Source organism: Methylobacterium tarhaniae (assembly GCF_001043955.1).
Classification (GTDB): domain Bacteria; phylum Pseudomonadota; class Alphaproteobacteria; order Rhizobiales; family Beijerinckiaceae; genus Methylobacterium; species Methylobacterium tarhaniae.
Map to the genome: position 1 here is coordinate 1 of NZ_LABZ01000069.1, position 55,794 is coordinate 55,794.

General features: G+C 71.6%; 52 protein-coding genes. 23 read left to right on the forward strand and 29 right to left on the reverse strand.

What is annotated here, in order from left to right; translation table 11 throughout:
• Positions 1–88: 88 nt before the first annotated feature.
• The 6 genes from VQ03_RS10765 to VQ03_RS10790 form a co-directional block, all read right to left on the reverse strand.
• Positions 89–1,021 carry a glutathione S-transferase family protein gene (locus VQ03_RS10765; RefSeq protein WP_048450875.1) on the reverse strand — a complete coding sequence of 311 codons (933 nt, stop codon included), beginning with the start codon at positions 1,019–1,021 and terminating at the stop codon, positions 89–91.
• 34 nt (positions 1,022–1,055) lie between these two features.
• Positions 1,056–1,472, reverse strand: a complete 417-nt coding sequence (locus VQ03_RS10770) for an ester cyclase (RefSeq protein ID WP_048450876.1) — start codon at positions 1,470–1,472, stop codon at positions 1,056–1,058.
• Positions 1,473–1,989: 517 nt separating this feature from the next.
• Entirely contained in the window at positions 1,990–2,772 is a 783-nt protein-coding gene (locus tag VQ03_RS10775; RefSeq protein ID WP_048450877.1) for an alpha/beta fold hydrolase, read from the reverse strand.
• Between the two features lie 76 nt (positions 2,773–2,848).
• The gene (locus VQ03_RS10780; RefSeq protein ID WP_048450878.1) at positions 2,849–3,874 is read right to left on the reverse strand and encodes a UDP-glucuronic acid decarboxylase family protein; all 1,026 of its coding nucleotides are present in this window, start codon (positions 3,872–3,874) and stop codon (positions 2,849–2,851) included.
• A 145-nt stretch (positions 3,875–4,019) separates the two neighbouring features.
• Entirely contained in the window at positions 4,020–5,147 is a 1,128-nt protein-coding gene (locus tag VQ03_RS10785) for a CgeB family protein (protein ID WP_048450879.1), read from the reverse strand.
• Positions 5,144–6,238, reverse strand: a complete 1,095-nt coding sequence (locus tag VQ03_RS10790; protein WP_048450880.1) for a CgeB family protein — start codon at positions 6,236–6,238, stop codon at positions 5,144–5,146. The genes VQ03_RS10785 and VQ03_RS10790 overlap by 4 nt, the downstream gene beginning before the upstream one ends.
• A 168-nt stretch (positions 6,239–6,406) precedes the next feature.
• On the opposite strand from VQ03_RS10790, the gene VQ03_RS10795 reads away from it, so the two are divergent.
• A complete protein-coding gene (locus VQ03_RS10795) occupies positions 6,407–8,344 on the forward strand; it encodes an SDR family NAD(P)-dependent oxidoreductase (RefSeq protein WP_048450881.1) in 1,938 nt (645 codons plus the stop codon).
• Between the two features lie 183 nt (positions 8,345–8,527).
• On the opposite strand, the gene VQ03_RS30960 is transcribed toward VQ03_RS10795, so the two are convergent.
• The 5 genes from VQ03_RS30960 to VQ03_RS10820 form a co-directional block, all read right to left on the reverse strand.
• Positions 8,528–9,403: an ATP-grasp domain-containing protein gene (locus VQ03_RS30960; protein ID WP_053078498.1), complete on the reverse strand. Its 876-nt coding sequence runs from the start codon at positions 9,401–9,403 to the stop codon at positions 8,528–8,530.
• 25 nt (positions 9,404–9,428) lie between these two features.
• On the reverse strand, positions 9,429–9,680 hold the full coding sequence (locus VQ03_RS10805) for a hypothetical protein (RefSeq protein ID WP_048450882.1): 252 nt from the start codon (positions 9,678–9,680) through the stop codon (positions 9,429–9,431).
• Between the two features lie 509 nt (positions 9,681–10,189).
• Positions 10,190–11,083, reverse strand: a complete 894-nt coding sequence (locus tag VQ03_RS10810; RefSeq protein ID WP_053078499.1) for a glycosyltransferase family 2 protein — start codon at positions 11,081–11,083, stop codon at positions 10,190–10,192.
• A gap of 15 nt (positions 11,084–11,098) precedes the next feature.
• A complete protein-coding gene (locus VQ03_RS10815) occupies positions 11,099–12,883 on the reverse strand; it encodes an alpha/beta fold hydrolase (protein ID WP_083467921.1) in 1,785 nt (594 codons plus the stop codon).
• Between the two features lie 174 nt (positions 12,884–13,057).
• Entirely contained in the window at positions 13,058–13,867 is an 810-nt protein-coding gene (locus tag VQ03_RS10820) for a WecB/TagA/CpsF family glycosyltransferase (RefSeq protein ID WP_048450883.1), read from the reverse strand.
• 352 nt (positions 13,868–14,219) lie between these two features.
• Here VQ03_RS10820 and VQ03_RS10825 point away from each other — a divergent pair, with 352 nt between their 5' ends.
• The 6 genes from VQ03_RS10825 (at position 14,220) to VQ03_RS10845 (ending at position 21,060) form a co-directional block, all read left to right on the forward strand.
• The gene (locus VQ03_RS10825; RefSeq protein ID WP_048450884.1) at positions 14,220–15,581 is read left to right on the forward strand and encodes a lipopolysaccharide biosynthesis protein; all 1,362 of its coding nucleotides are present in this window, start codon (positions 14,220–14,222) and stop codon (positions 15,579–15,581) included.
• Between the two features lies 1 nt (position 15,582).
• Entirely contained in the window at positions 15,583–16,599 is a 1,017-nt protein-coding gene (locus VQ03_RS10830; RefSeq protein ID WP_048450885.1) for a glycoside hydrolase family 5 protein, read from the forward strand.
• 5 nt (positions 16,600–16,604) lie between these two features.
• Positions 16,605–17,756: a glycosyltransferase family 4 protein gene (locus tag VQ03_RS10835; protein WP_048450886.1), complete on the forward strand. Its 1,152-nt coding sequence runs from the start codon at positions 16,605–16,607 to the stop codon at positions 17,754–17,756.
• Positions 17,757–17,981: 225 nt separating this feature from the next.
• Complete coding sequence (locus tag VQ03_RS33715) at positions 17,982–18,173, forward strand: hypothetical protein (protein ID WP_083467923.1); 192 nt, start codon at positions 17,982–17,984, stop codon at positions 18,171–18,173.
• Positions 18,174–18,178: 5 nt separating this feature from the next.
• On the forward strand, positions 18,179–18,646 hold the full coding sequence (locus tag VQ03_RS10840) for a YaiI/YqxD family protein (protein WP_083467924.1): 468 nt from the start codon (positions 18,179–18,181) through the stop codon (positions 18,644–18,646).
• A gap of 80 nt (positions 18,647–18,726) precedes the next feature.
• Entirely contained in the window at positions 18,727–21,060 is a 2,334-nt protein-coding gene (locus VQ03_RS10845) for an FdhF/YdeP family oxidoreductase (protein WP_048450887.1), read from the forward strand.
• 437 nt (positions 21,061–21,497) lie between these two features.
• On the opposite strand, the gene VQ03_RS10850 is transcribed toward VQ03_RS10845, so the two are convergent.
• The 5 genes from VQ03_RS10850 to repA form a co-directional block, all read right to left on the reverse strand.
• The gene (locus tag VQ03_RS10850; RefSeq protein WP_048450888.1) at positions 21,498–21,971 is read right to left on the reverse strand and encodes an MgtC/SapB family protein; all 474 of its coding nucleotides are present in this window, start codon (positions 21,969–21,971) and stop codon (positions 21,498–21,500) included.
• A gap of 7 nt (positions 21,972–21,978) precedes the next feature.
• Complete coding sequence (locus VQ03_RS10855; RefSeq protein WP_048450889.1) at positions 21,979–22,203, reverse strand: hypothetical protein; 225 nt, start codon at positions 22,201–22,203, stop codon at positions 21,979–21,981.
• A 62-nt stretch (positions 22,204–22,265) separates the two neighbouring features.
• Positions 22,266–22,469 (reverse strand): hypothetical protein, encoded by a 204-nt coding sequence (locus VQ03_RS10860; RefSeq protein ID WP_048450890.1) that lies wholly within the window; start codon positions 22,467–22,469, stop codon positions 22,266–22,268.
• An 87-nt stretch (positions 22,470–22,556) separates the two neighbouring features.
• Positions 22,557–23,615: a plasmid partitioning protein RepB gene (gene repB, locus VQ03_RS10865; protein WP_048450891.1), complete on the reverse strand. Its 1,059-nt coding sequence runs from the start codon at positions 23,613–23,615 to the stop codon at positions 22,557–22,559.
• Entirely contained in the window at positions 23,612–24,820 is a 1,209-nt protein-coding gene (repA, locus tag VQ03_RS10870) for a plasmid partitioning protein RepA (RefSeq protein WP_048450892.1), read from the reverse strand. Before repA ends, repB begins: the two co-directional genes overlap by 4 nt.
• A 636-nt stretch (positions 24,821–25,456) precedes the next feature.
• Between repA and VQ03_RS10875 the strand changes: the two genes are divergently transcribed.
• From VQ03_RS10875 to VQ03_RS10895, 5 genes are all read left to right on the forward strand, one after another.
• Positions 25,457–25,711, forward strand: a complete 255-nt coding sequence (locus VQ03_RS10875) for an acyl carrier protein (RefSeq protein ID WP_048450893.1) — start codon at positions 25,457–25,459, stop codon at positions 25,709–25,711.
• A gap of 44 nt (positions 25,712–25,755) precedes the next feature.
• The gene (locus VQ03_RS10880; RefSeq protein ID WP_048450929.1) at positions 25,756–26,943 is read left to right on the forward strand and encodes an acyl-CoA dehydrogenase family protein; all 1,188 of its coding nucleotides are present in this window, start codon (positions 25,756–25,758) and stop codon (positions 26,941–26,943) included.
• The gene (locus VQ03_RS10885; protein ID WP_083467925.1) at positions 26,943–27,908 is read left to right on the forward strand and encodes an amino acid--[acyl-carrier-protein] ligase; all 966 of its coding nucleotides are present in this window, start codon (positions 26,943–26,945) and stop codon (positions 27,906–27,908) included. Before VQ03_RS10880 ends, VQ03_RS10885 begins: the two co-directional genes overlap by 1 nt.
• A 7-nt stretch (positions 27,909–27,915) precedes the next feature.
• Positions 27,916–28,926 carry a DUF1839 family protein gene (locus tag VQ03_RS10890; protein WP_048450894.1) on the forward strand — a complete coding sequence of 337 codons (1,011 nt, stop codon included), beginning with the start codon at positions 27,916–27,918 and terminating at the stop codon, positions 28,924–28,926.
• A 224-nt stretch (positions 28,927–29,150) separates the two neighbouring features.
• A complete protein-coding gene (locus VQ03_RS10895; RefSeq protein WP_048450895.1) occupies positions 29,151–31,580 on the forward strand; it encodes a glycosyl hydrolase 2 galactose-binding domain-containing protein in 2,430 nt (809 codons plus the stop codon).
• A 146-nt stretch (positions 31,581–31,726) separates the two neighbouring features.
• Here the strand turns inward: VQ03_RS10895 and VQ03_RS10900 are convergent, their stop codons facing one another.
• The 5 genes from VQ03_RS10900 to hisC form a co-directional block, all read right to left on the reverse strand.
• A complete protein-coding gene (locus VQ03_RS10900; protein WP_048450896.1) occupies positions 31,727–32,131 on the reverse strand; it encodes a DUF1236 domain-containing protein in 405 nt (134 codons plus the stop codon).
• Between the two features lie 354 nt (positions 32,132–32,485).
• A complete protein-coding gene (locus VQ03_RS10905) occupies positions 32,486–33,214 on the reverse strand; it encodes an SDR family oxidoreductase (RefSeq protein ID WP_048450897.1) in 729 nt (242 codons plus the stop codon).
• Positions 33,215–33,236: 22 nt separating this feature from the next.
• Positions 33,237–34,433 (reverse strand): patatin-like phospholipase family protein, encoded by a 1,197-nt coding sequence (locus VQ03_RS10910; protein ID WP_208605497.1) that lies wholly within the window; start codon positions 34,431–34,433, stop codon positions 33,237–33,239.
• Between the two features lie 122 nt (positions 34,434–34,555).
• On the reverse strand, positions 34,556–35,488 hold the full coding sequence (locus VQ03_RS10915) for a prephenate/arogenate dehydrogenase family protein (protein WP_048450898.1): 933 nt from the start codon (positions 35,486–35,488) through the stop codon (positions 34,556–34,558).
• A complete protein-coding gene (gene hisC, locus VQ03_RS10920; protein WP_048450899.1) occupies positions 35,481–36,596 on the reverse strand; it encodes a histidinol-phosphate transaminase in 1,116 nt (371 codons plus the stop codon). Before hisC ends, VQ03_RS10915 begins: the two co-directional genes overlap by 8 nt.
• 253 nt (positions 36,597–36,849) lie before the next feature.
• On the opposite strand from hisC, the gene VQ03_RS10925 reads away from it, so the two are divergent.
• Positions 36,850–37,629: a DUF1499 domain-containing protein gene (locus tag VQ03_RS10925; RefSeq protein ID WP_048450900.1), complete on the forward strand. Its 780-nt coding sequence runs from the start codon at positions 36,850–36,852 to the stop codon at positions 37,627–37,629.
• 269 nt (positions 37,630–37,898) lie between these two features.
• Here VQ03_RS10925 and VQ03_RS10930 read toward each other — a convergent pair whose 3' ends face one another.
• On the reverse strand, positions 37,899–38,825 hold the full coding sequence (locus VQ03_RS10930; protein ID WP_048450901.1) for an MBL fold metallo-hydrolase: 927 nt from the start codon (positions 38,823–38,825) through the stop codon (positions 37,899–37,901).
• A 370-nt stretch (positions 38,826–39,195) separates the two neighbouring features.
• Positions 39,196–40,194, reverse strand: a complete 999-nt coding sequence (locus VQ03_RS10935) for a DUF2865 domain-containing protein (protein ID WP_245292035.1) — start codon at positions 40,192–40,194, stop codon at positions 39,196–39,198.
• A 233-nt stretch (positions 40,195–40,427) separates the two neighbouring features.
• Between VQ03_RS10935 and VQ03_RS10940 the strand changes: the two genes are divergently transcribed.
• The gene (locus tag VQ03_RS10940; RefSeq protein WP_048450903.1) at positions 40,428–40,781 is read left to right on the forward strand and encodes a CsbD family protein; all 354 of its coding nucleotides are present in this window, start codon (positions 40,428–40,430) and stop codon (positions 40,779–40,781) included.
• A 113-nt stretch (positions 40,782–40,894) separates the two neighbouring features.
• Here VQ03_RS10940 and VQ03_RS10945 read toward each other — a convergent pair whose 3' ends face one another.
• Positions 40,895–41,617, reverse strand: a complete 723-nt coding sequence (locus VQ03_RS10945; RefSeq protein ID WP_048450904.1) for a sigma-70 family RNA polymerase sigma factor — start codon at positions 41,615–41,617, stop codon at positions 40,895–40,897.
• A gap of 367 nt (positions 41,618–41,984) precedes the next feature.
• Entirely contained in the window at positions 41,985–42,248 is a 264-nt protein-coding gene (locus VQ03_RS10950; protein ID WP_342586456.1) for a hypothetical protein, read from the reverse strand.
• Positions 42,249–42,600: 352 nt separating this feature from the next.
• Here VQ03_RS10950 and pstS point away from each other — a divergent pair, with 352 nt between their 5' ends.
• From pstS to phoB, 6 genes are all read left to right on the forward strand, one after another.
• Positions 42,601–43,638 (forward strand): phosphate ABC transporter substrate-binding protein PstS, encoded by a 1,038-nt coding sequence (gene pstS, locus VQ03_RS10955; RefSeq protein ID WP_048450905.1) that lies wholly within the window; start codon positions 42,601–42,603, stop codon positions 43,636–43,638.
• A gap of 185 nt (positions 43,639–43,823) precedes the next feature.
• The gene (pstC, locus tag VQ03_RS10960) at positions 43,824–44,798 is read left to right on the forward strand and encodes a phosphate ABC transporter permease subunit PstC (protein WP_048450906.1); all 975 of its coding nucleotides are present in this window, start codon (positions 43,824–43,826) and stop codon (positions 44,796–44,798) included.
• Between the two features lie 26 nt (positions 44,799–44,824).
• Positions 44,825–45,736 carry a phosphate ABC transporter permease PstA gene (gene pstA, locus VQ03_RS10965; protein WP_083467926.1) on the forward strand — a complete coding sequence of 304 codons (912 nt, stop codon included), beginning with the start codon at positions 44,825–44,827 and terminating at the stop codon, positions 45,734–45,736.
• Between the two features lie 25 nt (positions 45,737–45,761).
• Positions 45,762–46,574, forward strand: coding sequence for a phosphate ABC transporter ATP-binding protein PstB (pstB, locus tag VQ03_RS10970; protein ID WP_048450907.1), 813 nt, complete (start codon positions 45,762–45,764; stop codon positions 46,572–46,574).
• 85 nt (positions 46,575–46,659) lie between these two features.
• Entirely contained in the window at positions 46,660–47,379 is a 720-nt protein-coding gene (gene phoU / locus VQ03_RS10975) for a phosphate signaling complex protein PhoU (protein ID WP_048450908.1), read from the forward strand.
• 82 nt (positions 47,380–47,461) lie between these two features.
• A complete protein-coding gene (phoB, locus tag VQ03_RS10980; protein ID WP_048450909.1) occupies positions 47,462–48,163 on the forward strand; it encodes a phosphate regulon transcriptional regulator PhoB in 702 nt (233 codons plus the stop codon).
• A 356-nt stretch (positions 48,164–48,519) separates the two neighbouring features.
• Here phoB and VQ03_RS10985 read toward each other — a convergent pair whose 3' ends face one another.
• Positions 48,520–49,041 carry a GcrA family cell cycle regulator gene (locus tag VQ03_RS10985; RefSeq protein WP_048450934.1) on the reverse strand — a complete coding sequence of 174 codons (522 nt, stop codon included), beginning with the start codon at positions 49,039–49,041 and terminating at the stop codon, positions 48,520–48,522.
• A 543-nt stretch (positions 49,042–49,584) separates the two neighbouring features.
• Here VQ03_RS10985 and VQ03_RS10990 point away from each other — a divergent pair.
• Positions 49,585–50,451 carry a cell envelope integrity EipB family protein gene (locus VQ03_RS10990; RefSeq protein WP_048450910.1) on the forward strand — a complete coding sequence of 289 codons (867 nt, stop codon included), beginning with the start codon at positions 49,585–49,587 and terminating at the stop codon, positions 50,449–50,451.
• Between the two features lie 25 nt (positions 50,452–50,476).
• On the opposite strand, the gene VQ03_RS10995 is transcribed toward VQ03_RS10990, so the two are convergent.
• Together VQ03_RS10995 and VQ03_RS31805 are read right to left on the reverse strand one after the other, a co-directional pair.
• Entirely contained in the window at positions 50,477–51,817 is a 1,341-nt protein-coding gene (locus VQ03_RS10995; RefSeq protein ID WP_048450911.1) for a DNA polymerase IV, read from the reverse strand.
• A complete protein-coding gene (locus tag VQ03_RS31805; RefSeq protein WP_048450912.1) occupies positions 51,814–52,110 on the reverse strand; it encodes a DUF3572 family protein in 297 nt (98 codons plus the stop codon). The genes VQ03_RS10995 and VQ03_RS31805 overlap by 4 nt, the downstream gene beginning before the upstream one ends.
• 135 nt (positions 52,111–52,245) lie before the next feature.
• Between VQ03_RS31805 and VQ03_RS11005 the strand changes: the two genes are divergently transcribed.
• Positions 52,246–52,626, forward strand: a complete 381-nt coding sequence (locus VQ03_RS11005; RefSeq protein ID WP_048450913.1) for a response regulator — start codon at positions 52,246–52,248, stop codon at positions 52,624–52,626.
• Between the two features lie 30 nt (positions 52,627–52,656).
• On the forward strand, positions 52,657–54,021 hold the full coding sequence (locus VQ03_RS11010; protein WP_048450914.1) for a PleD family two-component system response regulator: 1,365 nt from the start codon (positions 52,657–52,659) through the stop codon (positions 54,019–54,021).
• An 86-nt stretch (positions 54,022–54,107) separates the two neighbouring features.
• On the opposite strand, the gene VQ03_RS11015 is transcribed toward VQ03_RS11010, so the two are convergent.
• Positions 54,108–55,610: a bifunctional ADP-dependent NAD(P)H-hydrate dehydratase/NAD(P)H-hydrate epimerase gene (locus VQ03_RS11015; RefSeq protein ID WP_048450915.1), complete on the reverse strand. Its 1,503-nt coding sequence runs from the start codon at positions 55,608–55,610 to the stop codon at positions 54,108–54,110.
• Between the last annotated feature and the right edge of the window lie 184 nt (positions 55,611–55,794).

Sequence of the window (55,794 nt, forward strand, 5' to 3'; positions counted from 1 at the left end):
TCCACCCCAACATCCCGGGTTCCGCTTTCGCGGCCCCGGGATGACCAGGAGGGTGTCGGCTCGAACGGTGAGGAGCGAGAAATGATCTTCAGCCTCTCGCCACCGTGAAGCCGGCCCGCGGGAAGTGCAGGTGCAGCGTCCCGACCTGCGGATCGTCGCGGCGGATGACGATACGGCCCTCATCCACGGCCACGAGCCGGCCCTCGACCGGCACGCGGGCGAAGTCGTCCGGTGTCACCGTCACGGCGTCTCCCGGGGCGGCCGCGATCAGGTCTGGCACCGCGTTCACGGCCTCGATCGGCGCCGGCTCGGCGGTCCTTGCGATGTCGAGAGCGGCTTCGGCGCCCATCTCCCGCGGCCGGCCGTGGCCGAGCGCGGCGACCCGCTCGATCCAGCCGAGGATCGGCCCGAGCCCGAGCAGCTGGTCGATCGCTCCGGCCCGCCCGCCGCCGCGCATCAGCCAGAGCAGGTGGTAATGCGCCAGGTCCGCCACCCCGGGCCGGTCGCCGCCGAGGAATGGGCGGCTCTCGGACAAGGCTGCCGCGAGCCAGCAGGTCCAGGCCGCGACCCGCTGGGCGTTGCGGGCGAAATCCGGTTCCATGGCGGCATGGCTGATGTCGACGTAGAGGTAGTCGTCCTTGCGGTCGCGCAGGAAGGCCTCGGGCAGGTCGCCGGCGAAATGCACCGTGATGCCGATGACGGCGAGCCAGAGGTCGCGCTCGAGGCCGTAGGTCAGGCCCTCGGCGAGGGCAGGGATGAAGCCCGGATACAGGCTGGGCTCCGGGTGGAGGCGCTCCAGGGCCGGCAGGATCGCGTGGGTGTCGCAGTAGATGTCGGCGCCGACCTGCAGCACCGGGATGCGCCGGTAGCCGCCGGCGAGCGGAGCGAGGAGCGGGCGCGGCGGCATCATCGCGACGTCGACCGAGCCCCAGTCGAGACCCTTGATCCCGAGGGCGAGGCGGATCTTCTCGGCGTAGGGCGAGAAGGCGTAGTGGTGCAGGACGATCTGCGGCGCGGACATGAAGACTCTCCCGGTGGATGGATGCGTGGGGAGGTCAGGCCGGGAGGGCGCCGACCTGCTTCAGGAGGCCGAGATTGTCGAGGAGCGCCCAATGCTCCACCAGGCGCCCGTCGACGATGCGGAACAGGTCCATCACCGCGATGTCGATGCTGCGGCCGCTGGCGGGGAGCCCCATCAGGTCGCCGGTGTGCCGCCCCCGGAATCGCAGGCGCACCAGCACCCGGTCGCCCTCGGCGATCACCTCGTCGATCGGCAGCTTCATCTCGCTCACGCCGCCATGCAGCACCTCGCCGAGCCGGCGCACCCCCTCCGGGCCGCGCACCTCGAAGTTCAGGCCGGGGTCGTGGCGCACGAAATCCGGTGCGATGGTCCGCTGCCACCACGCCTCGTCCCGTTCGAGGAAGGCGGCGAAGTAGGCGCGGGCGAGAACCTTGTTGGCGTCGATCGACATGGCGTCCTCCCTGGATGCGCGAACGCCGCCGGGGCGGCCAGGCATCCGTAATTTATTTGTGCGCAACCGATCTGGTCGAGGTCCGTTCCCGCCGGACGGCCTCATCCTCGCACAAGGTGCAGCGAAGCGGAAAGCCCCTCGATGCGGGGAGCGGACGGAGGATGGTTCGCGCCAGTCCCGGAGGCGTCCTGCTCCCCCTTCGACCTCATCCTGACAATGTGCGAAGCAGCCTCGAAGGAGGCCTCCGGAAGTCGCCGAGATGTCTGGAGCGCTCCTTCAAGGCCCACGATGCGGGCATCTCAGGATGGGGTCGAGGGTGGGCGAGCCGATCGCTGCGGGCTCGATGCGCCTGTCGTGGAGTGGGGTTTCGGCTGATCGGCCGGCCCGGCCCCGTCTCAGCCTGCCGCGGATCTGCCGTCATCATTCCCTCCCCGGCACGGGAGCCGGGCGTCGTCGCGCCCGCTGTCCCATGCCCGAATGGCAGTATGTCCCGCCGACGTGGCCCGGTCGACGCCTCTCAGGGCCGCGCGTCCAGGAACTCCAGCACGCCGGCCTTGTGCACCTTGTCGCCGACCGCGAGGTTGTGGTCGCGGTTGGGGATCTCGAGGGCCTTAGCCTCCGGGATCAGGGCGGCGAGCGCGGGGCCGGAGCCCGCCACCGTGTCGGTGGTGCCGACCGCGACGAGCACCGGCACCTCGATCTGCGCCACCTCGGCCCGCGACAGGGTCTGGCGCGAGCCGCGCATGCAGGCGGCCAGCGCCCGCAGGTCGCTGCCGGTCTGCTCGGCGAAGACCCGGAACATCCGCGCCGTCGGGTCGGCGATCGCGTCGCGGGAGGGGGCCTCCATCGCCTCCGAGATGCCGGCCGGCAATCCCCGCCCCTCGACGAGGTGGATGCCCAACCCCCCGAGCAGGGCCGAGCGGACGCGATCCGGATGGGCGAGCGCCAGGAAGGCGGTGATCCGGGCCCCCATCGAGTAGCCCATCACGTCGGCGCGGGGGATGTCGAGGTGGTCGAGGAGTCGGCGGGCATCCTCGGCCATCAGGTCGGAGCCGTAGGCCTCCGGCTCGTAGAGCTTGCCGCTGCGGCCGTGGCCGCGATTGTCGAGGGCGACCACCCGCCGCCCGGCGCCGGTCAGGGTCCGCACCCAGGAGGTGTTGACCCAGTTGACGGCATGGTTCGACGCGAAGCCGTGAATCAGCAGGATCGGCTCGGCCCCGCCTTCCTTGGAGGCGACGTCGATCTTGGGGGCGACGTCGATATAGGCGATCGGCACGCCGTCCGAGTCGAAGGTCTGCATGGCAAGGGGGCTCCCGCGCGAGGTCGCGCCCGGCTTAGCTCAGGGCCGGGCGGCCCTGCAACGCGAGGGCGGCGCGTCAGGCCACCGCCGCCGGCGCGTCGAGCCCTGTCCGCGAGGCGGCCCGCGGGCCGTCCTCCGCCTCGTCGGCGAACCACATGACGGTGGCGCGCAGGCCCTGCTCCAGCGGCACGCGCGGGGCCCAGCCCAGGATCTCGCCCGCGCGGGTGATGTCGGGCCGGCGCCGGCGCGGATCGTCGACGGGCAGCGGGTGGTTGACGACCGCGGACGATGAGCCCGTCATCGCCAGCACCCGGCGCACCAGGTCGGACACCGTCAGCTCGACCGGGTTGCCGAGATTGACCGCGCCGATGTCGCGCGCCTGCGCCTCGTGCTCCATCAGGCGGTAGAGGCCGTCGATCAGGTCGTCGACGTAGCAGAACGAGCGGGTCTGGCTGCCGTCGCCGTAGACCGTGATGTCGTCTCCCGCGAGCGCCTGGCAGACGACGTTCGAGACCACCCGCCCGTCATCGGCGCGCATCCGCGGCCCGTAGGTGTTGAAGATGCGGGCCACCCGCACGGCGGTTCGGCCGGCCCGGGCGTAATCGGCGCAGAGCGTCTCGGCCGCCCGCTTGCCCTCGTCGTAGCAGGCGCGCGGCCCGGTCGGGTTCACGTGGCCCCAATAGCCCTCCGCCTGCGGGTGCATCTCCGGGTCGCCGTAGATCTCCGAGGTCGAGGCCTGGAGGAGGCGCGCCCCGGATTCCTCGGCGGCCAGCAGCAGGTGGCGGGTGCCGAGCACGCTGGTGAGCAGGGTGTGCTCCGGGTCGGCCTGGTAATGCGGCGGCGAGGCCGGGCAGGCGAGATTGTAGATCCGGGCGAAGCGCTGGCGCCGCAGCCGGGCCGGCAGGGGCTGGACCACGTCGTGGGTGACGAGATCGAAGCGCGGCTCGCGCTCGAGATGGCGCAGGTTGCGGCGCCGGCCGGTGCCGAGATGGTCGAGGCAGACGACCTCGTGCCCCTCGGCGAGCAACCGATCGCACAAGTGAGACCCCAGGAACCCCGCCCCGCCGGCGACCAGGACGAGCGTGCTCTCGCGGTGTCTCATGCGGTCGATCCTCTTCGGCCTGGCTGGGCGGAACCGCCCGGGGCGCCCCGACGGCGCCTCACGAATCCGGGATCTTTGTTCCTGGACCCGCACCCGCACCCAACGCGTCGCTCACGCCCTCGTTGCGATACAGGGTGTAAGTATTTTAGGGTGCGGCACGGATGCCGCCAGCCCCCGCATCGTGCAAGGCGGCGTGGTGCAAGGCGGCGTGCAGGGCGGCTTCGAGTTCGGCCGCCCGGCAGGCGGCGGTGTGGCGGGTGAGGACCCGGGCCCGCGCGGCCTCCGCCAGCGCCGTCCGGGCGGCCTCGTCCCGGCCGTCCAGGATCGCCAGCACCGCCTCCGGCCCCTCCGCCACCAGGATCTCGCGGCCCGGCGCGAGCACGGTGTCGAGCCCGTCCCAGGAATCGGAGATCAGCGGCGTGCCGCAGGCGGCAGCCTCGAACAGGCGCACGCTCGGGCTGTAGCCGGCGGCGATCATGTCGGCGCGGGTGACGTTCAGGGTGTAGCGGCTGGCGGCGTAGAAGGCCGGGTGGTCGGCCGGGCCGACATGGTCGAGGCGCACGACGTTCTCCGGCCAGTCGATCGTGTCCGGGTATTGCGGCCCGGCGACGGCGAAGGTCAGGTGCGGCGCCCGGCGCGCGGGCTCGATCAGGAGCCGCTCCAGGGTCGGCTGGCGGTCGGGACTGTAGGTGCCGAGATAGCTCAGGTCGTAGCGGAGCGGGCTCGCCCGCGGCGCGTAATGCTCCGGATCGACCGAGCAGTAGAGCGCCCGGGCCATCGGCGCGCCGTGCTCCCGCTCCAGCCGCGCGAGCGTCGGGCCGCCGGTGAAGGACAGGTAGAGGTCGTAGGCGCGGATCAGCTCCGGCGTCAGGTATTCGTGGTCGCCGCGGGCGAGCTTGGCCAGCGTCACCGGCGTGTCGATGTCGTAGAAGGACGCGACGGCGCCGGCCCGGTGGGCGGCCCGAATCGCCATCTGCCCGACCGCGACGCCGTCCGGCACGTAGGAACCGACCATCACGGCATCCGCGGCTTCGAGCCGCGGCGTCAGCGCGGTGAGTTCGGCGAGGTCGCGGTAGAGCACGAGGTTGCAATAGCCGGGCTCGGCGAGGTCGCGATGGGCGGCGTACCAGGGCACGTCGCGCTCCAGGAACGTGACCCGGTGGCCCCGCTCCGCGAAGGCCCGGAGCAGCGCCCGGTAGGTGGTGGCGTGGCCGTTGCCCCAGGACGAGGACAGGCTCAGGCCCAAAACGACGAGGTCGAGGGGCCGGCTCACGCTGCCGTCCCCCGGCGTGCGGCGAGCGCCCGGCGCAACAGCCGGTCGACCTCGGCCCCGCGCCGCGCATAGGTATGCTGGCCGAGGATGCGCCGGCGCGCCGCCTCCCCGATCCGCCGGGCCCGCTCCTCGGTCAGCGCCTCGACATGGGCGGCGACGTCGCGCCCGTCGCGGGCGACCAGCACCTCCTCGCCCTCGGTCAGGAACATCTCCAGGCCGGTCCAGGCGTCGGTGATCAGGCAGGCGCCGGCCCCGGCGGCCTCGAACACCCGGGTCGCCGGCGACCATCCGGTCGCCGCCATCGAATCGCGGGCGATGTTGAGCACGGCGCGGGGCGAGGTGTTGAAGGCGTTGTGGTCCGCCGTCGGCACGTGGCCGATGCGGCGCACGTTCTCGGGCAGGTCCCGCCACTCCCAGCCGTTGCCGCCGATGAGGAAGCGCCGCTCCGGCAGGCGTGCGGCGGGGGTCAGGAAGAACTCCTCCACCCGCGCCTCGCGGTCGGGCAGCCGGTTGCCCAGGAAGGCGAGGTCGGCATCGAACCGGGCCTGCGCCGGCACCGGGTGGTGGGTGTCGGGATCGAGCGCGTTGTAGATCGGCACGCAGTCCCGCGCCCCGAAGCCCCGATACGCCTCCACCACCGGCGGCCCGCCGCCATAGGTGAGAACGAGGTCGAGATCCGGCAGGATCCGCCGCATCGGGTGGTCGGGGGCGGCGCCGATCTCGGCCAGCGTCGCCGGCGCGTCGACGTCCCAGAACAGCCGCACCGCCTCCGGCCGGGCGGTCCGGGCCAGCTCCTCGAGCAGGAGGTCGTCGAAGACGCCGACGCCGGAGGCCTTCACCACCACGTCGGCCTTCGCCGCCTCGGCGATCACGCCCCGCGCCGCCGCCTCGGTGGCCGGGTAGACGACCACCGTCGCCCAGTCCGGCGGGTCGATGTCCCGGTGCTGCTGGCGCTCGAAGGCGTCGGGCTCGTAGAAGGTGGTGCGCCAGCCCCGGCCGGCGAGGTCGCGGATCAGGCCGCGGTAATAGGTGGCGGCACCGTTCCAGTAGGCGGAGAGCAGGCTGGAGCCGTAGAAGGCGAGGCTGGGCATGCGGCGCGGGGATCTCCCTCTTACGCACCGCGCACCCGCGATGCTCCCTGACTGTATCCCCAGATGGCGGAGCGGCGGCGTTTGGCAAATCCCCGCGGGCGAGAAGTCGGCGCAACGGCCCCGCGTTGACACCGCGGAAGCCGCAGCCGATACCGCGCCCGGCTCCCGATGCGCAGACAGATCCTCAAGACCGCGACGATCATCGTCCACGACCTCGTGGCGACGGCCCTCGCCGTGCTCCTCACCTTCGTGATCCGGTTCGACGGCCCGCTCCTCACGGAGCGGCTCGCGCACCTGCCGGTGCTGCTGCCGCCCTTCGTGGCCTGCGCCGGCCTGGTCTACCGCGCCTTCGGGCTCTACCGGACCAAGTGGCGCTTCGCCTCGCTGCCGGACCTCGCCAACATCGTCCGGGCGGTGGCGGTCCTCACGCTGCTGCTCCTGGTGCTCGACTACGTGCTGGTCTCGCCGGCTCTGTTCGGAATCTACTTCTTCGGCAAGATCGCCATCGGGCTCTACTTCGTCCTGCAGATCTTCCTGCTCGGCGGGCCGCGGCTGGCCTTCCGGTACCTGAAGTACAGCCGGTCACGCCAGAGCGCGGCGCGGGCCGCCAGCACCCCGACCCTGCTGGTCGGGCGCGGCCACGACATCGAGGTGGTGCTCCGCGCCATCGAATCGGGCGCCGTGCGCAAGCTCGACCCGAAGGGCATCCTCTCGCCCCGGGCCGAGGAGCAGGGCCAGACCATGCGCGGCGTGCCGGTGCTCGGCGCCGTCTCGGATCTGGAGGAGGTGGTGGCGGGGCTCATCCAGCGCGGCGTGCCGATCCGCCGCCTCGTCGCGACCCCGAGTGCGCTCGCCCCCGAGGCCGAGCCCGAGGCGCTGATCGCGCGGGCGCGCCGCCTCGGCCTGCCGCTCGCCCGGGTGACGAGCCTCGGCCATGCGGGCCGTGGGGCGGAGCTGGCCCCGATCGAGATCGAGGACCTGCTCCTGCGCCCGACCGTCGCCATCGACCGGCCGCGGCTGGAGCACTTCCTGACCGGGCAGCGGGTCGTCGTCACGGGCGGCGGCGGCTCCATCGGCTCTGAGATCTGCGCCCGGGCCGTCGCCTTCGGGGCGAGCGCCGTCCTGGTGCTGGAGAGTTCCGAGCCCGCCCTGCACGGGGTCCTGAGCCGCCCGGCGCTGACCGGCACCGAGGCGGAGGTCAGCGGGGTCATCGCCGACATCCGCGACCGCGACCGCCTGTTCCGGGTGCTGAAGGACTTCCGGCCCGACTACGTCTTCCACGCCGCCGCGTTGAAGCAGGTGCCCTACCTGGAGCGGGACTGGAGCGAGGGGATCAAGACCAACGTCTTCGGCTCGGTCAACGTCGCGGATGCGACGCTCGCCGCCGGCGCCAAGGCCCTGGTGATGATCTCGACCGACAAGGCGATCGAGCCGGTGTCGCAGCTCGGCGTCACCAAGCGCTTCGCCGAGATGTACGCCCAGGCCCTCGATGCCGGCCGTGCGCCCGACGAGACCCGCCTGGTGGCGGTGCGCTTCGGCAACGTGCTGGGCTCTGTCGGCTCGGTGGTGCCGGTGTTCAAGGCGCAGATCGCCCGCGGCGGACCGGTGACCCTCACCCACCCCGACATGGTGCGCTACTTCATGACGGTGCGCGAGGCGGCCGACCTCGTGCTCACCGCCGCCTCCCACGCCGACCGCGAGGCCCGCGACCCGGGGGCCGGCGACCAGCGCGCCGCCGTCTACGTGCTCAAGATGGGCCAGCCGGTGCGCATCCGCGACCTCGCCGAGCGGATGATCCGGCTCGCCGGCTTCGAGCCCGGCGAGGATATCGACGTGGTCGTCACCGGCGCCCGCCCGGGCGAGCGCCTGAACGAGATCCTGTTCGCCCGCGACGAGCCGATGGTGAACCTCGCCGGCATCGACGGCGTGATGGCGGCCAAGCCGGTCTTCGCCGACCGCGCCCAGTTGCAGGCCTGGCTCGACCGGCTGGCCGCTTCCGTGGCGGCGGACGACCGGGCGGCGGCGGACCGGGTGTTCGGGGAGGCGATCCCGGACTTCCTGCAGCGGGCGGGGGTCGAGGCGCCGGCTTTGTCCGGCGCGGGCTAAGCAGATTTCGCAGAAGCGGTCGCCGGGTTTGCGACAAAAATCTGCGTCCAAGCAAGAGCTTGAGCGGACGAAGCGCTGGCTTGCCAACGCATGCCTGCTCAGGACGGCGCCGGGCCGGCCTCGCCTCGCGGATGAACCTGCCCGCGCGATCCGGCCACGCCCGCCGTGCCGGGCGGCGCGTCGCTATCGGGTCATGAGTTCGCGCCATCGGGCGCAGTGCAGGTCGAGATGGTCGGGGGGCGCCAGCCCGTTATTGGCCAGCGCGAACCCGTCGTTCATCTCGATCAGCGCCATGTCGCCCCGGTCGGTGAGCCCGACATCGAGGGCGTATCCGGCCACCGACTGCCCGGCCGCGTCGAGCCGCGCGATCATCTCGCCGAGGAGGGCGTCCGTCGGCCTGAGGCCGGGCAGCAGGTCTTCGACCTGGCGGCAATCGACGCGCGACACGCCAGCCCCGAGAATGCGATAGGGGTGGATGCCGAGAAGGCGCGAGTGCAGGACGTAGCACCGGTATTCGGAGTACCACCCGACCGGCTCGCTGCAGAAGAACCATTCGGTGTCGAGGACCGGCGGCAGCGGTCCCAGGGAGCGCAGGCTCGGGACCACGCGCCCGCGAAGCCGCTTCGCCCCGACGATGCGCGGTCGGCACGGCTTGACGAAGACCGGCCCGTCGGCCGTCGGCGAGGCCAGGGCTTCCCCCTTCGCCAGCCACCAGCGGCGATGCAGGTAGGGTTCGAGGCTGGCCGGATAGGAGCCGACGATCCGGCCGGTGCGGCCGAGCGCGTCGAGCAGCCGCCAGCAGACCCCCAGGTCGGCCGAGACGAACACCTCGTCGGACGGCAGCCGCCCCTCGAGGTCGCGCAGGTCCGACGGATGGAGCGGGACGACCGGCACGCCGCGCTGCGCGAGCACCGCGTGGTGCTCGCGCAGATCGCGCAGGATCGACCCGTCGCCGGGCGCGGTCTCGGGCGCCGCCGCCCACCGCACGAGGTCGTCCTCGTTCGGCGTCTGCACGTAGGCGGTGCGCAGGCCGCGGCATTCCCCGGCGATGGTTGTCACGGCGGACCGGCCCGGCGACGCGGCGTCAGGAATTCGCCCAGTTGATCGTGTCGCCGCCCAGAACGTCCTTGATCAGCGGCTGCATCGCCTTGGCCCAGACGATCTTGGAGCCCTGGGCCGAGAACGAGCTGGCCAGCTGCGTCCCATTGACCAAGAGCGTCGCGTTGCCATGGCCGAGTTCCTTAATTTCGACCGTGATCGTGTTATCGTCCGTGATGTTCCGCAGGTCGCTCTGGATATCTTTCGCCGAATAGGCCTTTGTAGCCTGTAAACCCATTTTATTCTCCTGTATTTTTTGCTATGAGCGGGCAATTCGCGCAAATTGATTGTATTTTGTGGTGCTCGATGTGCGTTCGATTGTGTCGCGTAGCGCTGATTTGTTTATGATATGGACCCTTGTGAGGCAACATCGTTCTGGATTGATTGCTGGAAATCAATTTCCTATGTGCAAAAATATAGGATCAAATGATGCGACAGTAATACTTGTCGCGATGTTCCGCTAAGCAAACATGTGCCATCTCGTCAAGTTGTTTTGGCTCGAAGACTTGCTGATGGCCGGAGGAGTGCGCCGTCCCGACCGTCGGGCCGACATCCCCGGGCCGCTTTTCCCGTCTCGCCTCGAGGTCTGTGGAGCGGCGGGACGAGGATCTGCCGCGTGCCCTGGCGTGATGCGACGCCCTCCGGCTCGCGGGCCTTGCGCGCCCGGCCCGGAATTTTCCGAAGACCCCGCCGGAGGCGGCTTCAAGGCGGACACGCCCCGCGACCGGCCGGCCCGGAACCGCCGGCCTATTCTCCCGCCGGCGCGCCGTCCGTCCGTCCGGCGCAGTACCCCGCCACAGTCCCGATCGCCCACAACGCCTTGTCGAGAGCGGTCCCCGTGTCCCGCCGCAGGAGCGCGCGGCCGCCGCTCGCGGTGAAGCGGGCGAGGCGGAAGCCGAGATAGGCGAGGCCGTAGCGGTGGAGCCGCAGCACCCGGCCGAAGCCGCGGGCATAGTCGGCGGCGCGCCTGTGGCGGCCGGTCGCGGCGACCTGGTCGTGATGGACGACGAGGCCGTGGCGGAACACCACCCCCCTCCCCTGCCCGAGGAGACGCAACAGGAAATCGGTCTCCTCGCCGGAGCGGAACGGGGTGGACGCCCCGACGCCCAGGCTCTCGTCGAAGCCGCCCACGGCGCGGGCGGCGGCGGCGCGCACGAACAGGCCGTTCGAATTGCCGGCGAACCACACGTTGCGCCGGTCGACCGCCTGGTCGGCGGCCAGGAACGCGCCGAGGGATTCGCGGCCCGTCGCGTCGAGGGTGCGCCCGGTCACGGCGTCGGCCTCCGGGTGCTCGGCGAAGAGCCGCACCACCTCGGCGACGAGGCCGTCCGGGTACCAGCAATCGTCGTCCGGGAAGGCGACCAGGCCGGCGCGGCAGCGGGCGAGCCCGACATTGCGGGCCCGCGAGAGGCCCGGGGCCGAGCGGATATGGTCGATCGCGAGCCGGTCGCGGTAGCGCGCCATGATCGGCTCCAGGAGGCCGGGCTCGTTCTGGTCGACCAGCACCACCTCGAAGGTCCGGCAGGTCTGGACCAGCAGGGAGTCGAACAGCCGTTCGAGCTGCGCCGAGCGGCCCTTGGTGCAGACGAGCAGGGAGACGAGCGGCGGGGGGGCGGAGGGCATGGTGGGCTCGAGGCTCATCGTCGGGTCGGGTCGTCAGCCGCTGCGGGACAGTCGCAGGGACAGGTCGCCCGGGGCCTGAGCCGGACGCGCCGTCGCCGGCTCGGCGGCGTCCGGCCGTGTCTCGCGCACGACCTGCTTGAGGATCGTGAAGACGCGGTCCTGGTCGATCGCGCGGCTCAGGTTGTGGTCGGTGCCGTCGAGGATCTGGACCGGGTAGCCGAGGCGGCGCGCGATCCGCGCGTCCGCGCTGCCGAAATGCGCCCGCACCGCCGCGATCCCGAGGTCGTCGGCGCTGTAGACCATGCAGATCCGGGCGCCGCGGCGGCGCAGCCGCGCCACCCGCCCGGCGACGCTGGTGCCGCGCCAAGTGCGCCACGGCATCCGGGCGGTCCAGCGATCGAGGCGCGCCGCGCCGTCGCGCAGGAGCGCGCGGGCGATCTTCGCCAGGCCGAGATCGCCGGTCACGATCCGGCGCCAGAACCGGCCCTGCCGCGCCCGCTCCATGTAGCTCTGGCTATGGCGAAACGTGTCCCGCACCATGGTCTCGACGTCGGTGCCGGGCTTCAGGTCGAAGCAGTACAGGTTCACCAGCAGAGCGGCGCGCAGCCGGGGATCGCGGCTGAGGGCCTGGAACGCCTGGTAGGCGCCGCTGCAATTGCCCATGACCACGCCGGGCGCGTAGCCGGAGGCCACCAGGTGGTCGACGGCCGCCGTGACGTCGGCGACCGAGTCGGCCGCGTAGAGCGGCAGCGAGCCGTCGGGCCGGTCGAGGCTGTCGCCGATGCCGCGCAGGTCGAAGCGGAACGAGGCGATCCCGGCCTCGGCCAGCCGCCGGGATAACCGCGTCGTCTGCCGCCCGTGCCCGGCCCGCGGGTTGCGCCCGGAATTGACCACCAGAACGGTGTCGCCGCCCCAGGCTCCCGCCGGCCGGCACAGGATGCCGACGAGGCCCGGGCCGAAGCGCGACACCTCCTCGCGCCAAGCCGCGTCCTCGAGCCGGCAGGGCGGCAAGGACAAAGTTGGCAGGGACGCGGCGGGCGCGGGCGCCCCGGCGACGACGAAGCCGCGCACCACCTCGAAGGTCTGGTCGGGGGTTCGGGAGAAGAGCGGGTCGGAGACGAGCTGCGTCAGGTCCGGGAACGGCCCGGTCTCGACTTGGCTCCCGAGGGACCGGTAGCGCTCGGCCAGTGCCTCGACCTTCGGCCCCAGCATCAGGATCCGCGGCGCCGGGGCGCGCTCCGCCGCCGACAGGTCGATCCGCGCGAGGTCGGCGAGGGTCTGAGGGCCGAGAAGGAAGCTGCCGACCATCAGCGAGTCGGGCTCCTGCGGCATCGGCGTCCGGTCGGGCAGCACGTCGATGAGCCGCGACTGCATCGCCATCTCGCGGCGATAGGCCTTGCCGGTCACGAAGGGCGCGAGCATCACCAGCCGGTCGATCCCCTCGCCCGCGAGCGCCGCCAGGGTGGCGCCCAGCCGCAGGCCCACCACGACGACCTCGTCCACCCCCGCCCGCTCGCGCAGGAACGCGATGCCGGCCCGGATCGCGTCGCGCGCCGCCGGGATCTCGGGCCCCGCCGGGTCGCGCGAATCGCCCTGGCCCGGATAGTCGAAGCGCAGGGTCGGGCAGCCGCTCCGGGCGGTCATGCCGGCGAGCTCGCGCCACGAGCGGTAGGCGCACCATTGCTCGCTCCCGAAGGTGCCGCAGAGCAGCACGCCGCGCCGGTGCGATCCCGGGCTGTACCAGCCGAACGCATCGCCGAGCGCGACCGGAACCGGCTCCCCCATGGCGGGCGCAACGCCCACGCCGTCGGTCAGCATCCGCGCAGTTCCTTCTCTCTCGCCCGGAGCAGCGCCCGATCGCGTTGCCATCGTGAACTGTCCTGGGTCTTCAGCTTTGCTATCGTATCGACGGCCCGACAGTTTCCAAGTTGCCGGATTGCAAGTTTCTGGATTGTAAGCCGTCGGATCGCCTGGGGTCGAGCGGGCCCGGCGTCACGAGCGGGCGACACGGACCGGGCGGTTTCGTGCCAGGCTCGCGAGCCGCAGGCGGAGGATCATGGCCACGAAGACCACGATGTCGACGGTGTAGCGCCGCCCGAGGCGGCGCGGCTCGCGCAGGAGGCGGAACAGCCATTCGAGCCGCGCGAGACGAAACGCCGCAGGGGCGCGGGTCGACGCTCCGGCGGTGTAGTCGAGCAGGGCGCCGACTCCCATCAGCACGCGCGCGTCGATCCGGTGCGCGTGCTCGGCGATGAACATCTCCTGGGCCGGATTCCCGAGGGCGACGAGCAGGATGTCCGGCGCTGCGGCATTGATCTCGGCGAGCACGGCGCCCGTCTCCTCGGGCGCGAAGTAGCCGTGCCGCACGCCGACGATCCGGTGCTGCGGATGGAGGAGCGCCCAGTTGCGCGCCGCCGCCTCGGCGATGCCGGGCTTGGCGCCGAGCAGGAACAGCGAGCGCGGTGCGGTCTCGGCGGCCAGGAAGGCCGGGATCAGGTCGGTGCCGTTGAGGTTCTCGCGGAAGAGACGGCCGCGGAACAGTCCCGAGCACAGGTCGATGCCCAGGCCGTCGCTGACGAGCAGGAGGCTGCGCAGGGACGCGGCATAGGCCGGCAGGCACAACGCCTTCAGCAGCATGTTGGCGTTGCAGAAGCCGAGGCAGAGTTGCCCGCGCCGGTCGAGGGCGTCGCGCAGGCGCCCGAACAGCTCGTCGCGGGTGAGGTCGCTGACGGTGACGCCTTCGATGTCGAGCCGGTCGATGCTCGCAGCTCGGGGCGCCGGGTCGAGGGCGCGGTCAGGCATGGCACGCTTCCGAGGTGGGGTGGATGATCCGTGTCGAGGCAAGACCATCGTGGCGATCGATGAAGAAGTCCCGACCGGTCCCGCCCCGAGCAAAATGAATGCATTCTCCCCCGCCCGAGATGCAGCCTTAATTCAACGCAGGGTTAACGAGGGGTTTGACTCATTCCGAAAAGCTCATGTCGGGATCGTGTTGAATGGCTAAGCTTGTCGTCTTGAGCGTGACTCCGCACTGTTTCGCGGTGATCGCCGCAAGGCGCGGGGCCGCGTTAAAGTCCCGATAGGGGATGGCTGCTACCCCGGAGGCCGGAGCGGCGGGCGCGGAACCCCGCGCTCATCCAGAGGCGCGGACCTGATGCTGACCCTCGTCGCGCGGCTTCGCCGATCGGCCCGCTCGCAGCAATTCGCCTCGGCTTTCGTGGCGCGGATCGCCAGCGCCGTGCTCGGCTTCGTGATGCTCCTCGTCGCGAGCCGGCTCCTCACCACCTACGAATACGGCGTCTACGTCTTCCTGTTCTCGCTCGGCAGCGGGCTCGGGCTGATCGCGGTATTCGGCCAGCAGAACCTGGTGCTGAAGCATTACCGCGCGCAGGATGGCCTCGTGCCGCACAACGACGCGCTGGTCCGCTACAACCTCGGCTGGCTCACGGCCGCGATCGCCCTGATGCTGGCATCGAGCGCGGTGGTGTTCGTCGCCGAGGAGGCCCTGCCGGACCCCTATCACCGGCTCCACCTCGCCTGCGCCTTCGCGGCGGTGTTCGCGCTCAGCGAGTACCTTCAGAGCTATTTCCGCGTCCACGGCCGCATCTGGCTCGCGCTCCTGCCCCGGGAGGTGATCTGGCGCGGCGCCTGCTCGGTGCTGCTCTGGGGCGCCTCGCTCCTCGGCCTGCTGACCGGCGCCACCGCGGCGATGGCGATCGTGCTGGGGCTGCTCCTCGTGATGGCGCTCTACCAGGTCGGCCACCTCGCCGCGCATCACGGCTGGGATTCCTGGCGCGGCGGCTTCCGCCACCCGGAGAAGGCGCCGGCCTGGCGCGGCGAGAGCCTGCTGTTCACCGCCAACAACGTGATGGTGGCGGCGACGGCTTTCCTCGAGACCGTGATCGTCGGCGCCCTGCTCGGCATGGAGCAGGCGGCGTTCTACTTCGTGGCCCTGCGCTACGCCACCTTGGTCAACCTGCCGAGCGCGGCGATCGACACGGTCAGCCTGCCGATGATCGCGCGCCATTTCCAGGCCCGCGACCGGGAGGGCGCGCAGCGCCTGATCGGCCGGCTGTCGCTGGCGAGCTTCGCGATCTCCTCCGTCGGCGCCGTGGTGATGGCGTTCGGCGCGCCCTTCGCGCTCGCCCTGTTCAAGCCGGATTTCGTCGCCCATACCGACGTGCTGACGGTGCTCAGCCTGTCCTCGGTGGTCATCGCGTTCTTCGGGCCGGGCGCCTCGCTGCTGACGATCGGCGGCGGCGAGCGCTACATCCTGGTCAGCAACGCGGTCCTGTTCTCGCTCTACGCGGTCCTCCTCTGCCTCGTGGCGGTGCCGTTCGGCATCCTCGGCGTCGCCGTGGCGAATGTCGGCTGGACGGTCGTCATCAACCTGGTGCTCGCCCGCTGGGTGCGGGCGAACTGGAGCGTCGACAGCCGCGCCACCGCCTTCTTCACCCGCCGGGCCTGGGGCCCTGCGCCGATCCCCGTTTCAGCCACCGCGCAGGCGGCGGAGTGAGATGCGCCGCCTCCTTGCCCTCGCCTGCGCGATCCTGGCGCTTCCCCCTGCCCCCGCCGCGGCGGCGCCCGCCTGCCTGCGCGGCGTCAACATCAGCGGGGCCGAATTCGGCACGGTCCCGGGACGCTACGGCTTCGACTACCTCTACCCGTCGGCCTCGACGATCAGCCGCTTCGCGGCCCTCGGCCTCACGGCGATGCGGCTGCCGATCCGCTGGGAGCGCCTGCAGCCGAACCTTCGCCAGCCCTTCGACCCGGAAGAGCTCGGCCGCCTCGAAACCGCTGTCTCGGCCGCGACCCAGGCGGGCCTGCGCACGGTGATCGACCTGCACAACTACGCCTATTACGGCAAGGCGCGCATCGGCACCGAGATGGTGACGCCGGAGGCCTTCGCGGATGTCTGGCGGCGCCTGGCGCAGCACTTCCGCGGCGACCCCTCCGTGGTGTTCGGGCTGATGAACGAGCCGCACGACATCCCGGCCGAGCGCTGGCTCATCTCCGCCAACGCCGCCATCGCGGCGATCCGGGAGGCGGGGGCCGCGCACCTCGTGCTGGTGCCGGGCTCCGGCTGGAGCGGGGCGCATAGCTGGACGGCCGACCTGCCGACCGGCAACAACGCCGCGGTCATGCTCGGCGTGGTCGATCCGGGCAAGAACGTCGCCTACGAGGTGCACCAGTACCTCGATGCCGACTATTCCGGCACCCATGCCGAGTGCAGCCGCGGCGCCGACGCCCTGCAGGCGGTGGAGCGCCTGACCGGCTGGCTGGCGCAGAACGGGCGCCGTGCCTTCCTCGGCGAGATCGGCGCCTCCGGCCGCCGGGGCTGCCCGGAGCGCCTGCAGGCGGTGCTGACCCATGTCAACGCGAACCCGAAGCAATGGGTCGGCTGGACCGTCTGGGCCGCCGGCGACCTCTGGGCACCGGACTATCCCTTGAGGCTCGACCCGGCCGGGGCCACCGCCCCGGTCGTGGCCGCGATCCAGGCCGCCGCCCAGGCGAAGCCGTCCTGCGAGCCGTGAGCGCCATGCCGATTCCCGCCCCCCTCTCGATCCTGCACGTGGTCCGCCAGTTCCTGCCCAATCGCGGCGGGCTCGAGGATTTCGTCGCCAACCTCGCCCGCGAGCAGGCCCGCCTCGGCCACCGCGTGCGGGTGCTGACCCTCGACCGGCTGTTCTCGCGGCCCGAGGCGCGGCTGCCGGCGCGGGAGCGCCTCGAGGGGATCGAGATCGAGCGGATCCCGTTCTTCGGCTCGCACCGCTATCCGGTCGCGCCGTCCGCGTTCCGGCATCTCGGCGACGCCGACCTCGTCCACGTCCACGCCATCGACTTCTTCTTCGATGCCTTCGCGCTGGCCAAGCCCCTGCACCGCCGGCCGATGGTGGCGACGACCCATGGCGGCTTCTTCCACACCGACGCGCATTCGCGGCTGAAGAAGCTCTGGTTCGAGGGACCGACCCGGATGAGCGTGCGCGGCTACGAGGCGGTCGTCGCCTGCAGCGAGAGCGACGCCCGGCTGTTCGCCGGCATCGTGCCGGGCGGCGTCGCGGTGATCCAGAACGGCGTCGACCTGGAGAAGTTCGCCGGCGCCGCCTCTCCCGAGCCGCGCCGCGCGCTCCTGACCATCGGCCGCTTCGCCCACAACAAGCGCCTCGACCGCCTGCTCGCGGTGATGCAGGCGCTGAACGCCGACGGCGCCGGCTGGCGGCTGCGGATCGTCGGGGTGCCGTCCGACGTGACGGAAGGCGCGCTCACCGCCGAGATCGACCGGCTGGGCCTCGCCGGCGCGGTCACGCTGCATACCGGCCTCGACGCGCCGGCCGTCCGGGCGCTGATCGGGCAGTCGAGCCTGTTCGTCTCGGCCTCGCAATACGAGGGATTCGGGATCGCGCTGATCGAGGCGCTGAGCGCCGGGCTCGTTCCGGTGGCCCATCCCAACGACGCCTTCGCTTGGCTCAAGAAGCGTCACCCCTTGATTTCCTTGTGCGATTTCGCCGACGCCTATGCGACGGCCGGCACGATCCGCGCGGCGTATGACCGCCTGGAGCAGGGCGCGATCGTGCGCGGCACGGAAGACCTGTCGGATTATCGCTGGGCGAGCGTCGCGGCCCGCTACGTCGCGACCTATCGGGCGGCGCTCGCCGGGGCCGGGCAGACGGTGGCCGCGACGGCGGCGTGACCGGTGCTCGCGCGCGTTCCGCCGCCGCGACCCCGTCAACGCACCGTTAACCCTCTTCCCCGACCCTGTCGGGGCCGCGCCGGCTCGCCGGGCGGCGAGAGCGGCGGTCCGGCATCAGCCCCCCTTCCCATACCGGGCCGCCGCGCTCCCCTCCCCTGCCGGGGCTCGCCGCGTCGCACGCGATCGTGCGACAAGGGTCCGAGACCCGCCCGCACCAGGATGCCGATGCACCTCGTCGTGACCGCCCACACCGCCACCGGCCCGCTCTCGCACCAGCGCACCTCGCCGGAGGGCGCGCTGGAGAAGGCGCAGGAACTCGAGGCCGAGGGCCACGACCACGTCGTCATCACCGACATCACCGGGCGGGACTACGCGCCGCCGGAATTCGACAGCCTCTTCCTCAACCCGGGCACCTGAGCGCCATGCCGGGCATCACCATCTACGTCGACGCCGATGCCTGCCCGGTCAAGGACGAGGTCTACCGCGTCGCCGGGCGGCACGGCGCCCATGTGATAGTGGTGGCGAACAGCTTCATCGCCATCCCGCGCGAGCCGTGGATCGAGCGGGTGATCGTCTCGGACAAGCTCGACGCCGCCGACGACTGGATCGCCGAGCGGGCCGGGCCGCAGGCGGTCGTGATCACCGCCGACGTGCCGCTGGCGAGCCGCTGCGTGAAGGCCGGGGCGAGCGTGCTCGCTCCCACCGGCAAAGCCTTCACCGATTCCTCCGTCGGCATGGCGCTCGCCACCCGGGACCTGATGCAGTCCCTGCGCGAGGCGGGCGCGGTGACCGGCGGCCCGAAGCCGTTCTCGGCCAAGGACCGCTCCGCCTTCCTCGGCGCCCTCGACCGGGTCCTGGTCCGGCTGCGGCGCAACGCCCAAGGCGGCTGAGCCGGGCCGCCGCGAACTTCCCTACTCCCTGTGGGTTCCCTGTCGGCGGCGATCCTTCGCCTGCCCATGGGAGAGCCAGCATGTCGGTCGAGGAGAACACGGTCCATTACGACAGCCCGGCCGGCGGTTGGGGTTCGGTGCGCGGTATCGCCGAGGTGTTCGGCAAGGAATGGGCGACGCCGCTCGCCACCGAGACCCTGTTTCGCCAGAACAAGCCGAAAGGCTTCATGTGCGTCTCCTGCTCCTGGGCGAAGCCGGCGAACTACCATCCCTTCGAGTTCTGCGAGAACGGCGCCAAGGCGACGCTGTGGGAGCTGACCACGCGGCGCTGCACGCCGGACTTCTTCGCCAAGCACACCCTGACCGAGCTGCGCGGCTGGAGCGACTACGAGCTCGAGCAGCAGGGCCGCCTGACCCACCCGCTGCGCTACGATCCCGCCAGCGACCGCTACGTCGCGTGCGGCTGGGACGAGGCGTTTCGCGCGATCGGCTCCGAGCTGCGCCTGCTCGATCCGAAATCGGTGGTGTTCTATTCCTCGGGGCGGGCCAGCCTCGAGACCTCGTATCTCTACGCCCTGTTCGCGCGCCTCTACGGCAACAACAACCTGCCCGATTCCTCCAACATGTGCCACGAGACGACCTCGGTGGCCCTGAAGAAGGTGATCGGCGCCAGCGTCGGCACGGTCGTGTTCGACGATCTCCAGACCTGCGATGCCATGTTCTTCTTCGGCCAGAACACCGGCTCGAACTCGCCGCGCTTCCTGCACCCGCTCCAGGAGGCCTCGAAGCGCGGCGTGAAGATCATTACCTTCAATCCCGTGCGCGAACGCGGCTTGGAGAGCTTCACCAACCCGCAGAGCCCGGTCGAGATGCTGACCCGCAAGGCGACGCCGATCAGCACGCAGTATCACCAAGTCCGGCCCGGCGGCGACATCGCGGTGATGCTCGGCCTGTGCAAGCACGTCTTTGCCGCCGACGATGCCGCCAAGGCCCGCGGGGAGCGCGTCCTCGACGTCGACTTCATCGCCCAGCACACGACCGGGCTCGACGCGTTCGAGGCGAAGGTCCGGGCGACGTCCTGGGAGGAGATCGAGCGGGAATCCGGGATTGCCCGCGCCGACATCGAGGCGGCGGGGCAGGTCTATGTCGAGGCCGAGCGGGTTTGCGCCTTCTACGGCATGGGCCTGACGCAGCACGTGCACGGCTTCGAGAACGTCGCGATGGTCGTCAACCTCCTGCTGCTCAAGGGCAATATCGGGCGCGACGGAACCGGCGTGTCGCCGGTGCGCGGCCATTCCAACGTGCAGGGGCAGCGCACCGTCGGCATCTCGGAGAAGCCGGAGCTGGTGCCCCTCGACCGGCTCAGCCAGCAATTCGGCTTCGCGCCGCCGCGGGAGAAGGGCGTCAACACGATCGAGGCCTGCGAGGGCATCCTGTCGGGCGAGATCCGCAGCTTCATCGGGCTCGGCGGCAACTTCGTGCGCGCGATCCCCGACCAGGACCGGATGGAGAAGGCCTGGACCCGGATGCGCCTCACCGTGCAGGTCGCCACCAAGCTCAACCGCTCGCACCTCGTCAACGGTGAGATCGCCTACCTGCTGCCCTGCCTCGGCCGCACCGAGGAGGATCGCCAGGCGAGCGGCCCCCAGGCGGTGAGCATCGAGGACACGTTCAGCTGCATCTACGGCTCGCAAGGCCGCCGCACCCCCGCGAGCGACTTCCTGAAGTCGGAGGTCGCGATCGTGGCCGGCCTCGCCAAGGCGACGCTGGCGCCGAACCCGAAGGTGAGGTGGGACGAGTGGGTCGGCGATTACGGCCTGATCCGCGACGAGATCGCCAAGACCTACCGGGAAGAGTTCCACGACTTCAACGACCGGCTCTGGATCCCCGGCGGCTTCTATCGCGGCAACTCGGCACGCGAGCGGATCTGGAAGACGGAGAGCGGCAAGGCCGAGTTCACCGCGCCCGAGGTGATGTCGGCGACCGGGTTCGCCGACGAGCCCGGCCGCTACCGACTGATCACCATGCGGTCGAACGACCAGTTCAACACCACGATCTACGGCTACAGCGACCGCCTGCGCGGGATCGAGGGGACCCGCGACGTGCTGCTGATGAATCCCGAGGAGATCCGCCGGGCGGGCCTGCGCGACGGCCAGGTCGTCTCCCTCGTCAGCGATGCCGGCGACGGGATCGCCCGGGAGGTGACCGGCCTGACGGTGACGCCGTTCGCCCTGCCGGACGGATGCCTCGGCGCCTATTATCCTGAGATGAATCCTCTGATGGCGCTCTCGCACCACGACCTGCAATCCGGGACGCCGGCGGCGAAATCCGTGCCGGTGCGGATTCGGCCGGCGGCCGGCGGGCCGAAGACGAACCGGCGCGAGCCGACGGGGCATTCGGCGCATCCGATCTGAGGGAGGCCCCCTCCCCCACCGGGCGGTCTCGCGGCCTGAGTGCCGTCCATGCCTCTTCCCGCGGGCAGCTTTGCCGCCCGGACCTTGCCGCCGGTGGGGAGAGGAAACAGCGCCTCGTCGGCGGTGTCGGATGCACGTCCCCTCCCGTCGGATCACCCCGCCACCTGCGCATCAAAATGCCAGGTGCCTGAGAATGACGCACAATTGTGCTTGTGCGCGGGTGAAACGCCGGGTACCACTGTGATCACAGACACGAACAAGGCCGCCCTCGAGAGCGGCCCGAAGTCTGGGGAGGAAGGCCCTCACCGAGGGCGAGCACCGCCGCGACGCCATCGCGGCGGTGCTCCTCATTTGTCCTATGTCGCAACTGTCCCATGTCGCAACCGGCGGGACAAGCCGGCCTTAAGGGTAAGGCCGTATGGGCGGCCGGTGGGCCGTCACTCCCCTTTCCGCTCCTCGCCCCTCGCGAGTCCGAAGCGGTCGAGCACCTTCAGCACGATCAGGACCATCAGGCCGAAGCCCATCGCGACGGCGAGGAGCCTGAATTGTGCCGCCCCGGCGACGATGCCCAAAGAGGCCGAGAACCAGAGGCTCGCCGCTGTGGTCAGGTTCCTCACGTTGCGGCGGGCGACGAAGATCGTGCCGGCCGAGATGAAGCCGATCGCCTGAGCCAATCCCTGGATCACCCGCAGGGGATCGGCATCCCCGCCGTCCTGGCGCACCACCGCGTAGAGGCCGAGCGCCGAGGTGGTGACGAGGGCCGCGCTCAGGGCGACGAGGGTGTGGGTGCGCAGGCCCGCATCCTTGCCACGCCATTCGCGCTCGAAACCGAGCACCAGGCCGCAGACAGTCGCGGCGCCCAGCCGTGCGACGATCTCCCCGAGGGAGAAGGCCGTGGCGTCGGGCAGCATGGCCCGGTCAGGCCTCCGGCCCCGGCTCCGGCGGTTCCGGGAACGGCGTCCAGTGGGTGAACGCGTCCGGTGCGTAGCCGTACTCGGTGGTGGCGACATGCCAGGGTCGTCCGTCCCCGGCCCGCCCGGGATCCCAGCGGATCACGGCGCGCCGGTCCGGCTCGTCCTGGTGGATGGCGATGATCCAGCGGCCGTCCTGAGGCGCGCGATCGATGGGCCTCCAATCGGTCATCGGATGCTCCGCAGCGAATGACTATGCGGAACCAACGCTCGGCGGCTGCGGCTGTTTCGCCCTCAGCCGGGCGCGCTGCCCCGCTTCAGGCGCTCGCCCGCCTCGCATTCGAGCAGGAAGGTCGCGCGATTTCCGCCGGTGATGCCGCTCTGGTCGGCCTTGGCCTCGCAGACCTGCCGGGCGTCGGAGTCGCTCGAACCGGGTGCGCTTTGCGCGAGAAGGCTGGAGGGCGCGAGGACGGCGAGGAGCAGGAGGATGTGGCGCATGGCGGGCCTCGGTCGCGCGGGCGGGACTTCCGGGTCATGTCCCGCCCGAGAGTTCGGTTCCCGGTTGTCCAGGCCGCAGGCGCCCGTTCAGGTCCGGGACCGGCCGGCCCGGTAGGCGGCCAGGATCTCCGGCAGCCGGTCGAGGACGTAGTCGGCGAGGCCGGGCTCCAGGCTCTCGTCGAAGGACAGCGCGACCCGGTCGGGCGTGCGCTCGATCCGGGCGATGCCGCGGCCGGCCTCGTCGCTCCAGATCTGCGGCGCCGGCCGCTTCGCGGCAGGAGGCGCCAGCGCGTTCAGCACGGCGGCGAAGCGCTCGTTGGTGGGCTTCGCCCGGAAGCCGGGATCGGCGAGCAGGCCGGCAATCCGGTGGGCCTCAGCCGCCTTGATCCGATCGGCGAGCAGCATCCATCGCGGCCGGCCGGCGGCCGGAGCCGGGCCGATCGCCCGGACGATCTCCGCCGGCACGGTGCGCGCCACCGAGATCAGGGTCGAGAGGTCTCCCTTGCCGACGCCCATCGCGGCGGTGATCGTGGCGCGCGGGAAGCCGTGCTCCTCGAGCCGCAGGGCGAAGAAGGCCCGCTCGATGTAGCTCAGATCCTGGCGCTCCAGGTTCTCCTTGCCCTGGGCCACGACCAGCTCGGCGTCGGTGAGCGGGCGCACCACGGCGCGGACCGGCTGCGCCAATTGCCGCGCCGCCTGGATGCGCCGGCGGCCATAGGCGACCTGGTAGCGCTCCGGGGCTTCCGGATGCGGCCGCACCAGGATCGGTACCTGCTGGCCGCTCTCGCGGATGCTCTCGACCAGGGCGGCAAGCCCCGGATCGCTGGCGTCGGCCACCCGGTCGGCGATGAAGGAATCGTCGATCCGCTCCGGCTCGATCTCGACCACGACGGTGCCGGACTCGATCTCCGCCGCGGCGTCGGCCCGGGCTGCCAGCCCGCGCAGGGTGCTGCTCATCGCCCGCACCGGACCGCTGCGGCTGCGGTCCGGGGCGCGGGGGTTTGCAGCTGCGAACTCGGCCTCGGCCTGGCTCGGGTTTGCAGCTGCAAACGCCTCCGGCTCCGGTGCGGGCGGCTCGGGAGCGGCCTGGGGCTTTTGCAGCGGCCTGGCGCCGAACAGCGCGTCGAGGTTCGACTTGCGGCTCATGGCCGGCCCCAGGCACGCCGGATCAGGCCCTCGATCTCGCCGTTGACGGCTTCGAGGGATTCGAGCGCCCGGTCGTAGGTCGAGCGGGTCACGCTCTCGCGACCGATCTCGTAGAGGGTCTGCTTCGACAGGCCGGCATCCGACACCGCCGAGGACTTGAGCATCGGTGCGGTCAGCACGGCATCCTCGAACAGGGTGCGCAGCATGCCGACGATCCGGGTCTGCGGCGCATCCTGCTGCTCGTAGCGGGTCACGAGGTAGCGCAGCCAATCGTATTGCAGCCGTCCGCCGGATTCCGCCACCACGCCGAGCAGGTCCTCGGTCATCGCCAGAAACTGGCTCATCGATGCGACGTCGAGCATCTGCGGATGCACGGTGATCAGGAGCGAGGTCGCGGCGCAGAGCGCCGAGAGCGTCAGGTAGCCGAGCTGCGGCGGGCAATCGATGACGACGATGTCGTAGGCTTCCGCCACCGTCTCGATCGCGTGGGCGACCCGGTCGAAGAACAGCGGCTCGCCGGCCCGGCGGCGGCTGAGCGCCCGGGGCGTCTCGTGCTCGAACTCCATCAGCTCGAGATTGGCCGGCACCAGGTCGAGGCCGGTGAAGTAGGTCGGGCGCACCACGTCGCGCAGAGGCCTCGCATCGTCGTAGCGGATCGCGCCGTAGAGGGTCTCGTCGGCCCCGACATCCAGTTCCGGCTGCACGCCCATCAGGGCCGAGAGGCTGGCCTGCGGGTCGAGGTCGATGGCGAGCACCCGGTAGCCGCGCAGCACCAGGGACTGGGCGAGGTGGGCCGTGGTGGTGGTCTTGCCCGAGCCGCCCTTGAAGTTCGCGACCGCCACGACCTGCAGGTGCTCGTTGGCCCCGCGCCGCGGCTGGTAGCGCCGGCCGCCACGGGTGTTCTCGTCGAGATAGGCGCGCAGGCCGTGGATGTCGGCGAGGGAGTAGGAGCGCCGGCCGTTGGCCGAGACCTCCGGTTGCGGCCCGAGCCCGTCGGCGGCGAGCTGCTGCAGCCGCGACACCGTCACGCCGACGATGCGGGCGGCTTCCGTCGAGGTGAACCGGCGCAGCCCCTTGGCGGCCGTCGGCGGGAAGAGCCCGGAGGAGATCGCCTGCAACTGCTCGCGGAGCGTCGCGGCATGGGCGCCGATCATCGCGGCGGGGGCGACCGGAGCAGGAGGCTGGGGCGGCGTATGCTGATTCATCCTCGCGAGCCCTGTTTGCAGAATTTTCGCCGGTTCGGCGTTCAAACTACAATTGGACCTTTCGAGCCCCGATTCGCAATCGCTGCCCCACCATCCGCGCAAGCCCCGCACAAGCCTGCCGCGCCAGCGGCGTCCGCCATTGGTGCAGGCCGGGGATGGGTGGGGGAGGGGCGATCCCGCCGCCCTCCACCCGGAGCGGGGACACGCCCACCGGAAGGGCACGCGGCCTACCTCGAAATAGGGCTATGCCGGCCGCTTCATCGCATGTCCCGCCGGGGCTAGGGTCGGAATCGGCACCACCCCATTCCACGGGACAGGGGAGACCAGGGAAGTCCGCGGATGCGCGGTCCGCATCGTCGAGGTCTCGGCTGCGCTTGCGGAGCGCTCCGGCCTCCGCGCTCGCATCAAATCCGTAAGCTTGACGGAATCCTCGTCCTGCAATCGTGCGATGATTTGCCGGCCGTTAAGCTGTTCGGAGTTGAGTTGTCGGCATCCACTCGGATCGAACGTCCTGCTCCGCAGGGGATCGGACGTTTGCCTCAAATAGTCATTCGAAAATTTACCAAGATTTGCGCCTGACATTGCAACCTCATCTGGCCGATGAGAATCGTGTCTCACACAGGAAGGTGGAGCCCCATGGTCGAGATCTCCGATATCCGGGACGTGCTGAAGTCGCTGGAATCGCTCAAGGGCGTGGTCGACGGCCTGTCGGACGACGACGACCTGTTCGAGAAGGGGCTCGATTCCTTCGGCTCGGTGCAGCTGATGCTGGCCCTCGAGGAGCGGTTCGACATCGAGTTCCCCGATACCCTGCTCGGCCGGCGCTCCTTCTCGACCATCCGCATCATCCGGGACACCGTATCGGGCTTACGCCAGCAGGAGGCCGCATGAACATGCATGTCGAGGTCGCGGCGACGGTGCCCGTCGCGGCGACGGTGCCCGTCGCGGCGGCCGCCCCGGTCGATGCCCTCGACGTGCGGGCCAAGCGCGTGGCGGAGATCGCCGCCCGCCACGCCGAGAGTGTCGACCGCGAGGGCCGGTTTCCGGCCGAGGCGGTCGCGGCGCTGAAGGCCGAGCGCCTGCTCGGCATCCAGGTCCCGCAATCCCTGGGAGGGGAGGGGGCCTCGATGAGCGAGCTCGCCGAGCTCTGCGCCGTGCTCGGGCGCGCCTGCTCGGCCGCCGCGATGGTGTTCGCGATGCACCACATCAAGCTCGCGAGCCTCGTCACCCACGGCCTCGACAGCGCCTGGCACTGCACGCTGATGGAGCGGATCGCGGCCGAGCAGCTGCTGATCGCCTCCTCGACCACCGAGGCCGGCATCGGCGGCGACCTGCGCAACAGCCTCTGCGCCGTCGAGGCCGAGGGCGGCACCTTCTGCCTGACCAAGGAGGCGAGCGTCATCTCCTACGGCGCGCAGGCCGACCTGATCCTCGCCACCGCCCGCCGCAACAAGGAGGCCGCGACCTCCGACCAGGTGCTGGTGGCGCTCCTGTCCGACCAGATCACCCTGGAGCGCACCGGCGTGTGGGACACGCTCGGCATGCGCGGCACCTGCAGCGACGGCTTCCTGCTCAAGGCCGAGGGATTGCCCGTGGCCCAGGTGCTCCAGAAGCCCTTCGCGGAGATCGCCGCACAGTCGATGCTCGCCGCCTCGCACCTGCTCTGGGGCAGCGTGTGGTTCGGGATCGCTGCTTACGCGGTCGATCGCGCCCGCGCCTTCGTGCAGGGCGAGGCTCGCAAGAAGCCGGGCCAGGTGCCGCCGGGGGCTCTGCGCCTCGCCGAGGCCGCCAACGAGCTCCAGGCGATGAAGAGCACCATCGTCGCCGGGCTCGCGCGCTACGAGGCCGCCAAGGGCGATCCCGATTCCTTGAGCGCGATCGGCTTCTCGATCATGCTCAACAACGTCAAGACCACCGTCTCGGGCCAGGCCGTCGACATCGTGCAGCGCGCCCTCGGGGTGGTCGGCATCGCCGGCTACAAGAACGGCACCCCGTTCAGCCTCGGCCGGCAGCTGCGCGACGTCCTCTCGGCGCCGCTGATGATCAGCAACGACCGCATCCTCTCCAACACCGCCAACCTCCTGCTGGTGCAGAAGGGCAGCGGCAAGCTCCTGAGCGCGTGATGGACCAGAGCCTCTCCCCCGATCTCCTGCCCGTCGCCGACGAGGCCGTGAGCGAGGCGCCCGCGCCCCGCTCGTTCCTCGACCGCCTGTTCGACCGCGGCCTCCTGATCCGTACCGGGGTCGACGGGCTCTACGGCCGCTCCGGCGCCTTCGAGAGCGTGGTCGAAGCCCTCGACCGGCTGGTCTCGCGCATCGGCGGGGCCGACGGCGCGGAGGTCCTCCGCTTCCCGCCCGGCATGGCCCGCGCGAGCTTCGAGCGCAGCGGCTACCTCAAGGGCTTCCCGCATCTCGCCGGCACGGTGCACAGCTTCTGCGGCAACGAGGCCGACCATGCCCGGCTGCTGGCCTGCCTCGATGCCGGCGAGGACTGGACCGCCAAGCAGGCGGCCACCGACATCGTCCTGACCCCGGCCGCCTGCTATCCGCTCTACCCGGTCGCCGCCGCCCGCGGCCGCCTGCCGGAAGACGGGCTGCTGTTCGACCTGCAATCCTACTGCTTCCGGCACGAGCCCTCCCTCGAGCCGACCCGCATGCAGCTGTTCCGCATGCGCGAATACGTCCGCATGGGCACGCCGGAGCAGGTCCTGGCCTTCCGCGAGCTGTGGCTCCAGCGCGGCACCACGATGATGAGCGACCTCGGCCTGCCGCTCGCCATCGACCCGGCCAACGACCCGTTCTTCGGCCGCGCCGGCAAGATGCTGGCCAACAACCAGCGCGCCCAGGCGCTGAAGTTCGAGCTGAACGTGCCGGTCAACAGCGAGGACAAGCCGACCGCCTGCCTCAGCTTCAACTACCACCAGGACCATTTCGGCACGACCTGGGGCATCCATCAGGCCGACGGCTCGGTGGCGCACACCGCCTGCGTCGGCTTCGGCCTGGAGCGGATCACCCTCGCGCTCCTGCGCCACCACGGCCTCGACCTCGACGCCTGGCCGGCGGAGGTCCGCGCCCAGCTCTTCGGCTGAGGCCGCGATGTCGGCGGCTCTCGCCCTTCCGATCGAGGCGCCGCGGACGGAGACGTCCGCGGCTCCCCGCTCCGCCCCGCACGCGCTCCATGCCCCCGACCGGACCTGGCCGGAGACGAACTGCTACGTCGATCTGTGGATCGAGCTGCTGCACCTGCGGGGCTTGAGCCCGGAGGCGATGCTGGGCTTCACCCTGCGCCAGGATTTCGAGGGCGACCAGTTCACCTTCTTCAAGCCGAAGGCCGCCGACATCGAGGCGCTCTACGGCCTGGAGGTCCTGGAGCTGGCGCTCTACGAGGACCTGGAGAGCCACAGCCTGATCCAGGCGGCGCGGGGCTTCCCCGTGCTGGTCGAGGTCGATGCCTTCTTCCTCCCCGACACCGCCGGCACCACCTATGGCCGCGAGGCCTCGAAGACCACGATCGCGATCCTGGCCCTCGATCCGGAGCGGCGGGTCCTCGACTACCTCCACAATGCCGGCCGCTTCACCCTGGACGGGGCCGATTATGACGGGATCTTCGCGCGGGGCCGGCTCCTGCCCTATGCCGAGTTCGTGAAGCCGTGCGGCCCGCCCTTGAGCCCGGCCGAGCTGCCGGGCGCCGCCCTGGCGCTGCTGCGCCGCCACCGGGCCCACGCACCGGACCGGAACCCGGTCACCGCCTTCCGCGAGGCCCTGGCGGGCAAGGCGGACGCCTTCGTGCAGCGCCCGCTCACGGCCTTCCACGCCTACGCCTTCAACACCACCCGCCAGCTCGGGGCGAATTTCGAGCTTCTGGGCAGCCACCTCGCCTGGCTGGCGGAGGTGGGGGCGGGGCCGTTCGGCGAGGCGGCGGAGGCGGCGACGCGGCTCGCGCAGGAGGCCAAGGCGTTCCAGTTCCAGCTCGCCCGCGCCTTCGCCCGCGGCAAGCTCGCGGGCCTGCCCGAGCGCCTGTCCGCCGCCGAGGCGACCTACGCGGCTGTGTTCGCGGCGCTCGATCGGGCGCTCGCGCCGGATCGAGAGCCTGTTCGATCGGCGTAGCCCGTCGAACAAGCCCGACTTTGCCTGACCCTCTGCCTCATCCCGGGGCCCGCCGCAGGCGAGAGCCCGGGATCCATGACCGCTGACCGTCGAGAACGAGGCGGAACGCGGCCTGCCTCATCCTGCGTCGTCAGCGCGTGTGGATCCGGGTTTCCGCTGCGCGGCCCCCGGGACGACGCGGGACTTCGACGCCGCACGCGCGCAAAACAGCCTCCAAGGACAGCATGGCCCTTCTGCGCACCGTCGATCGGCCCCTCGACGGGCCTTGGGACATGATCGTCACCGAGCCCGGCGCCTGCGCCCGGCCCGAGAATTCGAGGAATCTCACCGGCTACATCCCCGCCCCAGTGCCGGGCACCGCGGCCGGGGCGCTCCGCGAGGCCGGCCGATGGTCGGACCGGGAGCCGACGCCGCTGCACGGGTCCGACATCTGGTACCGCACGCCCATCTCGGGGAGGGGCCGCGAGATCCTGCGCTTCGAGGGGCTGGCGACGCTCTGCGAGGTCTGGCTCGACGACACACTCCTGCTCGCCTCCCGCTCGATGTTCCTCGCCCACGAGGTCACGGTTGATCTCGCCGGCACCCACACCCTCGCGCTCGCCTTCCGCTCCCTGGCGCAGGACCTCGCCCGGTCGCACAAGCGCGGCCGCTGGCGGCCGCAACTCGCCACGCCCGGATCGTTGCGCCACGCCCGCACCACGCTGCTCGGCTTCATGCCGGGCTGGTGCCCGAGCATCGACGCGGTCGGGCCGTACCGGCCGATCACCCGGAGAGGGGAGGGGGGGCGCCCGACCGAGATCGATCTGCGGGCGAGCGTCGAGGATGGGACCGGGATCCTCACCGCCGGCTTGCGCCTCCCGGTGGCCGACGGTCCCGTCACCTTGCGCTGCGACGGCCGCGAGATCCGTCTCGCCGAGACCGCCCCCGGCCGGTTCGAGGGCCGGCTCGTCCTGCCGGACGTCGCCCTGTGGTGGCCGCACACCCATGGCGAGCCGCGGCTGCACGCCGTCGTGGTCGAGGCCGGGGGGAAGACGTTCGACCTCGGCCGGGTCGGATTCCGCACCGTCACGCTGCTGCGCCCCTTCGCCGACGGCCTGAGCCTCGCGGTCAACGGCGTGCCGGTCTTCTGCCGCGGCGCCTGCTGGACCCCGCCGGACCTCGTCGGCCTGCCGGGCGACCGGGCGGCCTATGCCCCGCTCCTGGGCCTCGCCGTCGAGGCCGGCATGACGATGCTGCGGGTCGGCGGCACGATGCTGTACGAGGGCCAGGCCTTCCACGACCTCTGCGACGAACTCGGCATCCTGGTCTGGCAGGACCTGATGCTGGCCAATTTCGACTACCCGACCGACGATCCCGCCTTCCGGTCGGCGCTCACGGCGGAAATCGCCCAGCTCCTCGACCGGCTCCAGGCGTCGCCCTCGCTCTGCATCGTCGGCGGCGGCAGCGAGGTCGAGCAGCAGGCGGCGATGCTGGGCTTTCCCGAGCCGGTCTGGCGTGCCGGAGCGGTGGAGGCGATGCTGCGCGAGGCCGTGGCGGAACGCCGGCCGGACCTCGTCGTGGTGCCGAACTCGCCCTCCGGCGGCGACCTGCCGTTCTCCACGAAGGCGGGCGTGACCCACTATTACGGGGTCGGGGCCTATTGCCGGCCGTTCGAGGATGCGCGCCGGGCCGAGGTGCGCTTCGCCTCCGAATGCCTGGCCTTCGCCAACGTGCCGGACGCGGCCTCCCTCGCGGAGGCGGGTTTGACCGACCCGCGCGATCCCGCCTGGAGCCTCGGCGTGCCGCGCGACCGCGGCGCCGGCTGGGACTTCGAGGGCGTGCGCGATCACTACGTCGGCGTCCTCTACGGCGTCGACCCGGAAGCCCTGCGCCGCGACGACCCGGAGCGCTACCTGACCCTCGGCCGCGCCGCCGTCGCCGAGGTGATGGAGGCGACCTTCGCCGAGTGGCGCCGTACGGGCTCGATCACCGCTGGCGGCCTGGTCTGGCTCGCCCGCGACCTCGCGCCGGGGGCGGGCTGGGGCGTGATCGACGTGGCCGGCCGGCCGAAATCGGCCTGGTTCGCCCTCAAGCGCGCCTTCCAGCCGGTCCAGGCCGTGCTCTCGGACGAGGGATTGAACGGCCTCCACGCCCACCTGCTGAACGAGACCGCGGGCCCCATCGACGTCACCGTCACGCTCACTTTCACCGGCACCGCCGGCAAGGTCGCCGCCAGGGCGGAGCGGGCCCTGTCGCTCGGGGCCCGCTCCGCCCTCTCGCTGTCCTCGGCCGCGCTGCTCGGCCGCTTCTTCGACGCCACCGCCGCCTACCGCTTCGGCCCACCGGCGCATGATCTGGCGCATCTGCGGCTCACGCGCGCCGACGGCGCCTTCCTCGCCGAAGCGTTCCATTTTCCGGCCGGCCGGGACGCGGCTCCGCGGGAGGTCGGCCTCTCCGCCGCTCTCGTCGAGGCTCGGGACGGTGTCGTCCTGCGGGTCGGGGCCGAGCGGCACGCGATCGGGGTGCACGTCGTCCTCGACGGCGAGGGGCGCCCGTCCGACAACTGGTTCCATCTGGCGCCGGGGGGAGAGCGCCACCTCGCGCTCACCGGGACGGGCGGGCGGCCGAGCGGTACGGTGCGGGCGGTGAATGCGAGCGAGGTGGTGCGGTTCTGAGCTGCAAGCTGACGCACCCTCTCAGTCATGCTGAGGATCCTCCGCCATCCCGGATGGTGGGTAGGATCGTGCCTTCTGCGTAGCCGAAGCCGGCACTGAGGCTGACACCCTCCCGGAGCCGCGGTCGCCCGCCTGCGGCCGAGCGTTCAGTCGATCACCTCGACCACCCGCCGCGTGCCGGGCTCGACCAGCACCGGGTGATCGTTGACGATCGTGTAGTTGTAGTTCTTGAGGGCGAATTCCGGCGGCACGTCGTAGTAGACGATGCCTTCAGGCGGCAGCACCGTCCCGACGCGCAAGGACCCGCCGTAGCGGAAGGACGGGCGGTGCTCGCCCGCGGCGTAGATGCGGAAGCGCTCGCGCCGGTCGATGCCCAGGATGCTGTTGGCGGTGCCGACGGCGGCCCCGATCGCCCCACCCACCACCGCGCCCACCGGCCCGGCAATCGCCTCACCCCGTGCCGCGCCGTCCTGCGCGCCGCGGGCGGTGCCCTGGGCCTGGGCGGCGGTGATCCCGGTGGCGAGGAGCAGGGCGGCGAGGGCGAGGCGCATGAGGGGGGTCTCGACAGGGCAGGGAGCGGGAAAGCCAGAGCTTGGCCGTATCGGGAGAACGGTGGGGCGGGGGAGTGGTTCCCCGTCGTCACGGCGGCCCGGCCCGTCGCCTCTCTCGCGCGCAGGAGTATCCGCGACATGGAGAAGCGCGGGGCCGGATCGCTCCGGGAGGCCGCTTTCCCGCCCGCCGCATGGGCCTGGACGTGGGCCACCACGGACAGGGGCTCCCGACAGCCCCCGCCCTCCGCCGCGACCGGCGCAGCCTTCGGCTCACCGTCTCCGCACACCAGGACGGCGAAACGCGCCGATGGCGCCGCACTTGCCGGGCAGGCCGGAGCGGGATCGACCGAACCGCTACAGATCGAAATTCGTCGGCATCATCACGACGTCGCGAATGGTCATGCCGCGCGGTCGCGTCAGCATGAACATCACCACGTTCGCCACCTCCTCGGGCTCGAGCAGGCTGCCGGAAGCGCGGGCCTCTTCCAGCTTCTCGGCCGGCCAGTCGGCGAGGAGCGCGGTGACGACCGGGCCCGGCGAGATCGCGCCGACGCGGATGCCGTGCTTGAACACCTGCCGCCGCACCGTCTGGACGAAGCAGTTGATCGCCCATTTCGACGAGGCGTAGACCGGCTCCCACGGCGTCGGGTAGTGGGCGGCGAGCGAGCTCGTCACGATGATGTCGCCGGAGCCGCGCGCGATCATGTGCGGCAGCACATCGTGCACGTTCTTCATCACGACGTTGACGTTGAGGTTCAGCATCCGGTCGATCGCGGCGCTGTCGGCCTCGACGAGGTCGCCGCCGACATAGGTGCCGGCATTGGCGTGCAGGATGTCGAGGCGGCCGGCTCCGTCGAGGATCCGGGGCAGCAGGGTGGCGCAGGCCGCCGGATCGAGGAGGTCGAGGGCGAGCGGGATCGCCGCCTCGCCGTGCCTGGCGCACAGGGTCGCCAGAGCCGTCTCGTCCCGGTCGATCAGCACCACGCGGGCTCCGGCCGCCAGCATCGCCTCGGTGCTGGCGAGCCCGATGCCCGAGGCCGCGCCGGTGACCGCCGCGACCTTGCCGTGCAATTCTCCCGCCACGACGATCCCCCCTTCGCCCGTATCAGCGCAACGCCAGCGTGTCGGCCGCCGGCTCGCCCTCTCGCGGCAGGCTCGTCTGCCAGACGGTGTTGCTGCGGCCCTTCTGGTAGCCGTCGTCGTAGAGGCGGCGCATATAGGCGGTGTCGAACCCTTGCGAGGCCGGGACCTCGGGGATGCGCCGGTCGATATAGGTCAGGTTGAAGCCCATGCCGTTACGGCGGGCGAAGGCCTGGGTGCTGGCCAGCGTCGCCCGGGAGCGGGACCGCCCGACGGTCGAGAGCGAGCGGACCGCGATCGGCAGGGTGCCGTTCTGCACCACGTCGAAGCTCGGCTCGATGCGGCCGTTGATGACGACGTAGATGCTGGGCTTGCCGCGGCTCGCCGCGATGCGCCCGTCCTGGGTCAGGAAGGCCTCCGGCAGGGTGAAGACCGGGGTCACGACCGAGCCGTCGACATGCATCTCCTGGAAGGCGTGGTTGCCGGCCTGGGCGTCGATCAGCATCGGCGGGAAGACCGCCGGCACGCTGGCCGAGGCGGTCAGCACGTCGCGGAACAGGTCGCGGGCGTTGGGCTGGCCGCTCGCCGCGATGGCGCCCATGTCCCAGATCACGGCGCGCTGCGAATCGAGGTTGGTGGTGACGACGAGGAGCCGCCGTCCCTTGCGGTGCTCCTCGGCCACCGCCGCCAGCAGGTCGGGCGTGACGTAGCGCCCGACGAGGTCGCGCAGGCGCGCATCGCCGAACAGGCCGTCGCCGATCAGCACGTTCAGGGGGTTGGGCGAGCGCACCAGGGTCGCGGCCTCGCCGCTGGTGTAGATCTCGCGCAGGTACCCGTCATAGGCACTTCCTAAGAAGGCGAACGGCGCGATCAGCGCCCCCGTCGAGACACCCGAGACCATGGTGAAGGTGGGCCGCCGGCCCGTCTCGCTCCAGCCGTTGAGCACGCCGGCGCCGTAGGCCCCGTCGCCGCCGCCGCCCGAGAGGGCGAGGTAGCTGAACGGCTCGCGCGACGCCTTCACCCGGTCGGCGACCGCCGCGAAGCTGCGGGCCGAGCCGTCGGCCCAGAAGCGCACGTCGGGGGCCTGCCCCGGCACGGTGGCGGCGGCGGCCTCGGCCGCATTGTAGGGCGTGCGCGGCAGCGAGGCGCAGGCGGCCGCCTGCGCGCCGATCAGGGCCACTGCGAGGCCGCGTATCCAGGTCGATCGATGGGACACGATCATCACACCACGAGTTTCGCCAAGCCGCCTCGCCGGGGAGTATCCGACGACGACGACGAAACGGCAACGCTTATGGCAAAGCTTGAGGCGTGGAACGGTTCCGCTCGCGGATCGCTCCGCGGCCTTCACTCCGCAGCCTTGGGGCCTCCGGCGCGGCGGCCGAAATCGGGCTCCGCGGTCTCCTGGCCCATGGCGACGATGCCGCGGCGGATCGCCCGGGTGCGGGTGAACAGGGCGTGCAGGGCCTCGCCGTCGTCCCAGCGGATGGCGCGGGCGAGCGCCGCCAGATCCTCGTTGAAGCGGCCCAGCATCTCCAGCACCGCCTCCTTGTTGGTGAGGAAGATGTCGCGCCACATCGTCGGGTCGGAGGCGGCGATGCGGGTGAAATCGCGAAAGCCGCCGGCCGAGAACTTGATCACCTCGGACTGGGTCACGGTCTCGAGGTCGGCGGCGGTGCCGACGATGTTGTAGGCGATGAGGTGCGGCACGTGGCTGGTGATCGCCAGCACGAGGTCGTGATGGGCGGGCGTCATGGTCTCGACGACCGAGCCGAGGCCCTCCCAGAACGCCCGCACCCGCGTCACCGCGGCGGGGTCGGTCCCCTCCGGCGGGGTCAGGATGCACCAGCGGCCGTGGAACAGGCTGGCGAAGCCCGCATCCGGCCCCGAATGCTCGGTGCCGGCGACCGGGTGGGCGGGCACGAAGCTCACGCCCTCGGGCAGGTGCGGCGCCGCCGCCGCGACCACCGCGGCCTTGACCGAGCCGACATCGGACAGGATCGCGCCGGGCGCGAGCGCCCCGGCCATCTCCGCCGCCACCGCCCCGATGGCGCCGACGGGCACGCACAGGATCACGAGGTCGGCCCCCGCGACGCCCGCCGCGAGGTCGGTCGTCGCCTCGTCGGCGAGGCCGAGCGCCCGCACCCGCTCGATCACGCCCGCGTCGCGGTCGATCGCCACGATCTCCCGCGCGAGCCCGCCCGCCCGGGCGCCGCGGGCGATGGAGGAGCCGATCAGGCCGAGGCCGACCAGCGCCAGGCGCCGGAAGGCTTCAGCCACGCGCGGCGCCCTTCACGAAGTCGGTCAGCGCCGCCACCACGGCCTCGTTGGCCTCGGCGGTGCCGATCGTCATGCGCAAGGCGTTGGGCAGCCCGTAGGCTCCGACCCGGCGCAGGATCAGCCCGCGGGCGGTGAGGTAGGCGTCGGCATCCGCCGCATTGCGGCCGGCCTCCTCGGGGAAGTGGATCAGCACGAAGTTGCCGACGCTCGGCGTGACGGTGAGGCCGAGGCCTTCCAGGGCCTTGGTGACACGCGGCAACCACGCGTCGTTATGGGCCACCGCCTTCGCGATGTGGGCGTCGTCCGCCATCGCGGCGGCACCGGCCGCGATCGCCGCCGCGCCGAGGTTGAACGGGCCGCGGATGCGGTTGACCGCGTCGGCGATCGCCGCCGGCGCCACCATCCAGCCGATGCGGAGCGCCGCGAGGCCGTACACCTTCGAGAAGGTGCGGGTCATGACGACGTTCTCGGACTCGGCCACCAGCTCCAGGCCGGCGGCGTAGTCGTTGCGCCGGACATATTCCGCATATGCCGCGTCGAGCACCAGCAGGGTGGTCTTCGGCAGGCCGGCATGGAGACGGCGCACCTCGTCGAAGGGCAGGTAGGTGCCGGTCGGGTTGTTCGGATTGGCGAGGTAGACGATGCGGGTCTTGTCGGTCACCGCCGCCAGCAGCGCGTCGACGTCGGTGGTGTGGTCGCGCTCCGGCGCCACCACCGGCGTGCCGCCCGCCGCCAGGATCGCGATGCGGTAGACCAGGAACCCGTACTGCGAGTACAGCCCCTCGTCGCCCGGGCCCATATAGGCGTAGGTCAGGAGCGAGAGCAGTTCGTCCGAGCCCGCGCCGCAGACGATGCGCTCCGGATCGAGGCCGTATTTCTGCGCGATGGCCTGGCGGAGCCTGGTCGCGGCGCCGTCCGGGTAGAGTTCGAGATGCGCCGCCGTCTCCTGCATCGCCGCGACGGCCGCCGGGCTCGGGCCCATCGGTGTCTCGTTGGAGGAGAGCTTGTGCAGCTTCACGCCGGCCGGCGCCGCGCTCTTGCCCGGCACGTAGGCCTCGATCTCGAGGACGCCGGGACGCGGGACGGGGCGAAGGGCAGCGGCGGACATGAGCGAACCTTGAAGTCGGCGTCGAACAACGTCACGCCGTCTAGAGCAAGTCGCGGGCTTTGGGAAACGGCGCGCGAAGCGCGGGAGCCCTGCACCGGCGCAGGGCCTCGATTCGCCGGTGTGCCGCGGGCCGGGCCGGTAGCGCGGGCCGGCGCGGGGCGGTACACCGGGGCTCGAAGGTCGCCCGTCCCGCCGCGGCCGCACCCTGCCGGATCATGCAGCCGAGCTTTCCCGTTCCGAATCCGCCCGATCCATGCGCCGCCTGATCGTCGAGGAACCCGTCACCCGGGCGGCGCCCTGGGCCTTTCGCCTCGCCTGGCTCTCCCTCGCGGTGGTCGGCCTCGCGCTGCTGCTCGTGCGCGATCCGCGGGCGGAGACCGAGGCGGCGCTGGCGGCGCTCGGCTCCGGGGTCGGGCTCGCGGTGCTGGCGGTGCTGCTCGCCGGCGCGGCCTTCGTGCGGATCTGGCGCGAGGGCGCGCGGGGCCTCGGCACCGCGGTCGGAGGGCTGATGCTCGCCGCCCTGGTCCTGGCCTACCCGGCCTACATGACCGTGCGCGGCGTGATGCTGCCGCCGCTGACCGATGTCTCGACCGATGTCGAGACCCCGCCGGCCTTCTCCCGCTCCCGCGCCGCGTGGATGGCGCGGAACGGGCGGTTGCCGCGCGATTCCAGCCCCGAAGCCCGGGCGCTGCAGCGCGAGGCCTATCCGCAGATCGCCCCCTTGACCCTCGATCTCGGGCCCGACGAGGCCTTCGCCCTCGCCTTGAAGGCGGCGCAGAACCGCAAGTGGCAGGTGGTGGAATCCTACAAGCCCGGCGGCCGGATCGGGAACGGCCGCATCGAGGCGGTGGTGCGCTCGCGCCTGCTCGGCCTGCCCTACGACGTCACGGTGCGGCTGCACCCGCGGGCCGACGGCACCCGCATCGACGTGCGCTCCGCCACCCGCTTCGGCGACCGCGACTTCGGCCAGAACGCCGATCACATCCGGGCGTATCTCGATGAAATCGGGAATCTGGCGCTGGCGGTGAAGTAGTCACGGAATTGTCTAGAGCCTGTTTGATTGAACCGGCGGAATCGAAGCGCTCCATCGTCATCCCGGGGCCGCGCAGCGGAATCCGGGATGACGTAGGGAAGCATTGGAATCTTCGCCAGATGGCTGACGGGAAGAGTCAGGCAGGATCTAAAAAAGATTTCTATGAAAGGCTTCAGCTGGGGCAGAAAGTCCTCTGCTCCAGCCTCATCCTGACCTGAGAGCGGGGAATAGGGCTGGACGAACGTCTGTCCGGATTGTGATCGCGGGCGTCACCCCGGCCGATACTCCGAGTCCAAGGCCGGCGGCCCGTCCGTCACCACCCGCCCGCGCTCCACCAGATCCTCCAGATGGGCGAAGACCGAGAGCGCCGCCGCCGGCCGCAGCATCGGGTCGAGGCCGGAATAGAGCGCCGCGACGAGGCCCGGGATGGAGCGCTCGCCCGAAGCCAGCCGCTCCAGGATGCCGGTCTCGCGGGCGCGGCGGTGGCTGAGGAGCCCGCGCACGAAGCGCTGCGGGTCCCGCACCGGGCCACCATGGCCGGGCCAGTACACGGTCTCGGGCCGGCCGCGCAGCCGGTCGAGGGAGGCCATGTAGGGCCCCATGGCGCCGTCCGGCGGCGCCACGATGCTGGTCGACCAGGCCATGACGTGGTCGCCCGAGAACAGGGCCTGCTCCTCGGGGAAGGCGAAGGCGAGGTGGTTCATGGTGTGGCCGGGGGTGGCGAGCGCCGTCAGGGTCCAGCCCGGGCCCGAGACGCCCTCGCCCTCGGTCAGTTCGCGGTCCGGCCGGTGGTCGGTATCGCCGGCCGCGTCGAGCCGTCCCTGCTCGGGCCCGCGGACCGCCCGCGCCGGCCGGTGCGGGCCGCAGCCGACGATCGGCGCGCCGGACGCGGCCGCGAGCGGGCGGGCGCCGGGGGAGTGGTCGCGATGGGTGTGGGTGACGAGGATCGCCTCGATCGTCTCGCCGGCGAGCGCGGCGAGGAGGGCCGCCCGGTGCTCCGGATGATCCGGGCCGGGATCGATCACCGCCACGCGGCCGTGGCCGACGATGTAGGTGCAGGTGCCGCTCTGGGTGAAGGGACCGGCATTGGGGCAGACCAGCCGCCGGATCAGCGGCGACACCGCCTCGATCCGGCCGCTCGCCGGGGCCTCGCGCAGGAAGGTGGGCGCCGGCTCGGGCGCCTCGGGCTCGCTCACCGGACGGTCTCCTGGCGCGGCGTTGACGACCCGTCCGGGTTAGCGGCCGCGCTCCCCCCTGTCGAGAGGCCGGCGCCTCGTCGGTCGCGCGCGCGGGCCGCGGGTCAGGCGGCCATCCAGGCCCAGCACAGCAGGCCTGCGAAGAACAGGCCCGAACTCACGAAGACGGCCGCGACTTCGCGGTATTGCAACAGACGGTTCTCGAACGCGGGCGACATGGCGGACGACGATGTGTGAGGGGATCGGGCGGGGCCGGAACGGGATCAGTTTCGTCACGGGACCCGGCGAATCGCAAGCGCCGCGAGCGCGCATCCCGGTGGAAGACCGGCCCTGTCTCCGGCCCGCAACAGAATCCGGCGGGGCGGGCGGATCAGCGGTACGGGGAGGGCGCCACGACGCGGATCGGGGCGAGGCTCGCGTCGCTGACGACCTCGGCAAAGCCGGTGACCCCGGCGGCGTAGCGCAGGCGGCCGAACCCGCCGCGGGCCTCGGCCGTGCTCAGCGAGCGGCGGAACTCCGCCCGGACCCGTTCCAGGCGGCTCACGTCGAGGGTGCGGTCGAGCGCGCGCCGCTCGCCGGGCGAGAGCATGGCGGCACGGCGGAAATCGACGAAGCGGGCCTCGCCGCTCCGGCCGCGGCCCGCGAACACCGTGGCGCCGGCCCCGCCCGCCACCGCGTCGCCGGGCCGGAAGGTCGCATCGTGCAGGAGGAGCCGGGCATAGCCGCCCGCGCCCGGGCGGCACGCGCAGCCCTGCACCAGCCGTCTCCGATAGGCGAAGGCGGCGGCGTGGACGCGATAGGGCCGGCCGTCCAGGCTCACCGCCCGGTCGAGCTCCTGGCCGGCCCGCACCGTGTAGAGGGCGGTGTCCGCCCCCGGGCAGGCCGCCGCGCAGGCCCGCTCCTGCGTGGGGATGGCGTCCCCGCGCCGGAGGTTCGCCAGGGGGAAGGGGTAGCCGTCGCAGGTGCGCACGCAGACGGTGCGGGCGTGGCTGCCGGCACGGTCGCCACGATCCGCCGCGAAGGCCGGGACCCGGGTCGGGTGGGACGAGGTGGGCGTCGGCGCGGCTCGCCGCGGATGGGGGGCCGGCGTGACCCAGCGCGGCCGCTCGGCAGCGACCTGAGCCGGCCGGCTCGTCCACCGGATCCGCCGCTCGCGCAAGGCGGCCTCCGGCCGCGGCGCCCGGGCGGGCAGGCCGAGGCTGCGCGGCACGTCCCCGAACAGAAGATCGAGCAGGCCGGCCTCCTCCGCGGCGTGCACCAGGGTGGTGCCGGCACCCACGCCCCCGAGGCCGAGCAGCGCGCCGAGGACCGCCATACGGCAAAGGGCGCGCGTGCGGGCGCCGCCGGACGGGATCGATGGGAAGTTCACGGGGTGCCTCACCGAAGGTTAAGGCCAATTAACGGTTCGCCCCGGACTCGCGCAATTGCGGAGAAGCGCTGAGATAACAGCTTCATGACTCGCTCGCGGCGGCGAAGCGACCCGGCGCCCGGACGCGCCGGACGGCAGCCGGATCGCGGAACGTGGTCCATTTCGCCTCCTGGCGCGTTGGAGAGGAGAAGCGGCGGCCGCGGACGGACCGCCCGACCAAGAGGAGATCCGCGATGGATTCCGATCGGATCGTCGGCGCCGGCAAGGAGCTCGGCGGCAAGGTGCAGCAGCGCTTCGGCGAGTGGACGGGCGATGCCGGCGCCCAGGCGCAGGGGCTCGCCGACCAGGCGGCGGGGACCGCCCGCAACGTCTACGGCCAGGCCAAGGATCAGGTGCGGGATGCGGTGCGCGGCCTTGCCGACGCCGCGCCGGACTACGCCGATCAGGCCCGGGAGACCGGTCGCCACTATTACCGGCGCGCCGACCGGGCGGTGGCCCGCCAGGTCGGCGACCAGCACCTCGCCGCCCTGCTGGTGGCGGGGGCTGTCGGCTACGTCTTCGGCTGGCTGATCCACAGCCGCCACTGAGGGCGGAAACGAAAAGCGCCCGCGGGATCGTCCGCGGGCGCCGTGACCGGGGCTGACGGGGATGGGCTGACGGGGCGCCGTTGCCGGGTGCCCGCGCTCCGACGCCCTCGCCCTTACACGCCCTCTCCCATGGCGGATTGCATCATGCGGTCGCCGGTCAGGTCGTCGTCGCCGTAGCCGAGGAGCTCGGCCAGGCGGTTGCGGGCACGGTTGACCCGGCTCTTGATCGTGCCGATCGCCACGCCGCAGATACCCGCCACCTCCTCGTAGGACAGGCCCTCGGCGCCGACCAGGATCAGCGCCTCGCGCTGGTCCGGGGGCAGCTTGGCGAGGCCGGCGCGCAGGTCCTGCACGTCGAGGCGGTGGCCCTGGTCGGGGGCGGTGAACAGGCGCGCCGCGTAGGAGCCGTCCTCGTCCTGAACCTCGCGCATCCGCTTGCGCTGCTCGGAGTAGAAGGCATTGCGCAGGATGGTGAACAGCCAGGCGTTCAGGTTGGTGCCCGGCTGGAAGCGGTGCTGGTTCTGCCAGGCGCGCAGGATCGTGTCCTGGACGAGGTCGTCGGCGCGGGCGGCGTTGTTGGTGAGCGAGAGCGCGAAGGCGCGCAGCGAGGACAGGGCGGCCAGCATCCCCTCGCGGAACTCGGGCTCCACCGCCCGCCCCTGGGCGGCCAGCGCCGCCTCGAGCCGCTCGATCAGGGCGAGGAAGACGTCCGGCGTCGCGGCGGTCTCGAGCGGGGCGTAGGCCGCACGCAGCTGGTGGCCGAGATGGCGCTGGACGGTCGGGGGCAGGCCGGGCTTGGCTTCGAGGCTGAGGTTGGGATTGTCGGTGGACGCCATGCGACTCTCGTGTTCTGAGGCGGGGAGGGCGGGGCGGCGGCACTCTCGACGGGCCGCTCGCGTGGGTACCCCGCCGGAGCTTCTTTCCGGGGGAAGTGGGGCGCGCTGCGCGACTGTCGACGCGCGCATCGCCGCGGGCGAGGCGGTGTGGAGGCTCAGCAGCGCCGTGTCCGGTTCCGCGCCGCGCCTCCGATCCGCGCCGTCTCGCAACCCATAGCCGTCACTCCCGTCGCTCCGCCGACCGCAGGGCCGGACGGCGCCCGGGCCGGCGGCCAGGGTCGCGAGGGGCAACGGCTTCGTACTGCTCAGGTTCCCGCGACGGTGGCAGGCGCGTCGTCCCGCACCTCCCGGGACCGGGGATCCGCCCCTACCAGGACCGGGCGCCCGGCTGGCTCCGATACTCCGCTGCCCGGATGCGGGTCATGATGCGGTCGAGCGCGGCCAGCAGGGTGGCCTCCTCGGCCTGCGCGGCGGCCACCGCGGCCGGGTCGGCGAGATAGAGGCGCTGCTGCTCGGCGAGGGCGAGCCGCTGCTCGAGATCTGCCCGCTCGGCGTGGAGCGCCATCAGCTCCCGGCGCCCGGGATCGTCGGCATCCTGGTATCCGTCGGTCATCGTGTCGAGGTTGTGCACAACGGCGTATCCTGTCGTCGAAATCGCGGTCGAAGGCCGCTGCGAGCGTCCCGAGGATCCCCGAGGGGTTCTCGATGGCGCTCCGGGAGTCCATGGTTCAACGCACGAGGAGGCCGGACCGTCGCATCCGGCCGGCCGCTGTCATCCAAGTGTCATGAGATCGTCATAGGGCCGGCGTCGCACCGGGCGTATCCCTCGCGGCGCGGCGGACATCCCGGCCACGATCGGGACACGGTCCGGCGCAGTCCAGGGAAACCGGTCGAGTCCTCACCGGCCGTCGACGCGCAGGATGTGGAGCAGTGACGTCGCTCTCCGCATCGTGCCGGACCGATCCGAACACGGAGAGATACCAGTGAAGCCCTTCGCCTACGCGCTCGCCATCGGGGTCGCGACCGCCCAGATCGCCACCTCGGCGCTCGCCCTCGACATCACCGGCGCCGGCGCCACCTTCCCGTTCCCGGTCTATTCCAAGTGGGCCGAGGCGTACCGCAAGGAGACCGGCAACGGCCTGAACTACCAGTCGATCGGCTCGGGCGGCGGCATCAAGCAGATCCAGGCCAAGACCGTCGATTTCGGCGCCACCGACGCGCCGCTGAAGGGCGAGGCCCTGACCAAGGACGGCCTGGTCCAGTTCCCGACCGTGATGGGCGGCGTGGTCCCGGTGGTGAACATCGCCGGCATCAAGCCCGGCGAGATCAAGCTGACCGGCGAGGTCCTGGCCGAGATCTACCAGGGCAAGATCAAGAAGTGGTCGGACCCGAAGGTCGCCAAGCTGAACGAGGGCGTGAAGCTCCCCGACGCCCCGATCACCGCGGTCTACCGCTCGGACGCCTCGGGCACCACCAACATCTTCACCACCTACCTGTCCGACGTGTCGCCGGCCTGGAAGTCGGAGTTCGGCGCCTCGACCACGGTCAGCTGGCCGACCGGCCAGGGCGGCAAGGGCAACGAGGGCGTCACGGCGGTCGTCAAGCAGGTCCCGAACGCCATCGGCTACGTCGAGTACGCCTATGCCAAGCAGAACAACCTGCCGGTCGCGCTGATCCAGAACAAGGACGGCCAGTACCCGATGCCGGGCGACGAGTCGTTCCAGGCCGCCGCCGCCGGCGCCGACTGGAAGGCCGCCCCGGGCTTCGGCATCTCGCTGACCAACCAGCCCGGCGCGAAGGCCTGGCCGATCACCGCCGCGACCTTCATCCTGGTCCACAAGAACCCGGCCGACGCGGCCCGTACCGCCGAGGTGCTGAAGTTCTTCCGCTGGGCCTACAAGAGCGGCGACAAGATGGCCTCCGACCTCGACTACGTGCCGCTGCCCGACAAGGTGGTGAGCCAGGTCGAGGACGAGTGGAAATCCGTGACGAAGGACGGCAAGCCCGTCCTCAGCAACTGAGACCCTGATGCCCGGGAGGGCGGGATCCTGTCCCGCCCTCCCGCTTTTTCCGCCGGCCCGCTCTTCGGGCCCGCGCGGCGCTTGAGCGATGCCGCGAGCCCGCCGGCCGAAGGCTGCCGATCCGCGTCCGACTCGCCTCGATCCGCCGAGCGCGCTAGAGGCCGCTCACTCCAAGGGAAACCCGGATGGTCGCGTTGTCTGAGAACGTCGCTTTGGCGGAAAGAGCCCCTGTGGCCCGCCGCAACCCCAGCCCCGTGGGTGATCGCCTCTTCCGCGGCGCCGCCTTCGCGTCGGCGCTGCTGGTGCTGCTGGTGCTGGCCGGCATCCTCGCCTCGATCGCCTATGGCGGCTGGCCCGCCTTCCGGGAATTCGGCCCCGGCTTCCTGGTCTCGAGCGCCTGGAACGTCGGCCGCGAGCAATACGGCGCGCTCGTCGCCATCATCGGCACCCTGGTCTCGGCGCTCCTCGCTCTGGTCATCGGCGTGCCGATCTCGCTCGGCATCGCGATCTACCTGACCCAGCTCTGCCCCGGCTGGGCCCGCCGTCCGGTCGCCATGACGATCGAGCTGCTCGCCGCCGTGCCGAGCATCATCTACGGCATGTGGGGCCTGTTCGTCTTCGCGCCGCTCTTCGCGCGCTTCGTGCAGATCCCGGTCTCGAACGTCGTCGAGGGCATGCCGATCGTCGGCACCCTGTTCTACGCCCAGGTGCCGTCCGGCGTCGGCGTGCTCACCGCCGGCATCATCCTGGCGATCATGATCGTGCCCTTCGTCGCCTCGATCACCCGCGACATGCTCGACCAGATCCCGACGGTCCTGCGCGAGAGCGCCTACGGCATCGGCTGCACCACCTGGGAGGTCGTGCGCCACGTCCTGGTCCCGCAGGCCTCGGTCTCGATCATCGGCGCCGTCATGCTGGGCCTCGGCCGGGCGCTCGGCGAGACGATGGCGGTCACCTTCGTGATCGGCAACGCCAACCGCCTCTCGGCCTCGATCTTCGATCCGGGCTCGACCATCGCCTCGCGCATCGCCAACGAGTTCAACGAGGCCGACGGCATGCAGCTCCACGCCCTGATGGCGCTCGGCTGCATCCTGTTCGTCGTCACCTTCATCGTGCTCATCATCGCCCGGCTGCTGGTGCGCCGCGCGAAGGTGGCCTGACCCCGCACCCGCACGGACGCTTCCCGATGAACGCCTCCCCCGCCGCGGTCTCAGAGCCGGCCCCGATCGCCCGCCCGGCTCCCCAGGAATGGGGCCGGGTCCGCGCCAGCCGGCGCTCCGCCGACAAGCTCCTGATCGTCGGCTGCACCGTCGCGACCGCCCTCGGGGCGATCGTGCTCGGCTCGATCCTGCTCATGCTCATCATCGAGGGCGTGCGCGGCTTCACGCCGACCCTGTTCACCCAGGTCACTCCCGGCCCCGGCTCCGAGGGCGGCGGCATCGCCAACGCGATCCTCGGCAGCCTGGTGATGACGGTGCTCGGCATCGTCGTGGCGACGCCGGTCGGCGTGCTGGCGGGCACCTACCTCGCCGAGTACGGCCGCACCTCGCAGCTCGCCAACCTGATCCGCTTCCTCAACGACATCCTGCTCTCGGCGCCCTCGATCCTGATCGGCCTGTTCGTCTACACCCTGATGGTGCGGCCGATGGGCGGCTATTCGGGCTGGGCCGGCGGCGTCGCGCTCGCCATCATCGCCACCCCGGTGATCGTGCGCACCACCGAGGACATGCTGCGCCTGGTGCCCGGCACCCTGCGCGAGGCCGGCGCGGCGTTGGGCGCACCGATGTCGATCGTGATCCGCAGCGTCACCTGGCGGGCGGCGCAGTCCGGCATCGTCACCGGCGTGCTGCTGGCCCTCGCCCGCATCGCCGGCGAGACCGCGCCCCTGCTCTTCACCGCGCTCAACAACAATTCCTGGTTCAACTCGAACCTGATGGGCGGCGTCGCCAACCTGCCGGTGATGATCTACCAGTTCGCGCTCTCTCCTTACGAGAACTGGCGCCAGCTGGCCTGGGCCGGCGCGCTCCTCATCACCGTCACCATCCTGGGCCTGTCGATCGTGGCCCGCCTCGTCCTGAGCGGCCCGAAGGGGCGCTGAACCGATACTTGCCCGGAGATCACCGATGAGCGCCACCGCCACCGCCGTGCCGGTCGTGGGCCAGAGCCAGGCCGACGAGTCCGCCGCGGTCCGCCTCGCCGTGAAGGACCTCAACTTCTACTACGGCGACTTCAGAGGCCTGAAGAACATCAACCTCGACTTCCTCGACCGCCAGGTCACGGCCCTGATCGGGCCGTCGGGCTGCGGCAAGTCCACCCTGCTGCGCACCTTCAACCGCATCTACAGCCTGTATCCGGAGCAGCGGGCCGAGGGGCAGATCCTGCTCGACGGCCGCAACATCCTCGACCCGTCGATCGACCTCAACGAGCTGCGTGCCCGGGTCGGCATGGTGTTCCAGAAGCCGACCCCGTTCCCGATGTCGATCTACGACAACATCGCGTTCGGCATCCGGCTCTACGAGCGCCTCGGCAAGGCCGACCTCGACAACCGCGTCGAGGAGGCCCTGCGCAAGGGCGCGCTGTGGGACGAGGTCAAGGACAAGCTCAAGCAGTCCGGCATGGGCCTGTCCGGCGGCCAGCAGCAGCGCCTCTGCATCGCCCGCACGGTGGCGCAGCGCCCGGAGGTGATCCTGTTCGACGAGCCGACCTCGGCCCTCGACCCGATCTCGACCGGCCGCATCGAGGAGCTGATCGAGCAGTTGCGCGGCGAGTTCACCATCGCCATCGTCACCCACAACATGCAGCAGGCGGCGCGCATCTCGCAGTTCACCGCCTTCATGTATCTGGGCGAGCTGGTCGAGTACGGCCCGACCAACCGGCTGTTCATGAACCCGTCGAAGCGCCAGACGCAGGACTACATCACCGGCCGGTTCGGCTGAGGTCCGGTCCGTCCTCTCGCCGGTCCGATATCGCCCGGACCGGCACACGTCATCAGCTCCACCTCATCGCGAGGAGCCACATCGCATGTCGAGCCACATCGTCACCTCCTACGATCAGGAGCTGCAGAACCTGCGGCGCAGCATCGCCGAGATGGGCGGCATCGCCGAGAAGATGGTGGCCGATTCCGGCCAGGCGCTGCTGCGCCGCGACGCCACCCTCGCCCAGGCGGTGATCGCCGTCGACAGCCGCCTCGACGGGTTGCAGCGCGAGATCGAGGAGAAGGCGATCCTGCTGATCGCCAAGCGCCAGCCGATGGCGGTCGACCTGCGCGAGACGATCTCGGCGATCCGCGTCTCCGGCGACCTCGAGCGCATCGGCGACCTCGCCAAGAACGTCGCCAAGCGCGTCGTCGCCATCGCCGACCAGGTCCAGCTGCAGAAGATCGTCGTCGGCGTGGAGCACATGAACGAGCTGGTCCAGGGCCAGCTCAAGGACGTGCTCGACGCCTACGCCACCCAGGACACGGTCGCGGCCCTCGACGTCTGGGCCCGGGACGGCGGCATCGATGCGCTCTACACCTCGCTGTTCCGCGAGCTCCTGACCTACATGATGGAAGATCCGCGCAACATCACGTTCTGCACGCATCTCCTGTTCTGCGCCAAGAACGTCGAGCGCATCGGCGACCACACCACCAACATCGCCGAGACCATCCACTACCTCGCCACCGGCGAGACCCTGCCGACCGAGCGTCCGAAGAACGACCGGTCGAGCTATGCCACCCTCGACACCCCGACCGAGGCTTGAGGACGCCGCGCCCGTCCGGGTTCCGACCCGGCGGGCCTCCCTCTTTCGGTCTTCCGCCCCGGCTCCCGCCCGAAGTGCCCCGATGAGTACCCGCATCCTGATCGTCGAGGACGAGGAAGCCCTCACCCTCCTGCTGCGCTACAACCTCGAGGCCGAGGGCTTCGAGGTCGACGCCGTCGCCCGGGGCGACGAGGCGGATATCCGCCTGCGCGAGCAGGTGCCCGACCTCGTCCTCCTCGACTGGATGATGCCCGGCCTGTCCGGCATCGAGCTGTGCCGGCGCATCCGCGCCCGCCGCGAGACCGAGCGGCTGCCGGTGATCATGCTGACGGCCCGGGGCGAGGAGGGCGACCGCGTGCGGGGCCTGGCCACCGGCGCCGACGACTACATCGTCAAGCCGTTCTCGGTGCCGGAACTCCTGGCGCGGGTGCGGGCGCTCCTGCGCCGGGCCAAGCCCGCCCACGTCGCCGACCTGCTCGTCGCCGGCGACATCGAGCTCGACCGCGCCAGCCATCGCGTCCGCCGCGACGGCCGCGAGCTGCATCTCGGCCCGACCGAGTTCAAGCTGCTCGAGTTCCTGATGCAGAGCCCGGGCCGGGTCTTCTCCCGCGAGCAACTCCTCGACGGCGTCTGGGGCCACGACGTCTACATCGACGAGCGCACCGTCGACGTGCATATCGGCCGCCTGCGCAAGGCCATCAACCGCGGCCGCGACGCCGACCCGATCCGCACCGTGCGGGGTTCGGGCTACTCCTTCGACGAGATGTTCGCGCCGGAGCCGTGAGGGGCGGCCTGCCGGGCGAGCAGGCCGATCAACGGCAATCGGGACGCGCTCGCGCGCAAACCGCCTGGACGGGTGCGACGAACCGACATGTCCTTCGATCGCCGCTCGCGCGGCGCAAGACCGCCACGGGTGGAGCCAGCGGCGTCGAGCGGTCCCGGCCGCGTCGTCTGCGGCTTTCAAAGCTCGGCGCGGACGGCGCTCGCGCCGGCTCCCCCCATGCCTGCCCCCCCGCGGATGGCCGGCGGACAGGATTCGTTAGGATTTGAGCGATATCGTCAATCCGGTCGGAAGGATCGTCCCCGGCCGGCACGGAAGCGGCCCGACGCCGCCTCCGGATGGTTCGGGCAGGCGCGGGCCTACCGGAATCCGACGACCTTGCGGTCACGCCGGCGCTCGGCGGCGGGCTGGTAGGCGATCCGGCTGTGATGGGTGCAGTAGGGCAGGCCGGTAATCGCGCGGTCGCCGCAGAAGCGGAACTCCGGCGAGGACGGGTCTCCCATCGGCCAGCGGCACATGAATTCCCGCAGCTCCATGATGGTGACGCGGGAGCTCTCCGGCAGGGCGAAGTCCGACGGCGCTGCGGCCTCGCTCTGGACCAGGGCCAGGGACGGCGGCGCGGGAGCCAGCATGGACGGTGTCTCGGCGGCCGGAGCCGTGGCGTCGGCCTCCCCGCGCGGGCGTCGGCCGCCGGCCGGCGCGGCCCCGTTGGCCTTGATCACCCGCCCGGCCAGGCCGAGGCGGTGGACCTTGCCGATGACCGCATTGCGGGACACGCCACCGATCTCGGCGGCGATCTGGCTGGCGCTGCGGCCGTCGCTCCACAGCCGCTTGAGAAGCTCGACGCGCTCCTTCGTCCAGCTCGGGCCCGCATCCATCATCGCCGCCTCCCAATCCCCCGACATCACCCATGGAATCGGCGCAAAGCCGCGAGCGGCCCGCCACACGGCCGCGCGTTCAGTCCGTCCGATCCTGCTGGTGATCGCCGCCACGCCTTGAGCGGTGGCGACGGGGGTGAACCTACAGGACGGCCTAACACCCGCGCAAGAGTCCGCCTCCCGCCGAGTTGGCTTTTTCCCCGCGGGGGGACGGTCGTCCCGGCTCGGTCGGAGCGTGCGGCCGGGCCGCCGCACGGCGTGGCCGCGACCGCGGCGAGCCTGAAAATATACCTTTTGCATCAATGGATTGCCGGCACGCCTTCGGGGCCGTGGCGCCTGCCCGGGCCCGTCGCGCGCGACACCGAACGCCGTTGCAAGGATATGCAACCTAAGATTGTGTTCACGGTCTCCGCCAAGCGTGGCTGCGGTGCCACGGCCGCGGGCCCCGCGCCTGCTCCCGGTCCGTTGCCGGGCGCCGGGATGGAGCCTATCTTGCGGTGACCAACAGGGCCGACGCCAGCACCGACGGCCGCCCCGGGAGACCTCATGCGAACAGCCATCGCGTGCGTCCTGCTCGCGCTCTCGTCGCCCGTCCTGGCGGCGGAGCCCGTGCACCTCGCGCCCCATCGTGCCGTCTACGACCTGTCGCTGTCCGGCAGTTCCGGCACCCGCGCGGTCGAGAGCGCCCGCGGCCGGATCGTGTTCGATTTCACCGGCGATGCCTGCAAGGGCTTCGCCCTGCAATACCGGCAGGTGACGGTGCTGGAGAGTTCGGAGAGCGGCACCCGCACCTCCGACCTGCGCAACACCACCTTCGAGAGCGGCGACGGGCGCAGCTTCCGCTTCCGCACCCAGTCCGACCTCAACGGCAAGGCGGCGGCTCCGGTCGACGGCAATGCCGAGCGCGGCGACAAGGGGCTCGACATCACCCTCAAGCAGCCCAAGCGCGGCGAGATGGCGGTCTCCGGCGAGGTGCTGTTTCCGGCCGCCCACATGAAGCGGCTGATCGAGGCCGCCCGGTCCGGGCAATCCACGGTCGCCGTGAAGGTGTTCGACGGCTCGGACGACGGCCGCAAGGTCTACGACACCCTGGCGGTGATCGGCCCGCAGCGCGTTGCCGCCACGCCGCCGGCCACTCCCGATCCGACCAAGCCCGACGCGCCGAAGCCGGTGGCCGCGCCGGTCGACGCGCCGCTGCGCGTGGGCGCGATGGCGACGATGCCGCATTGGCCCGTCACCCTCAGCTACTTCTCGCCGGGGGAGGGGGAGCGGACCCCGGTCTACGTCCTCGCCTTCGACCTCTACGAGAACGGCGTGAGCGGGGCCCTGCGCCTCGATTACGGCGAGTTCTCGCTCAAGGGCGAGCTGTCGCGCATCGACCTGACGCCGGAGAGCAAGGACTGCAAGCCCTGACCGGAGCGGCCTGACGGGGGACCCGCTACCGGGGCTCCCGCTTCTGCGGATCCTTGCCAAGCAGATCCTTGCCTGGCGGATCCTTGCCTCGCGAGTCCTTGTCCTGCGGCGCGAAACCGAGCCCGCGCTGCACCGCCGTGGCGCCGAAGCGGTCGCGCAGGGCGTCGATCGCGGCGGCCCGGCTCGCGTCGCGGACGGCCGAGACGTCGGCGAGGTCGCCCCGGTCGGCATGGGCCGCGCCGCACAGGTCGCCGGCGCCGACCCCGATCAGCCGGTAGGCGGTGCCGTCGCAGGATTCGCGCAGCAGCGCCTCGGCCGGGCGGAACAGCCGCTCGGCGACCTGCGTCGGCGCCAGGCCCGAGCGAGTGCGGGTGCGCAGGCGAAAATCCCGGTCCTTCAGCTTCAGGGTGATGCTGCCGGCCGCGAGTTCCGCCCGCTTCAGGCGCCGCGCCACCGTCTCGCACAGGCGCCACAGCACCGGCCGCAGGGCCTCGAAGGCGCGCAGGTCCTCCGCGAAGGTGGTCTCCCCCGAGATGCTCTTCGCCTCGCGCCGCGGCTGCACCGGTCGCCGGTCCTCGCCCCGGGCGAGCGCGAGGAGGCGCAGGGCATCGCGTCCGAGGGCCGCGTGCAGCCGCTCCGGCGCGACGCGGCCGATCTCGCCGATCCGTTGGATGCCGAGGGCGGCGAGGCGCTCGGACGCGGCCTGACCGATGCCGGGCAGGATCCGCACCGGCCGCGGCGCCAGGAAGGCCTCGGCCTCGTCCCGGCCGATGATCGAGAAGCCGCGCGGCTTCTCGAGGTCCGAGGCGATCTTGGCCAGGAACTTGTTGGGCGCGAGCCCGACCGAGACCGTGATGCCGATCTCCGCCTCGACCGCGCGGGCGAAGCGCGCCAGCGTCACGGCGGGCGAGGCGCCGTGCAGCCGTTCGGTGCCGGAGAGGTCCAGGAAGGCCTCGTCGATCGAGACCGGCTCGACCAGCGGCGTCAGGTCCTGCATCATCGCCCGCACCTGCCGGCCGACCCGGGCGTATTTCTCCATGTCGGGCCGCAGCACCACCGCGTCCGGGCAGGCTTCGAGGGCGCGGAACATCGGCATCGCCGAGTGCACGCCGCGGATGCGGGCGATGTAGCAGGCGGTCGCGACCACGCCGCGCCGGCCTCCGCCGATGATCAGCGGCCGGTCGCGCAAGGAGGGGTCGTCGCGCTTCTCGACCGCGGCGTAGAAGGCGTCGCAATCGACATGGGCGATGGCGAGGGCGTCGCGCTCCGGATGATCGAGCAGGCGCGGCGAGCCGCAGGCCCGGCACCGCGGGGCATCGGCCGGGGGGCTCGCCCCGCAATCGCGGCAGAGCGGCGATCCGCTCACGCCCCGAACTCGCCGGGATCCCCGCCGACATCCTGCGGCCCGAGCCGGCGCCAGGCCTGGGTGATCCGCTCCGGCGGCACCTCGAGCGCGGCGGCGCAGGCCAGCAGCAGCTCCTCGTCCGCCACCACGTGGTCGAGGAGACCGGCGACGAGGTCGGGGCTGTTGGCCGCCTGCCGCAGCGCATCCGGCGAGAGGCCGGAGCTCTCCATGAACCGGAGCAAGCGGCCGGGCTCGCCGGTGACGTAGGCGAAGACGCGGGCCCCCAGGGCCTCCGCGGCGGATGCACTCAGCACTCCGCCACGGGGATCGGACCCCCTGGCAAATCCTTCGAATTTGCGTTTCATCAACATGTGCCGCTTAACAGTGTTGCGGTTCCGGTTGCAGCCGGGGTGTGACGCGGCCCGCTGGAGCGCCGGGGACAGTGAGCCATGACGAAGACGGTGCTCATCGTCGAGGATAACGAGCTGAACATGAAGCTCTTCAACGACCTGTTGGAGGCTCACGGCTACGCGACCCTCAAGACGGCCAACGGGATCGAGGCGATCGAGCTGGCGCGCCAGCATCGGCCGGACCTGATCCTGATGGATATCCAGCTGCCCGAGGTGTCGGGCCTCGAGGTCACTAAATGGCTCAAGGAGGACGATGAGCTCAAGAGCATCCCGGTGATCGCGATCACGGCCTTCGCCATGAAGGGGGACGAGGAGCGCATCCGCGAGGGGGGCTGCGAGGCCTACCTGTCCAAGCCCATCTCGGTCGCGAAGTTCCTCGCGACGGTCCGCACCTATGTCGGCGACGAACGCCAGAGCTGAGCCCGAGAGCTGAGAGAGGCCTGACCTGCCATGTCGGCACGCGTGCTCATCGTCGACGACCTCTTTCCGAACATCAAGCTGCTCGAGACGAAGTTGAACGTCGAGTATTTCGACGTGATCTCGGCGATGAACGGACCCGATGCCCTGGCGGTGTGCGAGAAGGGCCTGTGCGACATCGTTCTGCTCGACGTGATGATGCCGGGGATGGACGGGTTCGAGGTCTGCCGCCGGATCAAGTCGACGCCGACCATGGCGCACCTGCCGGTGGTGATGGTGACCGCCCTCGACCAGCCGAGCGACCGCCTGCGCGGGCTCGATGCCGGTGCCGACGATTTCCTGACGAAGCCCATCGACGACACCGCCCTGATGGCCCGGGTGCGCAGCCTCGTGCGCCTGAAAGCGGTGACCGACGAGCTGCGCAGCCGCGCCATGTCGTCGCGCGTCGGCGATCCGCTCGCCGCCGCCACCGCGGAGACCGGCCACAATGCCAACGTGCTGATCGTCGAGGATCGCCGCTCCTCCGCCGAGCGGCTGACCGCGGCGCTCGGCCAGTACCATTGCGTCGAGGCGGTGGACTCGCCCCAGGAAGCCCTGGAGCGGGTCAAGTCCGGCGACTACGACGTGGTGCTGGTGAGCCTCGACCTCGAGGGCCATGACGGCCTGCGCCTGTGCAGCCAGCTCCGCTCCCTCGACCGCACCCGCACCGTGCCGGTCGTGATGCTGGCCGATCCGCATGACCGGGTCCGGATCATGCGCGGCCTCGACCTCGGCGTGCACGATTACCTGGTCCGTCCGATCGACCGCAACGAGCTGGTGGCGCGCGTCCGCACCCAGGTGAAGCGCAAGCGCTTCTCGCACTCGCTGCGCGAATCGGTCCAGGCCTCGATGGACCTCGCCGTGACCGACGGGCTCACCGGCCTGCACAACCGGCGTTACCTCGACAGCTACCTCGCCGGGCTCTTCTCCGAGCCTTCCCTGCGCGATCGGCCGGTGGCCCTGCTGATCCTCGACATCGATCGCTTCAAGTCGATCAACGACCGCTTCGGCCACGATGCCGGCGACGAGGTCCTGCGGGAATTCGCCGCCCGCATCCGGGCGCAGACCCGCGGCATCGACGTGGTGGCGCGCTACGGCGGCGAGGAGATCGTGGTGGTGGCGCCCGATACCGGGCTCGAGGCCGGCCGCCAGGTCGCCGAGCGCATCCGCGAGCGGATCGAGGCGGTGGTGTTCCAGGTCCAGCGCGGCACCAGTGCCATCGACGTCACGGTCTCCATCGGCGTCGCGGCCCGCCAGCCCGAGGACGGCGACCCGAGCCAGGTGCTCAAGCGCGCCGACCTCGCGCTCTACCAGGCCAAGCAGGCCGGACGGAACCGGGTGGTGGCGGCGGCGGCGTGAGCGGCGGACCACGCCCGGCCGGATGAGGCGGGGCGTCCTGTCGCCGGACGAGCGTCGGTGAGGGGCGCGAACGCCCCCCTTGACCCTCACGCCGCCCCGAGTCCCTCCAGCACCTCCCTCAAGACCTCCGGCATCATCTCCGGCAGATCCTCCGAGATCAGCCCCGGCCCGTGCCGGAGCGCGGCGGCGGCGTGGAGCCAGACCGCGGCGGCGGCGGCCTCGAACGGGGCCATGCCTTGCGCCAGCAACCCGCCGATGAAGCCGCACAGCACGTCGCCGCTGCCGGCGGTGCCGAGCCAGGGCGTGCCGTTGGGGTTGATGGCCGCCCGGCCGTCGGGGTCGGCGATCACCGTGTCGGCGCCCTTCAGCACCACGACGGCGCCGAGGACCGATGCCGCGGCCCGCGCGCGGGCGAGCTTCGAGCCCTCTGCCGGCACTCCCGCCACGCCCTTGAACAGGCGCGCGAACTCGCCGTCATGCGGGGTCGCGACCGCGCGGGCCTCGCCCGCCGCGATCATTCCGGCGAGCTCGTCGGCCTTGCCCGAGAAGCTCGTCAGGGCATCGGCGTCGAGGACGAGGCCGCGGCCCGCTTCTGCTGCGACCCGCACGAGGTCGCGGGTCGGGGCGCCGGTGCCGAGGCCCGGGCCGGCGACGATCGCGTTGAGGCGCTCGTCGGTGAGCGCGTCGTCGAGGTCGTCGGCGCCGTCGCAGGGGCGTAGCATGATCGCGGTGAGCTGGGCGGCGTTCTCGGGCAGGGCCGAGGCCGGCGACAGCACGGTGACGAGGCCGGCCCCGATCCGCAAGGCGCCGCGGGCGGCGAGCCGCGCCGCGCCGGTGCGGTGGGCCGGGCCCGACAGCACCACGGCATGGCCGCGTGTGTACTTGTGGCTGTCCTCCGCGAGGCGCGGGAAGGTGGCGCCCCAGAGCGCGGGCCCGTTGACGTGGGTCCGCACCCCGATCCCCGCCACCACGGCGTCCGGGATGCCGATATCGGCCACGGTGACCGGGCCGCACAGGCGCCGGCCGGGCAGGAGCAGGTGGCCGGGCTTGCGCCGCACGAAGGTCACGGTCTCGGTCGCCGTCACGGTCGCGCCGCGTGGGGCGCCCGTATCGCCGTCGAGCCCGGAAGGCACGTCGACCGCCAGCACCGGCACGTTCGCCGCGTTGACGCGCGAGACCAGGGCTGCCGCCTCGCCTTCGAGGGGGCGGGACAGGCCGGCCCCGAACAAGGCGTCGATCACGAGCGCGGCACCCGCCGGATCCGCGCCGCCGGCATCCAGGACCGGGCCGGTCCATTCGGATGCCGCGGCGGCGGCGTCGCCCGTCAGCGCGTCGCGCGGACCGAGCAGCGCGACCTCGACGGGCAGGCCCGCCCCGGCCAGCAGCGCCGCGGCGACGAACCCGTCGCCGCCGTTGTTGCCCGGCCCGCACAGGACCAGGATCCGGCCCTCGCCGGCGAGCGCCCGGGCCCGCTCGGCGACCGCCGCGCCCGCGCGGCGCATCAGCGCCAGGCCCGGCGTGCCGGCACGGATCGCCGCGGCATCCGCCTGCCGCATCTCGCCGGTGGTGATGAGCTCGGTCCCAACCATCGCATCATACTCCGAGAAGCGCCCGGACGCGGCAGCTTTGCCGCGGCACCGGCTTCGAGAACGGCGGATTGCGCAACAAACGCGCAGAGATTGCCTGCCGATCGGGCATTCCCGGTTCGGTCCAGGGAAATCCCCCGTGGCACTCGGCGCGGCGCGATGCTAGGAATGCCGCCGGAACCGTTGC

Bases quoted from the DNA above. Each gene is read 5' to 3' on its own strand.
- VQ03_RS10795 (WP_048450881.1), top strand. From the start codon at position 6,407: ATGCGCAGACAGATCCTCAAGACCGCGACGATCATCGTCCACGACCTC.
- VQ03_RS10775 (WP_048450877.1), bottom strand. From the start codon at position 2,772: ATGCAGACCTTCGACTCGGACGGCGTGCCGATCGCCTATATCGACGTC.
- VQ03_RS10820 (WP_048450883.1), bottom strand. From the start codon at position 13,867: ATGCCTGACCGCGCCCTCGACCCGGCGCCCCGAGCTGCGAGCATCGAC.
- VQ03_RS10875 (WP_048450893.1), top strand. From the start codon at position 25,457: ATGGTCGAGATCTCCGATATCCGGGACGTGCTGAAGTCGCTGGAATCG.
- VQ03_RS10900 (WP_048450896.1), bottom strand. From the start codon at position 32,131: ATGCGCCTCGCCCTCGCCGCCCTGCTCCTCGCCACCGGGATCACCGCC.
- VQ03_RS10990 (WP_048450910.1), top strand. From the start codon at position 49,585: ATGCGAACAGCCATCGCGTGCGTCCTGCTCGCGCTCTCGTCGCCCGTC.
- VQ03_RS11015 (WP_048450915.1), bottom strand. From the start codon at position 55,610: ATGGTTGGGACCGAGCTCATCACCACCGGCGAGATGCGGCAGGCGGAT.
- VQ03_RS10770 (WP_048450876.1), bottom strand. From the start codon at position 1,472: ATGTCGATCGACGCCAACAAGGTTCTCGCCCGCGCCTACTTCGCCGCC.
- VQ03_RS10850 (WP_048450888.1), bottom strand. From the start codon at position 21,971: ATGCTGCCCGACGCCACGGCCTTCTCCCTCGGGGAGATCGTCGCACGG.
- VQ03_RS10885 (WP_083467925.1), top strand. From the start codon at position 26,943: ATGGACCAGAGCCTCTCCCCCGATCTCCTGCCCGTCGCCGACGAGGCC.
- VQ03_RS10825 (WP_048450884.1), top strand. From the start codon at position 14,220: ATGCTGACCCTCGTCGCGCGGCTTCGCCGATCGGCCCGCTCGCAGCAA.
- pstA (WP_083467926.1), top strand. From the start codon at position 44,825: ATGAACGCCTCCCCCGCCGCGGTCTCAGAGCCGGCCCCGATCGCCCGC.
- repA (WP_048450892.1), bottom strand. From the start codon at position 24,820: ATGAATCAGCATACGCCGCCCCAGCCTCCTGCTCCGGTCGCCCCCGCC.
- VQ03_RS11010 (WP_048450914.1), top strand. From the start codon at position 52,657: ATGTCGGCACGCGTGCTCATCGTCGACGACCTCTTTCCGAACATCAAG.
- VQ03_RS10835 (WP_048450886.1), top strand. From the start codon at position 16,605: ATGCCGATTCCCGCCCCCCTCTCGATCCTGCACGTGGTCCGCCAGTTC.
- VQ03_RS10860 (WP_048450890.1), bottom strand. From the start codon at position 22,469: ATGCGCCACATCCTCCTGCTCCTCGCCGTCCTCGCGCCCTCCAGCCTT.
- phoU (WP_048450908.1), top strand. From the start codon at position 46,660: ATGTCGAGCCACATCGTCACCTCCTACGATCAGGAGCTGCAGAACCTG.
- VQ03_RS10895 (WP_048450895.1), top strand. From the start codon at position 29,151: ATGGCCCTTCTGCGCACCGTCGATCGGCCCCTCGACGGGCCTTGGGAC.
- VQ03_RS10805 (WP_048450882.1), bottom strand. From the start codon at position 9,680: ATGGGTTTACAGGCTACAAAGGCCTATTCGGCGAAAGATATCCAGAGC.
- VQ03_RS10810 (WP_053078499.1), bottom strand. From the start codon at position 11,083: ATGAGCCTCGAGCCCACCATGCCCTCCGCCCCCCCGCCGCTCGTCTCC.
- VQ03_RS10910 (WP_208605497.1), bottom strand. From the start codon at position 34,433: ATGATCGTGTCCCATCGATCGACCTGGATACGCGGCCTCGCAGTGGCC.
- VQ03_RS11005 (WP_048450913.1), top strand. From the start codon at position 52,246: ATGACGAAGACGGTGCTCATCGTCGAGGATAACGAGCTGAACATGAAG.
- VQ03_RS10925 (WP_048450900.1), top strand. From the start codon at position 36,850: ATGCGCCGCCTGATCGTCGAGGAACCCGTCACCCGGGCGGCGCCCTGG.
- phoB (WP_048450909.1), top strand. From the start codon at position 47,462: ATGAGTACCCGCATCCTGATCGTCGAGGACGAGGAAGCCCTCACCCTC.
- VQ03_RS10765 (WP_048450875.1), bottom strand. From the start codon at position 1,021: ATGTCCGCGCCGCAGATCGTCCTGCACCACTACGCCTTCTCGCCCTAC.
- pstC (WP_048450906.1), top strand. From the start codon at position 43,824: ATGGTCGCGTTGTCTGAGAACGTCGCTTTGGCGGAAAGAGCCCCTGTG.
- repB (WP_048450891.1), bottom strand. From the start codon at position 23,615: ATGAGCCGCAAGTCGAACCTCGACGCGCTGTTCGGCGCCAGGCCGCTG.
- VQ03_RS10830 (WP_048450885.1), top strand. From the start codon at position 15,583: ATGCGCCGCCTCCTTGCCCTCGCCTGCGCGATCCTGGCGCTTCCCCCT.
- VQ03_RS10845 (WP_048450887.1), top strand. From the start codon at position 18,727: ATGTCGGTCGAGGAGAACACGGTCCATTACGACAGCCCGGCCGGCGGT.
- VQ03_RS10890 (WP_048450894.1), top strand. From the start codon at position 27,916: ATGTCGGCGGCTCTCGCCCTTCCGATCGAGGCGCCGCGGACGGAGACG.
- VQ03_RS10940 (WP_048450903.1), top strand. From the start codon at position 40,428: ATGGATTCCGATCGGATCGTCGGCGCCGGCAAGGAGCTCGGCGGCAAG.
- VQ03_RS10840 (WP_083467924.1), top strand. From the start codon at position 18,179: ATGCCGGGCATCACCATCTACGTCGACGCCGATGCCTGCCCGGTCAAG.
- pstB (WP_048450907.1), top strand. From the start codon at position 45,762: ATGAGCGCCACCGCCACCGCCGTGCCGGTCGTGGGCCAGAGCCAGGCC.
- VQ03_RS10790 (WP_048450880.1), bottom strand. From the start codon at position 6,238: ATGCCCAGCCTCGCCTTCTACGGCTCCAGCCTGCTCTCCGCCTACTGG.
- VQ03_RS10985 (WP_048450934.1), bottom strand. From the start codon at position 49,041: ATGATGGATGCGGGCCCGAGCTGGACGAAGGAGCGCGTCGAGCTTCTC.
- VQ03_RS10815 (WP_083467921.1), bottom strand. From the start codon at position 12,883: ATGCTGACCGACGGCGTGGGCGTTGCGCCCGCCATGGGGGAGCCGGTT.
- VQ03_RS10945 (WP_048450904.1), bottom strand. From the start codon at position 41,617: ATGGCGTCCACCGACAATCCCAACCTCAGCCTCGAAGCCAAGCCCGGC.
- VQ03_RS33715 (WP_083467923.1), top strand. From the start codon at position 17,982: ATGCACCTCGTCGTGACCGCCCACACCGCCACCGGCCCGCTCTCGCAC.
- VQ03_RS10855 (WP_048450889.1), bottom strand. From the start codon at position 22,203: ATGACCGATTGGAGGCCCATCGATCGCGCGCCTCAGGACGGCCGCTGG.
- hisC (WP_048450899.1), bottom strand. From the start codon at position 36,596: ATGTCCGCCGCTGCCCTTCGCCCCGTCCCGCGTCCCGGCGTCCTCGAG.
- VQ03_RS10780 (WP_048450878.1), bottom strand. From the start codon at position 3,874: ATGAGACACCGCGAGAGCACGCTCGTCCTGGTCGCCGGCGGGGCGGGG.